Source organism: Ensifer sp. GW101-20A05, assembly GCF_059424735.1.
The window spans coordinates 283,621-341,291 of sequence record NZ_JBWKZT010000004.1; the positions used below are offsets into that span (position 1 = coordinate 283,621).

Below are 57,671 nucleotides of genomic sequence, written 5' to 3' on the forward strand. Positions count from 1 at the left end.
TCAGTGACGTGCGCATGCACTCGATCTACTTCGCGCCGGAACTGCTGCGCGCCGAACGGCCGATGGTCATGGAAATCAATCCGCTCGCCGGCAGCCTTGTCGATGCGCTCGTCAGCGTCGAGAACGAGACGATGTCGGAGCGGCGCGAACAACTGGTCACGGATCTGCTTCTGGAAGAAATCGGCCGACTGCAGGAACGCCCGCTCGGCCTGCCGTTTCCGCGCGACGAGAAGCTCGCGGCGCTGTGCCGACAGTTCCTGCAGGCGCCATCGGCGGCAGCGAGCATCGACCAGTGGGCGGATCGCATGCGCCTCAGCCGGCGATCATTCACGCGGTTCTTCCGCAAGGAGACGGGCGTTAGCTTTGTCACCTGGCGCCAACAGGCCTGTATCTTCGCTTCCTTGCCGCTCCTTGCCGATGGCGAGCCAATCACCAATGTGGCCCTTGATGCCGGCTATGAGAATGTCGCGGCCTTCACCACCATGTTTCGCCGCATGCTCGGCAGCCCGCCGAGCGTCTATCTCAAGACCTATCTTGGCCAGTGACCGGGGTTCGCCAACCGGGTATGGCAAAGGAAGGTTGAATTGACCTGGTTAACGGAATCGTAGGAACAAGCCGCAATAAACCGCCCTCGTGTCGTTCCTGCCCACCTCCCTCCCTCGGCGCAACGGCACGGTCAAACTTCGCCCCGGCGAATGATTCTTCCGGAGTTGTTTCTTGCGTATCCGTTCTCTCGTCCTCCTTTCTGGAACCCTTTTGCTGTCGGCCAACGCCGCCTCTGCCGGTGACGGCCAGTATTTCTGGTCCGGTGACTGGTATCTGAAGGTCGGTGCCACCGGCTTCCTCGGCCCGAAGTATGAAGGCGCCTCGAAGCGCATGTTCCAGGTCGCGCCCCTGATCTCGCTCGGCAAGGCCGGCAGCTCGGTCCGCTTCTCCTCGCGCAACGACAACATGTCCTATGCGCTGGTCGACCAAGGAAGTTTCCGCGCCGGTCTCGTCGGCAAGCTGATCTTCGAGCGCGACGCCGGCACGTCCAGCGACCTGAGGGGCCTCGATCCGATCAAGTTCGGCGGTGAAGTCGGCGGCTTTGCGGAGGTTTATCCGACGGACTGGCTGCGGGTGCGCGCCGAAGTTCGCCAGGGCATTCGCAGCCACCACGGTATCGTCGCCGACGTTGCGGCCGACGCCTTCACCGATGTCAGCAGCAATGTCCGCATCTCCGGCGGTCCACGCCTGACCGCTGCGACCAGCGACTACTACGGCGCCTATTATGGCGTGAACGACCGCGAGTCTGCCGCATCCGGCCTCGCCACGTATTATCCGCATGGCGGCGTCGGATCCGCCGGCGTCGGCGCCGCGATCACCTGGCAGGCAACGGAGAAGCTTGAGACGAGTGCCTATGCCGAGTATCGGCGCCTGCTTGGCCCTGCCGCCGATTCCAGCCTCGTTCAAGAGCGTGGCAGCCGCAACCAGGTCCTGGTCGGTCTGTCGGCGACCTACCGCTTCGACTTCACCCTTCCCTGACATTGGCTGGTCCGGCGCCGCGACGATCTCGCCGCTTGACCGGCCGGACGGGCGGCGTCAAACAGGGGGATGAACACGTTCTCCGCCGATTCCGGCCGCGTCCACGACGCGCCCTCCAACAACTGGGTTTATCGCGTGCTGCCGCGTGCGCTCTGGCCCTATGCGCAGCTTGCCCGTTGGGATCGTCCGATCGGCTGGCAATTGCTGCTGTTGCCCTGCCTCTGGTCCGTGGCGCTGGCGACGGGCGCAGCGGCGGGCACCGAAGAATTCTCGTTCGGCCGCTTCCTGTATCATTGCTTCCTGTTCACCGCCGGCGCGATTGCCATGCGCGGCGCCGGGTGCACCTACAACGACATCGTCGACCACGACATCGATATGGAGGTTGCGCGCACCCGCTCGCGGCCGCTGCCGTCGGGACGCGTTTCGCGTCTTCAGGCGAAGGTGTTCATGGTGCTGCAGGCGCTCGTCGGCCTTGTCGTACTGCTGCAGTTCAATACTTTCTCGATCGTGCTCGGCATTCTGTCGCTCGCGATCGTGGCGATCTATCCCTTCGCCAAGCGGTTTACCGATTGGCCGCAATTCTTCCTGGGCCTCGCCTTCTCCTGGGGCGCGCTGATGGGTTGGGCGGCCGCGTTCGGTACATTGTCGCTGGCAGCCGTGCTGCTCTACGGTGCGGCGATTGCCTGGACGATCGGCTATGACACGATCTACGCCTACCAGGACCGGGAGGACGACGAGCTGATCGGCGTGCGTTCGACGGCAAGGCGGTTCGGCGAAAATCCGCGGCCGTGGCTGATCGGCCTTTATGGCATCGCGACGCTGCTGTTGCTTATGTCCTTCGTGGCTGCCGGTGCCGGCGCCATTGCCTATATCGGACTTCTGATTGCGGCGGCGATGCTGACCTATCAGATCCTGGTGCTGAACATCCACGATCCGGCGCAATGCCTGGCGCTGTTCAAGTTCAATGGGGTCGTGGGCCTGATCATCTTTGTCGGCCTGGTGCTGGCGTTTCTTGTTCGCCTGATATGAAAAATCCTCCGTCGCGGCGGAGGATCCTCTTTCATGCATTTGGTCCGTCCCGCTTCTGCATGTTTCCTTAAAACGTAGCCGGTTTAAGGATAAAAACATGCAGCCCTGAAAGTGCCACAGCGACCTTTGCGCGTCTGAAAAGACGCGCGGCGCTGTAGTGGCGGGCCGTAAAAGCTTCAGGCCCAGCTGATCTCGCGGGCGGCCTTGCGCTCCTTCGCCTCGTGACGCGCACGGAAGCTGGACAGGATGACAGCAACGGCGGCGGCGATATGCTTGCGCATCGGGTTTCTCCTTCTTTCGTGATCTTGGCTATGAACCCGATATGGCACGAAGAAGGCGGCGGAGCTGTTTCCGTGGGAACATCTCGAGCAATCCCAGAAAACCTGTGAAATGGCTTGCCGTCCGCAACGGCATCCCAAAATCGGCAGCCCCAAAATCGGCAGCGCGGAGATCAAACGACAACAGCCGGCCGCAGGGAACGGCCGGCTGTTGCGCTGGAGGTACTGCTGCGGAATTAGCTGCGGGCGATGATCTCGCGCCCGTCGATCTTCATGTGAACGCCAAGCGTGCCGGTGGAACGGCGCACGAGGAAACGCGGCCGGCGCTCGGCGAAGAAGGAGTGGCGGCGCCGCGGCTTGACCGGCGCGGTGCGCACGTCGCCGAGATGCTCTTCGAGGGGCCTTGCGACGCCATCCGCTTCGACCATCAGCATGGGAATGCGATAGGCCTCCGCCCAGGCGCGCCAGTCGGCCGCGATGTCGGACAGGTCGTGTGCGACGAGCAGCGGAACGCAGAGGTCCGGGTCGTCGTGATGAAGTTCCAGCGTCACTGTAACGTCTCCGTCGCCGTGATCGATCGCGCGAGCCGCGACCCCTTTGAATGCCCGCGCCGGCAGTGCGATCGAAAGCGGCAGGCCGCTCGATGGTAGCACCTTGCGCAGAACTGCGCCACGCTCGTCCAGGCTGATCGTGACATTACCCGTGTGACCGCGCAAGGCGTAGCTTGCCTGCTGTGGAAAGCGCTTCGGATCAAGACGGAGCGTGTTTTCGACCCATGCGGGTTGAGAGAGTGTGTTGCGCATTTCAATCGCCCTTGTTTTTCCTTGAGAGCCGTTTCCGGTCTTCTCGTCGGGACTTTTTCGTCCTCTATGGGCTGAGAATAGGCGCCCCCCTTTCCGAACGGCTTAAGAATCGCGGTTAAGAAAACTTTGCGTTTTTCGATGGTTAGCAAAAGCCGACCGCTCAGGGTTTCTGTTTCGTCAACGGGTCGGACGGTCTTGTTCCGATCGGACGCAACAAGCGGCCTGTCGGCGGCCGGCCAAAAGCCACACACAAGCCAGTGCTGCAATCATGACGCGTCAGAATTCTGTTTCGGGGTTGGTTCGGCCGCCCCATGGGTAACCGACGGGGCCAGGCATGGTATCGACCTATCTCGACTATAGTCGCATCACGCGTGATTTGCGCAGCAGCCTCAATCGTGTTGCCCAGCAGCCGCAGATCGCGCGCGAGGCCCAATATTACCGGGAAAACATCGACCGCGTGAAAACCGTCGACGCGTTCCTCGACGACTACCGGCTCTACTCCTACGCGATGAAGGCGCATGGCCTGGAGGACATGACCTATGCCAAGGCCTTCATGCGCAAGGTTCTGGAAAGTGACCTGAAGGACGATAACAGTTTTGCCAACCGTCTCACGGATGAACGCTACCGCAATTTTGCGCAGGCCTTCAACTTCAGTTCGGCAACCGCGGTGGCTCAAACCAGCGCACAGCAGGATGCGCTGATCGGCCTCTACAACGACCGCATCAACGATCTCGATACAGTCATGCGGCAAGAGATGGCCTATTTTGGCGCGGCCATGGATCTGGTCACCGATGTCGACCAGTTCCTGGGCAACGAAAAGCTGCGCTCCTTTGCCTTCACCGTGTTCGGACTGAACCCGAAGACCTTTTCGTACACGGAAGTTCGCAATGCGTTGACCAGCGATCCCGCGACCTTGACCGCCAACCAGACGGCAGCCAAGACGCGGTTGACCGAAGCGAGCAAGCAGCTGACGGATCTCGGCGCGCGCGACACCGCTCTCGCCCAGATCGTCAGCCTGACAGCCCAACTGGCCGCGGCGCCCGATGCCGACAAGCCTGCCATCCAGACGAAGATCGATGAGCAGAACGCAATCGTCACCGACCTCGATGCACGGCTGCCGCCGCGCGACCAGGCGCCGGCGCTGAAGACGCAGCTCTCCCTGGAGGTGAACACGCTTGCCAGGCAGATCAGCAGTCTCGATATCTATATCCAGCTCGCCTCGACATTCAATTTCAATGCCGACGGCAGCGTGCCTGCCGGTGAGAAGGCGATCAGCGACGAAAAGAAGGCGCTGCTCAACGAGGCCTATGTCTTCCTGCGGCCCGGCGTCACACCGTCGGGCGCTGCACGATTGACCGGCGCCGGGGCGCTGCTCAACAAGGAATACTACGAACAGAAGATCGGCAGCATTACCAAGGTCTCGGACCTGATCGCCGATAACCGCCTGCTCAACTACATCATCACCGCCTTCGGCTTGCCGTCCGCGACGACGATGCCCTCTACGGTCGAAAACATCCTCACCAGCGACATCAACGACCCGGAGAGCTACGTCAACAAATATGGCGGCGAATACAACGCCGCCTACAAGAAGATGCTTGCCGCCTTCAACTTCCAGACTGACGGTACGCTGCCAGCCGGCAAGACCGCGCAGGATGCGGACCAGATGAAGACGACGTCCGACGGCTACATGGTGCGCTACAACGACAAGAGTGATGCCGAGGACGAAGCGCTGGTCAAACGCTTCAAACTCCTGATCGGCACGATGAAATCGGTCGACGAGTTGCTCGCCAACAATGACATGAAGAAATTCATGCTGCGCGCCTTCGGCCTCGATAATGAGGATCTGAGCAGCCGAACGCTGAAGCGGATTCTGACCAGCGACCTCAACGATCCCAGAAGCTATGCCAACACGCTGCGCGATGAGCGCTACGTCAAGCTGGTAAAGGCATTCAACTTCAATCCGGACGGCACGCTCGGCGCACCAAAGTTGGCGCAGAGCGAAGCCGACATCATGAATACGGCCAAGGCCTATGTGATCGCCAAGTCCCGGTTCGGCACGGATGAAGAGAAGAAGGTCGCCAAGGTCAAGGCGCAGGAGGAAGCCAAGTACTACACGGCCGAGATCGAGAAGATCGAGACGCTCGACGCCTTCCTGGCGAACCGGCGGCTGGTCGATTTCGTGCTCGTCGGGTCCGGCATCGATCCGGGAACGGTCAAGACCGAATACCTCAAGGACATGTTCACGTCCAACCTGGACGATCCCAAGAGCTTCATCAATACCGATCCGAACGGGCTGAAGTACCGCGGGATCGTCGCCTCCTTCAACTTCGACACAGACGGCAAGATCGTCCGGGGCGAGGCCGGCCAGATCCAGACCCGGCGCGGATTGATCACCACGGTCGACCTCTATCTCAATCAGTCGCTCGAGGAGTCCGAAGGCGCCGACAACGGCGGCGTTCGCCTGGCGCTCTATTTCAAGCGCAAGGCCCCGGAGATCAACACGGCTTACGACATCCTGGCCGAGACCGCCCTGTTCCAGGTTATCAAGACGGCCTACAGCATGCCGGAGGGGCTGCAGAACGCCAAGATCGAGGCGCAGGCCGCCTATATCGAGCGCGTCGTCAACATCAAGGATCTGCAGGATCCCGGGAAGCTCGAGAAGCTCCTGCAGCGGTTCACGGCACTTTATGACGTCGAAAACAACACGGACGTATCACCGGGGCTGGCGATCCTCAGCGGTAGCGGCGGAGGCGGCGTCAGCGCCGAGACGCTCCTGTCTCTCTCGCAGTTGCGCGCAGGCGGTCGCTGAGTCAGGTTGCGTAAAGTGCAGCGAGCCCTTTGCGGCAGGTGCTTAAGCCTGCCGCAGAAGACTGCCCGCTTCACCGGTCGGCGCGCAGCACCTTGTCAGGGTTCATGATGCCCGCCGGATCGAAGGCGTGCTTGATCCGTTGCATCAGCTCGATCTCGATCGGTGCGCGGATTTCTGCGAGCTCGTCGCGCTTCAGCTGGCCTATGCCGTGTTCGGCCGAGATCGAGCCGTTATATCTCAGAACGATACCGTGCACGATCGCGTTGATCTCGCGCCAGCGATCGAGGAAGGCCTGCTTGTCGGCGCCGACCGGCTGCGAAATGTTGTAGTGGATGTTGCCGTCGCCCATGTGGCCGAAAGAGCAGATGCGCGCGCCTGGGATCGCCTTCATGACGGCGGCGTCCGCCTCCTTCATAAAGGCAGGAATGCTGGAAACGGGCACTGAGACGTCGTGCTTGATCGAGCCGCCCTCGGGTTTCTGCGCCGGCGACATGCTTTCGCGCATATGCCACAGCGCCTTGCCTTGCGTCTCGTTGGCGGCGATCACGGCGTTTTCGACGAGACCGGCGGCAAAGCCCTGTTCCAGGAGGTCGTTGACCATGCGCTCGGCGCTTTCGGCCGAATCCGAGGTCGAGATGTCGATCAGCGCGTACCAAGGATGGACGGTGTCCATCGGGTCGCGAACGCCGGGAATATGTTTCGTCGTGAATTCGACGCCGAGGCGCGGCATCAGCTCGAAGCCGGTCAGCGCCGGCCCGCAAAGGCTGGCGGCCTTTTCGAAGAGAGCGAGCGCATGCTCCACACTGCCGACACCGGCGAAGGCTACCTGATGTCCAAGCGGTTTCGGGAATAGCTTGAGCACCGCGCCGGTGATGACGCCGAGCGTGCCCTCGGCGCCGATGAAGAGGTCGCGCAGGTCGTAGCCGGTATTGTCCTTCTTCAGCCGGCGCAGCCCGTCCCAAATTTCGCCGGTTGGCAACACGACCTCGAGGCCGAGGCAGAGCTGGCGCATGTTGCCATAGGCGAGCACCGCCGTGCCGCCGGCATTGGTGGAGAGATTGCCGCCGATACGCGCGGAGCCTTCCGATCCGAGCGACAGCGGGAACAGGCGATTGTGATCGTCCGCCGCCTTCTGGATGTCGGCGAGAATGCATCCGGCGTCCGCGACGATCACGTTGCCGACCGGATCCACGTCGCGAATCCGGTTCAGCCGTTCGAGCGAAAGCACGATGTCCGCTTTGCCTTCCCGCGGGATCTGTCCGGCCACGTGGCCGGTGTTGCCGCCCTGCGGTACGATCGCGGTGCGGGTCGCGCTGGCGAGTTTCATGATGCGAGAGACTTCGTCGACCGAACCGGGGCGAAGCACCATCGGCGTCGTGCCGCGAAAGAGCCCGCGGGATTCGACGAGATAGCGCGCCTTGTCCGCTTCGGCGGTGACCGCATTGGCGCTGCCGACGATCTCGACGAAGGAGGCGATGAGTTCAGGAGAGGGAAGGGTCGTCATGAGTCTGCCTTCGCACTGCGCTTGAGCGCGCTATCAGATCGGTCGATCTGAAGACACGATCCTCGGTTCCTATCGGCTGCGATCATAACCGCAATCGCGGCCGTCCGGTGAGGGCGGGGTGCGGAGGAGAAGCCGCACGCGATCTCACCCTCGCGGCGCCGCCGCACGCTGCAGCCGGTCGATGATCGCTTCTCCCAATCCTTCCGAAGGGATCGGCCCGAAGGCGATCGTCGCAGCGCCGCTGGCGTCGGCCCGCTTCATGTAGTCGAAGAGATTGGCTGCCGCTTCGTGAAGATTTCCGGTCGGGCTGAGATCGAGAACGATGGCCGCCTGTTCCTCGCCGGCGATCCGGCCGCCGCCGTAGCGGATCAAGGCCTCGCCCGCACGCACATCGGCAACATCGAGCCTGACGGCCGCGCCGGGCGCGTAGTGGGAGGCCAGCATGCCCGGCGCCTCGATCGTTGCTCCCGCCGTTTCCGGTCGGATCACCGGACGATCGAGCAGGCGCTCGATTTCTGCGGCATCGAGGCCGCCGGGGCGGAGCAGCCGGATCTCGTCGCCATCGACCTTGATGATCGTGGACTCCAAGCCGATTTCGGCCGGGCCTGCGTCGAGGATCAGTTTCAGCTTTTCGCCGAGATCCGCATCGACATGGACCGCACTGGTCGGGCTGATCTTGCCCGAGGTGTTGGCGCTGGGCGCTGCGAGCGGCCGCCCGAAGCGGGCGATCACCCGGCGCGAAAAGCCGTCGGGCATGCGGATGCCAAGCGTGTCGAGGCCGGCCGAGGCCAGCGCATGCACGCTGCTATCGGGCCGCTGCGGCAAGATCAGCGTCAGGGGTCCGGGCCAGAAGGTTTCCGCCAGGCGTCGGGAAATCGGGTCGAAGCGCACATGGGCCTCGGCCATCGCCATGTCGGAGACATGCGAGATCAGCGGATTGAAGCGCGGCCGGCCCTTCATCTCGTAGATGCGGCTGATCGCATCGGGATTGGTGGCGTCGGCGGCAAGGCCATAGACGGTTTCGGTGGGAATGGCGACCGGTTCGCCTTCGGCAAGAACGGCGCAGGCGCGTTCGATCGCGCGGTCCGGTTCCCTGCCTGTGTCGATGATCTCTGCCATGCCGTTTCCTTTCCGACGCTTCCTTAACGGACGTGCCGGGAAAACAGAACGATTTTTTTGGGGGCGTTCGGTTGCTGCCTCAGAGACTGCGGATAATGCGGCGCAGCGCGGAGTCCCGGGCACCCAGCATCAGCACGTTCTTGAGAGCAACCTTGGGGTCGTCCGTGCGGAAGAGGAGCCCGTTGTCGCGGACGTTGCGGTTGATGACCATCTGTCCGTCTTCGGCGTTCGGCTCGATCGCGACCGCGAAATACATGCGGGAATAGCCGCTCTGGATACGGTCGAAGAAATGCGTCTCATCACCAAGGTCGCTGAAGAAATTGGCGAAGTAGAACGACCAGGTGATGTCCTTGGAAGGCGTGACCGCCGTCCGCGCCGCCGTCACATGGCAATAGCCGAGATGCGGCTTGCCGACGAGCGTGCGGTGAAAAATCAGCTTGGGAAACTGGATCGAGGCATGAAAGCCGTTGATCCGCTTGTGCGTCGTGTCACCGGCGGTCGCGAGCTTCTTGCCGGTCCTGTCCGCGACTTCTTCGTAGCTCAGATACCGTCGCTCGCTCGGCAGCCATTGCCGGCGGTTGATCCTGCCGGTGCGCAGAAACTCGGTGTGAACGGCCGTCTTCGGCATGACCGCCGGCGGCTTCTCGGCCGCAGCGTCGTAATATCTGAACTTTGCCATGATCGTCAGTGTGCCATCTGCCTGCCGGACATCTTCGTCCGCCGGCAAGCCTAGTGGCTTATGGTTAATGAAGGATTTCCTTTCGTTCGCGGAAGATGCCCCTGCACATTCATGGGAATGTCGCAAACGGGCGAAGCCTTCCTGTGTCTGCGTCATGTCAGTCACAAAAGCCGGAATCTGCCCAATTTTTGATCTATCTATATGTTTATAAAGTGAAAAATTCTCGCATCCGTTTCCAAAAGGCGGTTTCGATCGTGTCGTCATTCTGGAATTGAATGTCGCTATCCGGCGCCTGCCGAGGCGCCTTCCGCGCTTACATATCCTTACTCAAGGTGTCGTCTTCCAAAGGGGAAGGCGGAGAATTGGGAAGCCGGTCAAATCCCGGCGCTGCCCCCGCAACGGTGGTGGAGCGAAAGGCTCGGCAAAAGGCCACTGGACGGTTTTCCGTCCGGGAAGGCGCCGGGCTGGTCCTTCGAAGGACGGCTCCTGAGCCCGGAAACCAGCCTTGACAGACATAACCGTAACGGGTTGCGGCGGGCAGCCGGATCGGAGCCTAAAACGCATGGGCGTGCGCCCATGCGGGTTCCTGTCCTGCCTCTCCGAAACATGGCGCATGAGGACAGGACATGGATACCAAGACCGATATGCTTCGCAAGCTGAAGGGCCGGCGTGACGGCTACAGCCTCGATCGGGCCTTCTACATCGACCCCGACTATTACCGGCAGGACCTGGAAAACATCTGGTATCGGGATTGGCTGTTCATCGGCCACGATTGCGAAATCCCGCGGGCCGGCAACTATTTCACCGTCCAGGTCGGCGACTATCCGGTCGTCATCACCCGCGATCGCCAGGGCACGATCCGCGCGCTCCACAACTCCTGCCGCCACCGCGGCTCCCGCGTCTGCACGCAGCACAAGGGCTCTTCGGCAAAGCTCGTCTGTCCCTATCATCAATGGACCTACGAGCTCGACGGCTCGCTGCTCTTCGCACGCCAGATGGGCGAAGACTTCGACAAGGCAGCCCACAGCCTGAAGCAGATCCATTGCGAAACGGTCGGCGGCTACATCTTCATCAACCTGTCGGAGACGCCGGCGGATTTCGCCGCCTTCCGCGAGCTGGCATTCCCCTACCTCGCGCCGCACCGGCTGGGAGAGACCAAGGTCGCCTTCGAAAGCACCATCATCGAAAAGGGCAACTGGAAGCTCGTCTGGGAGAACAACCGCGAGTGCTACCACTGCGCCGCCAATCACCCCGAACTCTGCCGGACCTATCCGGAAGCGCCGACCGCGACCGGGGTGCAGGGCGCCAAGGACGATCCGGTGATTGCCGCCCATTGGGCGAAGTGCGAGGCCGAGGGCCTGCCGAGCGAGTTCCGGATGTCGCCGACCGGCCAGTTCCGCGCCGCGCGCATGCCGCTGGTCGATAATGCCGAAAGCTACACCATGTCGGGTGCGCCCGCCGTAAAAAGGGCGCTGTCGGCCGATGTCAGGCAGAAGCAGATCGGCACGCTCCTGATGTTCCATTACCCCACGACCTGGAACCACGTGCTTTCGGATCACGCCATCACCTTCCGCGTGTTGCCGCTGGGGCCGGAACTCACGCAGGTGACAACGAAGTGGCTGGTCCACAAGGACGCGGTCGAAGGTGTCGACTACACGCTCGAGGATCTGACTCATGTCTGGACCGAGACCAACGACCAGGATCGCCAGATCGTCGAGGAAAATGCCTTCGGCATCCGCTCGCCGGCCTATGAGCCCGGTCCGTATTCGCCGGAGCACGAGGGTGGCGTGATGCAGTTCGTCGAATGGTACTGCAAGTTCATGGAGCAGCGCCTGCAGGGCGATGCGGCTCCGCTCTCAAAGGTCGCCTGACATGCAGATGGCGTCCTCCTTCCATCATTTCGACGAACTGCATGTCTGGATCGACCGGCAGCAGATGCTCGAATGCACATCGGCGGTTGTCGAAACCGCCGATGTCATGACCTTCACCTTCCGTGCGGAGAAGCCCGCCTGGTTTCGTTATCTGCCCGGCCAGTTCGTCACCCTCGAATTGCCGGTCGCCGACGAACCGGTCATGCGCACCTACACCCTGTCGTCGACGCCATCGCGACCGCTGTCGATTGCCGTCACGGTGAAGGCGCAGGCCGACAGCGTCGGCACCCGCTGGATGTTCGATCACCTGAAGCCGGGCATGAAGCTCCGGGCTTTTGGACCGCTCGGAGATTTCAGCTTCGTCCGTCATCCCGGCGAAAAGTACCTGTTTATCTCCGCCGGATCCGGCATCACCCCGATGATGTCGATGACGCGCTGGATGGCCGACTGCGTGCCGGAGACCGATGTCACCTTCATCTCCTGTGCTCGCCGGCCGGACGACCTTCTGTTTCGCTCGGAGCTCGAGGTTCTGGCGACACAGATGTCCGGGCTGAACCTCGGCTTCATCGTCGAGGGGCACGAGGCGCGTCACGGCTGGCATGGCCTGCGCGGCCGCATCGACGGTGCCAAGCTACCGTTGCTCGCTCCCGACTTCCAGGAGCGCACGGTGTTCTGCTGCGGTCCGGAACCGTTCATGCGCGGTGTGCGCGAGATGCTGAAGGCAGCCGGCTTCGACATGGCCCGCTATCACGAGGAGAGCTTCCAGCCGGCGGCAGCACCTGCCGCGGAAGAGATCGCCGTGCGCGCCGGTGCCGGCGATGATGGTGAGGTTCAGGCGGCCAAGGTCGCCTTCACCATGAGCGGCAAGGAGGTCGAGGCGAAACCCGGCCAAACGATCCTGCAGACGGCGCGTGCCAATGGTGTGAGGATCGGCGCTGCCTGCGAGGGCGGAATCTGCGGCACCTGCCGGGTGATGAAGGTCGCGGGCGAGGTCGAGATGAACCACAATGGCGGTATTCTCGATGACGAGGTCGACGAGGGCTACATCCTCGCCTGCTGCTCGCGGCCGCTGGGAGATGTCCAGATCGAAGCCTGAAGGATCAGGGCGTGTTGCAGGGCGCAGGCTTGATTGCAACGCGCCGTAGCGTGTCGGCATTGGCAACTGCGCTGCCACAACCGCCCTGTGCCGCGTCATCGGCGGCGACCGCCACCTGTAGGGCGCGCTCGTGGCGAGCGAAGTCGATCGAGCCCGTCACCAGCCTGTCGACGCCGCTGCCGGCGCCGCTCGTGGCACCGGCACGGCTGACAAGCAGCGGCTCGCCAAGCGTTGCGGAGGCCCGTGCGACCGCGTGCATGCCCGTCCCCTGCTCGGCTTGAGCAACGAGGGTGAGCGGCAATGGCTTTTCAGGCAGCAAGGCACCCTGCGCCCAAATCGCTTTCAGCGCCAGCGGCGACTTTGCAGCGACATTCACGTCGATATCGTCGAGCGTCCCTGGCACGCGGTAGGGGCAACGCCGTTTGCCGCAATTGATGCCGGACGAGAACTGCCACAACGCATAGCTTTCCCAATTGCCCATCGGGAAGACCTGGCGGATATCCGGCTTGTAGCGCGCGTACCAGAGCGGCAGGCGCGACAGCAGCCGGTGCTTGGCGCGGTGCGCGGCGATATATTTGGCCGTGATGTGGTTGGTATAGAGGATCGGATAACGTCCGGTGCGGGTCTTGACGTGGCCGGCGAAGATCGCGGCATCCTCTAGCGACATGTATTTGTCGGCATCGATGCCCTCGAGATCGAGAACCATCAACTCGTCGTCGCGCGGCTCGGCGTAGTCGAGGAAATGGTTTGCCTGGTCGACGGGATTGCCAGGACGGGCGAGATGGTAGGCACCCCACAGCAGCCCGTGTGTGCGGGCGATCATGCGCCGGGTCTGGTAGAGTTCGCGGCTGACGGCGTATTTGCGCCACATGGTCTTGCAGTGGTTGAAGGTGTCGCCGTTGTGGTCGCCGGTGCAGGAGAAGCTTTCGGGCAGGCCGTCGGAGGCCTTGGCGATGAAGCCGGAGATGCGCTTGTCCGCGAGCATCGTTTCCCAGTCGATGCTGTTCATCTCATAGGCATCGACGATGATGGCGTTGGACTTGGTCTTCCAGGGCTCCAGTTCACCGGCGCGTGCGATCGCCGCCGCGAAAGCCAGACCTAGAAAGGTCGCGAGGCGCAGAATCATCCCTGTGGTGGAGATATACCGCTTTGCCATTCTCTGAGATTGCCGACAGTATCGTTAATGTATCGTAAATCCCAGCCCCCGAGGCGGACTGTGCTGGAGCGGCGCGCGAAAGTATACCGACCTCCGGCTGTATATGAGCAATGCCTTGCATAATATTGGTGTGTCGCGTGATGCCTTCGACGCCGACAGGCGGATGAACGAATGCGCCAAAGCCGTCACTGCTGCCGATCTGCAGCTGCTGATCCGCAGCAGCCGCGATGCCTGAAGATGGAACAAAACCGGTGACTTATGCGTTGCTGGTTGGCTTCGGATTTCCCGGCTGAGGGTCATCCCCGGTTTGCAGCGAACCGGGTGAAATCACGCAGAGGCTGAAGTTCCCGTGGTCGCCCGATTTTTTGGCACCCTGCGGAGCGTGGATTCGGTTATGGAGGTTTTGATGAAGACTTTGCTGAAGACCGGGAAGAGCCGGTGGTTTTCTGCGATTATTGCCGCGGCAGTTCTGATGACGTCCGCGGCCCCGTCGCAGGCGTTCATGCCGACGCCGCCTCGCGTCGAGCGGCAGAACGAGGCGACGAACGTTCAGTATCGCAGGCCGGGGTATGAACGCCGCGGCAACTATTACTACTACAATGGCTACCGCGGTTATAACTACCGCCGTCCGGGATACCGTTACTATAACGGTTGGTGGTACCCGATGGCCGCCTTCGGCACCGGCGTGATCATCGGCGGGGCAATCGCCCAGCCGCCGCGCTACGAGCGTCCGGCTCCCGTCTACGGCAGCCGCCATGTGCAATGGTGCGCCAACCGGTACCGGTCCTACAGGGCCTATGACAATAGTTATCAGCCCTATGGCGGCCCGCGCCAGCAGTGCTATTCGCCCTATAGCTAAGGGGTGAGCAGGGCCGGGGGCTTTCGCTGCCGGCCTTTTCTCTGACATTCAAAGAATGCCGATCCGCCTGAGGATCCACCAGGCAAAGGCCATGGAAAGTGCGATGAACAGCGCCGCATAGAGCGTGCCGGTGCCGTCGGCGAAGGGGAGCGCCCCGGTGTTCATGCCGAAGAAACCGGTCACGAGCGTCGGCGGCAGCAGGAATGCGGTCATCAGCGACAGGATGTAGAGGTGGCGGTTGGTTTCCGAGGAGATCTTGCTGTCGATTTCTTCGTGCAGCAGTCGTGCCCGTTCCTGCAAAGCGAAGACGTCGCGGTCGACCGCCTCGAGCCGGTCGGAAAGCCGCTCGGCAACGTCGATGAAACCGGGGGGCACCTCGTCTTCATCCGAGGCGGCCGCCCGCCTCAGCAAAGCCAGGATCGTGCGCAGATGCCGATGAAGCCGCACCACCGTGCGGCGGAGCGGCGCAAGGCCTGGCTGCTGGCGATGTCCGGCCGCGCCATAGACATGATCCTCGATGACGTTCAGTTCCTCGGTCAATTCCAGAACCAGCGAGATCAATGTGCGCTGGAACTCGATCACGATCATCTCGAAGAGGTCGATCGGGCGGGCACATTTCGTGCTCTTCTCCACGGCCGCCTTGACGCGGTCGATGCTGCGCAACGGATGCAGACGGGTGGTGAAGATGATCCGGTCGCTGACGGCGAAATGCAGCCAGCCGATCGTCTTGGTCACGGCATCGAAGGTGCGCTCGAAGTCGACGAGCGTGCCGTGTACGATATCATCCGAAACCGTAATCGCGGCCTGCGTGTCGTGGCTGGTCAGCGCGGTGACCGCGAGTGGCGGAAGGTTGCCGATCCGCTCGATGAGGGCAGGCGTGCGTGCATCGGAGAGCGCTAGATGAACCCAGACCCATCCTTCGCCTGTCAGCAGGCTGTCGACCGAAGCGTCGGTGGCGATGCGCTGGCAGCGGCTTTCGCCTGGCAGGAAACGATAGGCCCAGACGATGCCGGGTATTTCGGGGGAAATCAGGTTCATCTGAACGCCTTGGCAAAAGCCTTATGCCTTGGCTTCTATGCGCCGTTGATGACAGTTTTGTTACAGTCGAAGCGGCGCGACGTCGTGGCAGAGTGCGGCAATTGACGTTGACGTTTACGTAAAAATCAATAGTGTTCGGCGCAACGAGGATGCGCCCTGCGCGACCTGGCTATCTGGGAGGATCATCATGTACAAGGCACCCGTCGACGAGATCGCGTTTACGCTGAAACACGTGGCAGGCATGGGCGACGCGCTGCAATCGGGTGCGCTCGGCGACCTCGGCGAAGATCTGGTCGATGCCATCCTGTCGGAAGCGGGCCGATTCGCGACGGAGGAGGTGGCGCCCCTCGGCGACGTCGGCGACCGTCAGGGCTCGCGTCTGGTCGAAGGAAAGGTCGAGACGCCGGATGGCTGGCGTGACCTCTATCACAATTGGATCGCTGGCGGCTGGAACGGGTTGACGGCTCCAGAAGAATTCGGCGGCCAGAACCTGCCGCACATGCTGCATGTCGCCGCCATGGAGATGTGGAACGCCGGCTCCATGGCCTTCGCGCTTGGTCCGACACTCACCATGGGCGCCGTCGAGGCGCTGGAAAAGCACGGCTCGGAAGCGCTGAAAGCCACCTATCTGCCGAAGATGGTTTCCGGCGAATGGACCGGCACGATGAACCTGACGGAGCCGCATGCCGGCTCCGATCTCGGCGTGCTGAAGACCCGCGCCGAGCGCCGCGACGACGGCACCTACCGCATCTTCGGCCAGAAGATCTTCATCACCTGGGGCGAACACGACTTCACCGACAACATCGTCCATCTGGTGCTCGCCCGGCTTCCCGACGCGCCGGCGGGGACGAGGGGTATTTCGCTCTTCCTGGTGCCGAAGTTCCTGGTCAAGGATGACGGTTCGCTCGGCGAACGCAACGACCTCTTCTGCCATTCGCTCGAACACAAGCTCGGCATCCACGGTTCGCCGACCTGCACGATGATCTACGGCGACGGCAAGTTCGGCGCAGAGAAGGGCGCGATCGGCTATCTGATCGGCGAGGAAAACCGCGGTCTCGCCTGCATGTTCACCATGATGAACAATGCGCGTCTCGCCGTCGGCATGCAGGGCGTCGCCATCGCAGACGCCGCCACCCAGAAGGCGATCGCCTTTGCCAAGGAACGCACCCAGGGCAAAGCGCCCGGCTGGACGGGGCAGGGCATGAGCCCGATCATCGAGCATCCCGATGTCGCCCGCACGCTTCTGACGATGAAGGCGCTGACGCAAGGGTCGCGCGCGATCTCCTATGCCTGTGCCCACGCCGTCGACATGGCGCATGCGGCTGAAGGCGAAAAAGCAAAATACTGGCAGGAGCGCTCCAGCCTGCTGACGCCGATTGCCAAGTCCTTCTCGACCGACGCCGGCGTCGACGTAGCCTCGATGGGCATCCAGGTGCATGGCGGCATGGGCTTTATCGAGGAAACCGGTGCCGCCCGCTACCTGCGGGACGCCCGCATCGCCCCGATCTACGAGGGCACCAACGGCATCCAGGCGATCGATCTCGTCACCCGCAAGCTGCCGCTCTCCGACGGCGCGCATGTGCGCGGCTTCATCGGCGAACTGCGCGAGATCGCGCAGGCCGTGCGCGCCTCGAACCGGAATGGTTTCGGCGAGACGGCGGCGCGCCTTGATGCGGCACTGGATGATCTTTCGGCTGCGACGGAGTGGCTGATCGCGGCCGTCGCCGGCGGCAAGCTCGCCGAAGCGCTCGCTGGCGCGACGGCCTATCAGCGCCTGTTCGGCCTGACGCTGAGCGGCGCCTATCTGGCGAAGGGCGGTCTGGCCGAAGTGGCTGACGGCAAGGAAGACCAGCGCATCGCACTCTGCCGCTTCACCGCCGAAAACCTCCTGGCGGAAACGACCGCCCTGAAGGATCGTGTCGTCAACGGCGCCGACAGCCTGGCCGTCGCCCGCGCCGTTCTGGCTTGAGAGGAATTGTCATGACCGACCACGTGCTCATCGAGCGGCCGGAAGCCTATCCCGGCGTCCAGGTGATCCGCTTCAACCGGCCGGAAAAGAAGAACGCCATCACCCGCGACATGTACGCGAAGATGACCAATGCGCTGACGGTTGCCTCAAGCGATCCGGCCGTGCGCGCCACCGCCTTCCTGGGCACCGATGGTTGTTTCTCCGCCGGCAACGACATGGCCGATTTTCTCGCCTTCGCCATGGGTGGCTCCATGGGCATGGAGGTGATCGAGTTCCTGAAGGCGCTGGCGACCGCAACCAAACCCATCGTCTCGGGCGTCGATGGCCTGGCGATCGGCATCGGCACGACGATCCATCTGCATTGCGACCTGACGATCTCCTCTGAACGTTCGCTGTTCAAGACGCCCTTCGTCGATCTGGCGCTGGTGCCGGAAGCCGCGTCGAGCCTGATAGCGCCGCGCATCATGGGCCATCAGCGGGCTTTCGCCTTGCTTGCGGCGGGCGAGCCGCTCGATGCCAAAGGTGCGTTGGACGCAGGGCTGATCTGGAAGATCGTCGGCCAGGACGCGGTGGAAGAAGAAACGCTGGCACTCGCCGCCCGTCTCGCCAAAAAGCCGCCGGAAGCGCTTCGCATCGCCCGCGACCTCGTCCGTGGCGACCGCAGCGACGTTCTGGCGCGCATCGACGAGGAAGCCAAGCATTTCGCGGCGCAGTTGAAGAGCGCCGAAGCGCGTGCAGCCTTCGAGGCCTTCATGCGCCGCTAAGCAGTCTCCAGGCTTTTGCGAGTGGGAGAACGGGTGCCGCAGTGCACCCGTTTTTGCTTTCGGGGGCGGTGTTCTAGCCGCCGCACGGTAAAGATCGCGTTGCCGTCGGCATCGCGAACTTGCATAGATCAATTTTAATTTGTTCTTAAATAGCGATCGCTAGCGTGGGGCGCGATAGGCCTATCCTCACTTCGAGAGGCCCCAGCCGCATGAAGCATGGCTGGCTCCGCCTTCTGGCATGTTCAACGTTTTCCCGCAGGCGTCTGCGCTCCGTCCCTCCGGCGGACGAAGGATGCTGCGCGAAGATCATCGAGAGCTCATGTCCGGCGGGAGCCGCCGGCACCCCATTGGGAGCCCATCTTGTCCAAGCGATCGAACCTCATGACGCGGATCCTGGTTGCCGCGTCCTGTGTCGTCGTCGGCGCCTTTGCCGGCTTTTCCGTTTACATCGACACGCTGCAGCGTGGCACCACGACCAAGGCCGTCGAGGAGAACATTGCCTCATCCGGCACGCAGGCCGCCCAGAGCGTCGCCAAGTGGCTGAACGGCCGCGTCACGCTGACTGCGATGGTGGCCGATGCCACCGGCAACGTCGCGGACGATAGCGCCATCCAGCCGATCCTGAAGAACGACGTTCTGACCAGCGAGTTCATGTCGACCTATGTCGGCAATGAAAGCGGGAAGTTCATCACCTGGCCGGACAATCCGATGCCGGCCGGCTACGATCCGCGCCAGCGCCCCTGGTACCAGCAGGCCGTCAAGGCCGACGCCCGCGTCTTGACCGAGCCCTATGTCGACGCCTCCAGTGGCGCGCTGATCATCAGCGCCGCCGTCCCGGTCAAGCGTGATGGCAAGCTCTATGGCGTTGCGGCCAGCGACTTTTCGCTCGATACGCTGGTGGCAATGATCAAGGGCGTCGATGTCGGCGGTGAAGGCTTCGCCTTCCTCGCCAGCAAGGACGGCCAGATCCTCGTGCATCCGGATGCCAAGCTCGTCACAAAGTCGCTCACCGACGCCTTCCCGATCGACACGCCGACGATCGGCTCCGGCATCATGAACACCGAGCTCGGCGGCAAGCCGATGCTGGTGAGCTTCGTTCCGGTCCAGGGTCTGCCGTCGGTCGAATGGTATGTCGGCTTCGTCATTGATGCCGACGCCGCCTACTCGGCGATCGACCAGTTCCGCATCGCCGCCACCATCGCCACCATCCTGGCCGTCGGCGTGATGCTGGTCTTCCTTGCGACCTTCCTCAACCGTCTGGTCATCCGTCCGGTGACGGAGATGACCGGCGCGATGGAGAAGCTCGCTTCGGGCAACCACAACGTCGAAATTCCCGGCGAAGAGCGTACCGACCAGATCGGCTCGATGGCCGCGGCCGTCGCCATCTTCAAGGCGAATGCCGTCGAGCGTGCCCGTCTCGAAAGCGAAGCGGATGCGAACCGTTCGCTGTCGGAACGTGAGCGTCTGGAGCGCGAGGCGCAGAAGGTGCGGGATGCAGCTGAGATCCAGCAGGCCGTCGATGGTCTGGCGTCCGGCCTCGGCCGCCTGGCCGAAGGCGATCTCGCTTACCGGATCGACAACCCGTTCGCCGATCGCCTTGACCGTCTAAGGGCCGACTTCAACAACTCGGTCGCCAAGCTGCACGACACGCTCCGCGCTGTCGGCGCCAACGCCCGAGGCATCGATGCCGGTGCAACGGAAATCCGCTCGGCCGCCGACGATCTTGCCCGCCGCACCGAGCAGCAGGCAGCCTCGGTCGAAGAGACTGCTGCTGCTCTGGAAGAGATCACCACGACCGTCAAGGATTCCGCCCGCCGGGCCGAGGAAGTCGGCGCTCTCGTTGCCCGCACCCGTGCCGGCGCCGAGAAATCAGGCGAAGTCGTTGCGAACGCTGTCGAGGCGATGCACGCGATCGAGAAGTCTTCGGGCGAAATCTCCAACATCATCGGCGTCATCGACGACATCGCCTTCCAGACGAACCTGCTGGCGCTGAACGCCGGCGTCGAAGCGGCCCGTGCCGGCGAGGCCGGCAAGGGTTTCGCCGTCGTCGCCCAGGAAGTGCGCGAGCTTGCCCAGCGTTCGGCCAATGCCGCCAAGGAGATCAAGGCGCTGATCACCACCTCGGGCAACCAGGTGCGCAACGGCGTGACGCTCGTCGGCGATACCGGCAAGGCGTTGGAGATGATCGTCGCCGAAGTCCAGGAGATCAACAAGCACGTGAGCGCAATCGTGACCGCGACGCGCGAGCAGTCGACGGGTCTTCAGGAGATCAACACGGCCGTCAACACCATGGACCAGGGCACCCAGCAGAACGCGGCGATGGTCGAGGAGCAGACGGCGGCAAGCCATGGTCTTGCCTCCGAAGCCGCTTCGCTCAATGCGCTGCTCGCCCAGTTCAACCTCGGCGATACCCAGAGTACCTATGCGCCGGCACCGCGTCGCCGCGCTGCATAGGCAAAAAAAACACCTTAAATGCGAAACAAGACCCGGAGCGCAACTCCGGGTCTTTGCGTTTTGGCGCCCGCTTCTCGAAAATCGGTCGGCGTGCCCTAATTCGTTGTTCCGTCTTTCCTTTTTTACGGTTTGATAAAGTGTCGAAGCATACCTTTCGACTGCCGCGAAATGACTTCGCACCGCACATCCGCCGATAGAGTCCATCTCCCGAAAAGGTCGCCTCGGGGCAGCCGATGTGTTCCAGACACCTGCCTCACGCTGCGCGTGTTTCGGCTTTCCTTCACGCGTTCGAAGTTTGCTCGCGATCTGCTTTTTCAAGCGATCGCGCGAAGGGAGACGAACGGTGATTCTCAAGACTGCGACGGCACGAAACATGTTTGCCATTGTGATGACTGGCCTTTTGACCTGTATGGTCACGGCCGCCTTCGTGTTCTGGCTATCCTATCAGCAGCTGAAGGAACGCAGCATCGCTGAGATGACTAACGCCGCCTATACCAGCGCTGCGAATGTTGAGGCGAGGTTCGCAGAAACCAAGACGCTGGCGAACAATATGCGTTCCGCCCTCTATGCCATGAAAGACGGCGGCACCGCCTCGCGCGAAGGCACGGTGGCACTGCTGAAGAAGCTGATTGCCGACAACCCCTTGGCCGTCGGCCTCAGCACCGGTTGGGAACCAAATGCCTTCGATGGCAAGGACGCGGAGTATGCGGGCAAGCCGGGCCATGACGCCAGCGGCCGGTATGTTCCCTACATCGCCCGCTCGGGGGATAAGATTGTTCACGAGGCGCTGGTCGATTACGACAAGCCGGGCGCGGGCGACTACTATCAGGTCCCCAAGAAGACCGGCCGTGACATGATCACCGAGCCCTATTTCTACAAGATCAACGGCCAGGACGTGCTGATGACGTCGATCATGGTGCCACTGAAGCTCGACAATGCCTTCGTCGGTGTCGACGGCGTGGACATGGCCCTTGGTGAGCTCTCCAAGGAACTCGGCAAGCTGGCGCCGTTCGGCGACGGTTTCGTCTCGCTCATCAGCCAGGGCGGCAGCATCATCAGCCATCCAGACCAGACCTTCCTCGGAAAGTCGCTCAAGGACACCGGGCTTGAAGCCGGTGGTTGGGGACAGCTTCTGGGCAAGACCGAACACGCGATCGAAATCACGCATACGGATGGCTCGGTTCACATCGCCGTCGCCGTGCCGGTGAAGCTCCTGCCGGATACGACCTGGTACGTCGTGGTGTCCGTGCCCCAGGCAACGGTCTTTGCCGGCCTGTCCCATTTGGCGATGATCTCCATCGCGGTGATCGCGGTCGCGGCCTTGATCCTGATCCTTGCCGGTTGGACGCTCGCCAGCCGCTTCCGCAAGCGCGTCGCCAACGTCATTGGCGTTACCGGCCAGATTGCCGCTGGCGAGACCGACGTCGACCTGTCGGAGGCCGAGCGCAAGGACGAAATCGGCGATCTCGCCCGCTCGCTGCGCGTTCTGCGGGACGCGACGATTGCGAAGATGCAGCTCGAAAACGAAGCGGATGCGAACCGTTCGCTGTCGGAACGTGAGCGTCTGGAGCGCGAGGCGCAGAAGGCGCGGGATGCAGCTGAGATCCAGCAGGCCGTCGATGGTCTGGCGTCCGGCCTCGGCCGCCTGGCCGAAGGCGATCTCGCTTACCGGATCGACAACCCGTTCGCCGATCGCCTTGACCGTCTAAGGGCCGACTTCAACAACTCGGTCGCCAAGCTGCACGACACGCTCCGCGCTGTCGGCGCCAACGCCCGAGGCATCGATGCCGGTGCAACGGAAATCCGCTCGGCCGCCGACGATCTTGCCCGCCGCACCGAGCAGCAGGCAGCCTCGGTCGAAGAGACTGCTGCTGCTCTGGAAGAGATCACCACGACCGTCAAGGATTCCGCCCGCCGGGCCGAGGAAGTCGGCGCTCTCGTTGCCCGCACCCGTGCCGGCGCCGAGAAATCAGGCGAAGTCGTTGCGAACGCTGTCGAGGCGATGCACGCGATCGAGAAGTCTTCGGGCGAAATCTCCAACATCATCGGCGTCATCGACGACATCGCCTTCCAGACGAACCTGCTGGCGCTGAACGCCGGCGTCGAAGCGGCCCGTGCCGGCGAGGCCGGCAAGGGTTTCGCCGTCGTCGCCCAGGAAGTGCGCGAGCTTGCCCAGCGTTCGGCCAATGCCGCCAAGGAGATCAAGGCGCTGATCACCACCTCGGGCAACCAGGTGCGCAACGGCGTGACGCTCGTCGGCGATACCGGCAAGGCGTTGGAGACGATCGTCGCCGAAGTCCAGGAGATCAACAAGCACGTGAGCGCAATCGTGACCGCGACGCGCGAACAGTCGACGGGTCTTCAGGAGATCAACACGGCCGTCAACACCATGGACCAGGGCACCCAGCAGAACGCGGCAATGGTGGAAGAGCAGACGGCGGCAAGCCATGGTCTCGCCTCCGAAGCCGCTTCGCTCAATGCGCTGCTCGCCCAGTTCAACCTCGGCGAAGTGCCGACGGTAAGTGGTGGCCGTCGTCGCGCGGCTTGAGCGGAGCTCAGCGTGGCCATCGACAGAACGCTGCAATAACAAAGCGATAAGACCACTGTCGTGAATCGGTGTCGCAAGTGCTTCAAGCCTGACATGACAAAGGCCCGGGAAACCGGGCCCTTGTCATTGGGGTGTTCTTGACGCCGTCCGCCGACTTCTCGGCCTTGTCTTATTTCTCCAGTGTCGCCACCGCCTCGACATGAGACGACCAGAGGAACTGGTCGATCGGCGTCACCGAGGTGATGCGATAGCCGGCGGCGGTCAGGATCGAGAGGTCGCGCGCCAGCGTGACCGGATTGCAGGAAACGGCCACGATCTTCTTGACGCCGGAGCGGGCGATCTCTTGGCATTGAGCCTCGGCACCGGCCCTTGGCGGGTCGAAGACGATCGCGTCAAAGACCTTCAGTTCCTGCGCCATGACCGGCCGACGGAAGAGGTCGCGCTTCTCGATCGTTACCGGCTTCAGCCCTTGCGTGTTGCGCGCGGCGAAATCGAGCGCCTTCAGCGCCTTGTCCTCGCCCTCGACGGCATGGACTCGCGCCTTGCGGGCGATGCGCAGAGCGAAGGTGCCGCAGCCGGCAAAGAGATCGGCGACGCGCTTGGCCTTGCCGAGATGGTCGAGCACCAGCTTCGCCATCGCTTCCTCGGCTTGCGCCGTCGCCTGGGTGAAGCTGCCTGGCGGCGGCGAAACGGAAACGCCGCCGAAATCGATGACCGGTCTCACCGGCTCGACGATGATTTCGCCATTGAGGCTGACGCGGGCGATGCCTCGCTCGGCGAGCACCGCTTCGACCGTGCGGCGGCGTTCGCGGTCGTCGAGCTTCTTGATGCCGTCGACGGCGAGGTCGAGGCCAGAGAGCGTTTCGAGCACGGTGATACGGAAAGGCTCGGCATTGACGGCCATCGCCGTGCCGATTCTGGCGATGGTTGCGAGCTTCGAGACGATGCCCGGGCTCGCGATCGGACATTCGGAGATCGCGACGATGTGGTGGCTTTCGGCCTGGTTGAAGCCGAGAAGCAGGTCCTTCTCGGTCTTGCGCGCGGTGAAGACCGCGCGGCGGCGTTGGCCCGGTTCAGCGGTGATGAGCGGCGCCACATCCGGCTTCAGCCCTTTCGACTTCAAGGCAGCGATGACGAGATCGCGCTTGAAGCCGTGGTAGAGCGTGTCCGACGCATGCTGCAGCGTGCAGCCGCCGCAGGTGCCGTTGACACCATCGGGCCCGAAATGCCGACAGTGCGGCTCGATGCGCTCGGGTGACGGTTCCCTCAGCGAGATCAGCGTGCCGTGCGACTTGTTGACCGCCAGCGCCACACTTTCGCCGGGCAGCGTGAAGGGCGCATAGATCGGCCCGTCAGGGCCTTCTGCAATACCATCGCCCTGGGCGCCGAGCCGGTTGATGGTGACGGTCTCGGTGCTCATGGCTTCTTGCCCGCCAGCAGGAATTCGACATTGCCGTCGCCGCCGGCAATGGGCGAGGGGATGAGGCCGAGGCTCTGCCAGCCCATGTCCTCCACAAGCCAACGCTCGAGTTCGGCAGCAACGGCCGGCGCGCTGTCGGGGTCCTTGAGCAGCCCCGCCTTGCTGATCGCGTCGCGGCCGGCCTCGAACTGAGGCTTGACCAGCAGGATGCAGTGCGCGCCGGGAAGCGCCATCTCGAGCGCCGGGGGGAGGGCGAGCTTCAGCGAGATGAACGAGACGTCCGAGACGACGAAGGTGACTTCTCGGTTGTCGACGTCGTCCTCAGTCATCGCGCGGGCGTTGAGGCCCTCGATGCTGGTGACACGCGGGTCACCTTCGATGCGCGGATGGATCTGGCCGTGACCGACGTCGATGGCAACCACGTGCTCTGCGCCGCGCTTCAACAGCACTTCGGTAAAGCCGCCGGTCGAGGCACCGATATCGAGACAGCTTTCGCCCGAGGGGTCGAGCGCGAAATGGTCGAGTGCCGCGACAAGTTTCAACGCCGCGCGGGAGACATAGTCCTGCGCCGGGTCATCAATGGTGATCGTCACGCTTTCGGCGAACATCAATGACGGCTTGGTGACCGTGCGGCCATCGACCTTGACGGTGCCGCGCTGGATCGCATCTCGGGCGCGGGCGCGGCTGGCGACCAGTCCCGTGTTGAGCAGCAACTGATCCAGGCGCACCCTGTTTCTGTGTTCTTCATTCTGGCGTTCTTCTGACATGTGCTTCTCATGGCGACTTGCCGCCCCAATGGCAAGCCCCTCGCGCTCGGAGCGATGACCCGCTTTGGGCTTAACAGCTAGGAAACCCAAGAAATCGGGGAATACTTACCGTCCGGCGCCTGGCCAACGCTACACCAGTTGCCCCCGCCGAGCGGTTCAACCTCGCGGGCCTTTGTCTCGTGGCAATACAGCGATGGCGCAGGCGGGAACTCCGACGGTATGCACAAAAAGCAAAACCCCGACCAGAGCCGGGGTTTCGTTTCTAAACGGGCGCCGTTCGTGTTAGCCGGCAGCGCCGATGCCGATATCCTGCTTCTGGCCGAGCGCCTTGAAAACAGTCGAGACAATGCCGGCGCGGTCGAGGCCGGCGGCGGCATACATCGCCTCGGGCTTTGCCTGTTCCATCCAGATGTCGGGCATGACCATCGGGCGCACCTTGAGGCCGCCGTCGAGCAGGCCGTCTTCGGCCAGGAACTGCAGCACATGGCTGGCAAAACCGCCGACGGCGCCTTCCTCGATGGTGATCAGCACCTCATGGTTACGGGCCAGCTGGCGGATGAGGTCATGGTCAAGCGGCTTGGCAAAGCGGGCGTCGGCAACGGTCGTCGAAAGGCCGGCAGCGTCGAGATCTTCGGCGGCCAGCAGACAGTCGGCAAGGCGGGTGCCGAAGGAGAGCAGCGCCACCTTCGATCCTTGCTTGACGACGCGGCCCTTGCCGATCTCGAGGATCTGGCCGCGCTCGGGCATTTCGACGCCGACGCCTTCGCCGCGCGGATAACGGAACGAGATCGGGCCGGCATCATAGGCGGCGGCAGTGCGCACCATGTGCTTGAGCTCCGCCTCGTCCGCGGCAGCCATCACCACGAAACCGGGCAGGGTCGCCAGATAGGTCGTGTCGAACGAACCGGCATGGGTCGGACCGTCGGCGCCGACGAAGCCGGCGCGATCGATCGGGAAGCGCACGGGCAGGCCCTGGATCGCCACATCGTGCACCACCTGGTCGTAGCCACGCTGGAGGAAGGTGGAGTAAAGCGCTGCAAAGGGCTTGTAGCCTTCGGAAGCAAGACCGGCGGCAAAGGTTACGGCGTGCTGCTCGGCAATGCCGACGTCGAAGCAGCGCGACGGATGGACCTTGGCGAATTTGTCGAGACCGGTGCCGGACGGCATTGCGGCGGTGACGGCGACGATCTTGTCGTCGAAACCGGCTTCCTGCGTCAGCGCATCGGCAAAGACCGAGGTATAGGCCGGCGCATTCGGCTTGGCCTTCGCCTGGGCGCCGGTGATGACGTCGAACTTGTTGACCCCGTGATACTTGTCGGCCGCGGCTTCCGCCGGCGGATAGCCCTTGCCCTTCTGCGTCACCACATGGATCAGCACCGGACCCTTGGCATTGTCGCGCACATTGCGCAGCACCGGCAGGAGATGGTCGAAGGAGTGCCCATCGATCGGGCCGATATGGTAGAAGCCCATCTCTTCGAAGAGCGTGCCGCCGGTGACGTAGCCGCGGGCATGCTCGACAGCGCGGGTGATCGCCCGGTCGACGGTCTTGCCGAGATAGGCGGTCAGCTTCTTACCAACCTCGCGGATGCCCATATAGGTGCGGCCCGAGGCAAGGCGTGCCAGATAGGCGCTCATCGCGCCGGTCGGCGGCGCAATCGACATGTCGTTGTCGTTGAGGATGACGATCAGGCGGGCGTCGAGCGCGCCGGCATTGTTGAGCGCCTCATAGGCCATGCCGGCCGAAAGCGCGCCGTCGCCGATGACGGCGATGACGTTGCGGTTCTTGCCGTCGAGATCGGCGGCGACCGCCATGCCAAGGCCGGCGGAAATCGAGGTCGAGGAATGGGCGGCGCCAAAGGGGTCGTACTCGCTCTCGGCACGGCGGGTGAAGCCGGAAAGGCCGCCTTCCTGGCGGAGCGTGCGGATGCGGTCGCGACGGCCGGTCAGGATCTTGTGCGGATAGCACTGGTGGCCGACGTCGAAGATCAGCCGGTCATCCGGCGTGTTGAAGACCTTGTGGATGGCAATCGTCAGTTCGACAACGCCGAGGCCGGCGCCGAGATGGCCGCCGGTGCGCGACACCGCGTCGATCATTTCCGCTCGGACCTCACCGGCAAGCTGCGGCAGATCCTTGTCGTCGATCTTCTTCAGATCGTCGGGGAAAGTCACCTTGTCGAGCAAGGGAGTAGCCGGCATCGGATTGGTTGGCAGTTGTGTCACGCTGCATGCCTCATGCGCGCCGTGGGATCAGGCGCGCGATAGTTGGTGGTACCGTCGAAGCGGCTCTTTAGACGCAATCGTTGCTGAATGCAAAATTAGGCGTTCCTGCGTCGTCAACCAAGAGACTAGCGCATGATTCTGTGAATCGAAATCGATTCAAGCGCCATGAGGCAATGTTGCGCGGTTTTATGCGCTCATGCCGTTCTACTTGCGGTCGAGATCAGCTTTCGGGCAGGGGAACAAATTCTTCCTCGTCGCCGGGCACGATGTCGAAGCGGCCGGTACGCCACTCTTCCTTGGCCTTCTCGATGCGCTCCTTGGAGGAGGAGACGAAGTTCCACCAGATGTGGCGGGCGGAGCCAAGTGCTGCACCGCCGAAGAGCATGACGTGACAGCCCTCAGGCCCGGCGGTCACCGTGATCTCGTCGCCCGGACGGAAGACGAGCAGCTGGTTGTCGGCAAAGTGATCGCCGGCGATGATCGCCTCGCCGGAGAGAATGTACAGCGCGCGTTCTTCCCACTGTGCGGCAAAGGGGGCGCTTTTGCCCGGAGCGATGTTGAGGTCGACATAGATGGTGTCGGTGAAAACCGAGACGGGCGACTTCGCGCCTTCGAAATTGCCGAGGACAACCCGCGCCTTGATGCCGTCGTCGCTCATATGCGGCAGCATGCGCTCCTCGGTGTGGCTGAAAATCGGGTCGATTTCTTCCTTGTGGTCGGGCAGCGCCAGCCAGGTTTGCAAGCCGGAAATCGAGCGAGCGTGGCCGCGCTGGTTTTCGGGCGAGCGCTCGGAATGCACGATGCCGCGGCCGGCGGTCATCAGGTTCACGTCGCCGGGGCGGATCACCATCTCTGTGCCGAGACTGTCGCGATGCTTGATCTCGCCGTCGAAGAGATAGGTGACGGTCGAAAGCCCGATATGCGGATGCGGGCGCACGTCGATAGCCTCGCCGGCGCGCAACAGCGCCGGGCCCATGCGGTCGAAGAAGATGAAGGGACCGACCAGGCGCCGCTTCGCCGACGGCAGGGCGCGGCGAACCTGCAGCCCGCCGATATCGCTGGTGCGCGGAACGATCAGATGTTCGATGGCGTCACAGGCGGGTTTGTCGCCGGCGAGCAGATCGGGGCCTGGAAAGAAAGACATGGCGCGTGCTCCCGTTTCTTGCTGTCATATCAATAACTAGCGCCTGCGCACTGAGGCGGCTAGGGACCAATCCGATACGAAGCGTTTCTGCGGAGCAATCAATCCGCTTCTCAATCGGCGTCGAGCGGCTCCACGCCCTGCGGTTTGCCGGCCCGGTCGAGGCGGATCTTTTCGATGCGGTCTTCGGCAGCCTTCAGCAGCGCCTCGCAATGCTTCTTCAGCGCTTCGCCGCGCTCGTAGATCTCGATCGACTTGTCGAGGGCGACGTCGCCGCGCTCCAGCGCCGAGACGATCCGCTCCAATTCCTCGACGGCCTGCTCGAAGGTGAGGGCGGAAACGTCCGGTTGCGTGGTGTTGTTCATGGTTACCCTCTCATCAGTCTTGAGATATGCAGGCCGGCCGATTCGGCCAGGCCTTGAAGGTCATAGCCGCCTTCGAGCAGGCTGACCATGCGGTTGCCGGCGCTGCGATCGGCGATCTCGTGCAGACGCCCGGTCGCCCAGTCGAAATCCTCGGCGACGAGGTTGATCTGTGCCAGCGGATCGCGGTGATGGGCATCGAAGCCGGCGGAAATCAGGATGAAGTCCGGCCGGAAATTGGTGAGCGCAGCAAGCACGCGGCTGCGGAACGCCTCGCGGAATTGCTCGCTGCCCATGTTCGGCGACAGCGGCGCATTGACGATGTTGCCCTTGATGCCCGTCTCGTCCTTGGCGCCGGTGCCGGGGTAAAGCGGCATCTGGTGCGTCGAACAGAACAGCACAGACGGATCGTTCCAGAAAATGTCCTGCGTGCCGTTGCCGTGGTGCACGTCCCAATCAACGATCGCAACGCGCTCGGCGCCATGGGCCTTCTGGGCGTACCGGGCGGCAATCGCCACCGTGTTGAACAGGCAGAAGCCCATCGCCTTGTTCTTTTCTGCATGGTGTCCCGGCGGGCGCGCCGCGATGAAGGCGTTGTCGGCCTCGCCGGAAAAGACCGCATCGACCGCCGCAGTCGCGCCGCCGATGCCGGTCAAGGCGGCGTCAAGGCTCAACGGGCTGGCATAGGTGTCCGCCTCGAAATGGTTGAGGCCTTCCTCCGGGATGGCGCGCTTGACGTTACGCAGGTGTTCTTCCGGGTGAACGAGCAGAACGAGATCTTCGCTCGCCTTCTTCGCCTCGATCCGCTTGAGATCGGCGAAGTTCGGATGTTCGAGCGCAAGGTTCAGCGCCTTCAGCCGGTCCGGCCGTTCGGGATGCCCCTCCGGAACCTCGTGTTCCAGAAAGACCGGATTTTCATAGAGGAACGTGGTCATGTCGCGAAACCTAGTGCTGTCACCCTGCAAGGTCCATGGCGAGGCAGTCGAAAGGCGGAATTTTCAACAGCGCGGATCGAGCAGCAGTTTGCCGTCGCGGCCCGCATCTGCCTGATGCGTAAGCGCCGCGCCGAGCTGGCTCAATGGATAGATCTCCGCGATCCGGCTGGAGAAGAGGCCTGATCGCAAGCCGTCGAAACTTCTCGCAAAAGCCGCTTCAATCGCCGGTCGCCCGGCCGAATGTACCCATGTGCGCAGCCACAGGAACGAGAAGCGGATATCCGGCCGCGACTGGATCACTGCCTGAGATACCGGCACGCCGCTCAGCGCCCCGTACTGGATGAAGGCGCCGCCGGGTTCGAGGGTGCGAAGAATGAGATCGCCGGCAAACGGACCGCCGACGGCGTCGATGATCGCGTCGAGCCGGAGTTCGGGTATGCGGCTCTCGTCGCCAAGAACGACGTGGCCGGGAACCTCGCTTGCAAGCCGCTCGGCGCTGCGTTGTCTGCGAACGATGCCAATGGCCTTCGCCCCTTCGCCGGCAAGCAGCTTCATCAGCATCCCGCCGATCGCGGACCCTGCCGCCGTGACGCCGATGCGGCGCCGGTCGAGCGCGCCGAAATGCGCGCGCAGCGCCTCGACCAGTTGCAGTGCGGTCAGCGGATTGACGTAGCAGGTGGCCGCATAGGTCTCACTGATGTCGTCGGGCAGTGTGAAACACCATTCGGCCGGTCGCAGCAGATACTCCTGCCAGAGGCCGCTGGCGCCGATCGGTACCACGCGGTCGCCGGGTTTCAGCGAAGTCACGCCGCCGCCGACGCGCGTCACCGTACCGAAGCCCTCGAAGCCCGGAACGAAGGGCAGGGTGGTGCGGGCGCTGTAGGCGCCGGTCACCGGGATGAGATCGGACGGGTTGATGGCGGCAAGCGACAGCGCTACTTCGACGTCGCCCGGTCCCGGTGCGACGCGTTCCCGATCGACGACCGCAATCACTTGCCGGGGGTCGCCGAACTGTCTAACGAGGGTGGAGCGCATCGTCGGGGAGCCTCGCATGGACGGCAGGGAGCTGGAGAACGTTACGGAAATCCGTATTCCGTTTCGCGATATAGACATGCACGGCCATATGCACAATGCCGCCTATTATGCCCATGCGGAAGCAGCCCTTTCCAGTCTCTGGCGCCACCGCCCGCATGTGGTGAACGAGCCGAGCTATCTCGTGCGCCGCTCGGCCTGCGTCTATCACCGCGGCCTGCGCTACGACGAACCGGCCCGCTTCACTGTCAACGTAACAAAGATCGGCGGCAGCTCGATCAGCTTCGCCGTCAAGGTCGAGGCGCGCGGCCAACTTGTGGCGGAAGTGGAGGTCGTCTGGGTGGCGGTCGATCCGCAACGCCACACTCCGCTGCCGCTGCCGACCGCGACACGGGAATGGCTGGCGGCCTATACGGTCTGAACCAAAGCAATTGCAGGAAAAGTGCGAAGCGGATTTCCGTCCGCAATGCGCACCCTTCAGTTACGATTGCAGGAAAAGTGCGAAGCGGTTTTCCGTCCGCAATTGCGTACCCTCCAGCTACGATTGCAGGAAAAGTGCGAAACGGTTTTCCGTCTGGAACTGCGCGCGCTCAGACGGCGCGAAACAGGGCGACGATGCCCATGCCGCCGCCAACGCCCATCATCGCCAGTCCTTCGGTGCCGGCGGGCGCGGTCGACATTTGCGAGAAAAGCCGGACCGCAAGGATTGCTCCTGATGCGCCATAGGGATGGCCGAGCGCGATGGCGCCGCCATCGAGATTGACCCTTTCCTCCGCAATATCGAGCTGGTCGAGACTGCCAAGCACCTGTGAAGCGAAGGCCTCGTTGAATTCGATGAAATCGACCTTGGCCGGATCGAGCGCGGGTTGCCGCACTTTCAGCTTCTGTATAGCCGGCACGGGGCCGAGACCGAGGAGATTGGGATGGACGCCGGCCGTCGCGGCATCGACGAATTCGAGCATGAAGGGAACGCGAAGTCGCTGGGCCTCGGCAAGGCTGGTCACCAGCACCACGGCCGCGCCATCATTGATCGGGCAGGCATTGCCGGCGGTCACCGTGCCACCCTCGACGAAGACCGGCTTTAGCCGCTGCAGTGTTTCCATCGACGCGTTCGGACGCGGGCACTCATCGCGAGACACAAAGCCCGCCGCCGTCTCGATCGGCACGATCTCGCGGACGAAACGGCCGGCAAGCTCGGCTTCAACGGCGCGGCGATGGCTTTGAAGCGCAAAGGTATCCTGCCGTTCGCGAGAGATCCTACAGGCGGTCGCGACGTTTTCGGCGGCGACGCCCATGTCCGGATCGCCGATCTCGTCCGGCGCCATGCGGGCGCGCTTGACGGGCGCGAGCTCGCCGCCGCGCTCCAGCGGCGGCCTCAGACGGATATGCGCGCGGCTGGCGCTCTCGGTCCCGCCGGCCAGGTAGAAGCGGCCGGCACCCGCCTGGATCATCCGCGCCGCGAGCGCGATCGCCTCCAGCCCGGAGCCGCATTGCCGATCGACGGTCACGCCCGGCGTCGAGACCGGCAGGCCTGCTTCGAGCGCTGCGAGCCGGGCGAGATTGCCGGCGCTGTTTGCGGCATTGCCGAGAATGACGTCGTCGATCTCGGTCGCTTCAAGCCCGACGTCGCCGAGAATACGGGCGATCAGCGGTGCTGCCAGCTGCGACGGTTCGATATCGCGAAGCGTGCCGTTGACCCGGCCGATTGGCGTCCGGAGCGCGGCGATGATCACCGGTATGCGTGCCGGCTCAGTCGATGAGTTCGAGAGCATCGTTTCCATCCGCGATCCATTGCCTGAGCGTGCCCGCCGCTACCTTGCCCGACTGCGTCATTGGCATCTTCGGGCAGAGCCAGATGCGGCGCGGATGTTTGTAGCGCGGCAGATGGGCAGCGAGATGACGCTCAAGTGCTTCTCGGTCAAATATGCTGCCATCCGGCTCGATGACGGCGACGAGTTCGCTGCCGAGGTCGGGATGATCAAGGCCGAGGACGAGCGCAGCGTGAACGTCAGGGTAGGCGACAAGTGTCGCCTCCACTTCCTGCGGGTAGATGTTGTTGCCGCCCGACAGCACCATGCCGCCGGCGCGCCCGAGAAGATGAAGCGTACCGTCGTCCTCGAGGAAGCCGATGTCGCCCACCGTCGCAAGCTGGCCAAGACGGCGGAAACCGGCGCCATCGGCGTCGCCGACATAACCGTCGGAGATGAGGGCGCTGTCGACGAAGATCGTCCCCGTTTCGCCTGTGGGCACTTCATCCCCTGTGTCATTGCGAATGCTGAGCGCAACGCCGGGAAAGGCGCTGCCGACGGCGGTGGCCGAAGCGGTGTCGTCCTTTGTTGCGACGCTGATGAAGCCCAGTTCCGAGGCGCCGTAATATTCGATGACCTCCGCTTTCGGAAAAGCGAGTGCGGCGACGGCGCGATCGCTCGCCGTCAGTTTGGCGCCGGCGACGGTGATCTGTGTGACGCAGGCCTGCGGTCTGTTCGTGGCCGCTGCGCAGAGCCGCCGCAGCATCGTCGGTACCAGCACCAGGCGTTTCACTTTCTCCGTCTCGATGATGGTTAGCGCTCGCGCTGCGTCGAAATGAGCCGCCCCGATGAATTCGGCGCCGGCGACGAGCGTTTCTGCGAGCGCGTAGAGCGTCAGCCCGTGCGCCAGGGGACCGGGAGCAAAGGTGCGGGTGCCATGGTCGATGCCAAAAAAGCGCGCGCCGGTGGCCAGGCTCCTGCGCCACGAGCCGCGATCACGGATGATCGCTTTCGGCGCGCCGGTCGTTCCCGAGGTGAAAACGACCAGAAACGGCTCGCTTTCTTTGCCGGCTGCGAGTGGCGCTCGCTCTTTGCCGTCGCTCTCGTGGAAGGATCGCGTCTCGCCGCTTGCCGGAGCGTGAAGAGACAAGTCCGCGCCATTGGCGCTGACGATAAGATCGGGAGACAAGCGGTCGCGCATGGCCTGGCGGGTTGCGGCCGGCAGATGCGGGTCGATCAGCGCGACGCAATAGCCTTGGCTGGTGGCGGCGAGAAAGGCGGCGGCGAAGAGTGGATGATTGCCGGCCTCAAGTACGATCAGGCGCGCGCGGTTTCCAAGCACGCTGCGGTGCCCGGCGCTCCCCGCCAAACCGTCGAATGCCGCAAAGAGCTGTCCGGCGAGGCGCTCCAGCTTATCGAAAGTGAAAACCCGGCCCTCCATACGGAAGGCCGGGGCATACGGATGTTCGTCCGCGTGGCGATGGACCGCGGCGGCCAACGGCATCGGTTCAGGCGCGCGCCGGCAGCAGCGGATAGCCGGCATAGACGGCGCGCGCGGCCAGCGTCGCGATCGCTGCCTTCAAGAGGTCGCCCGGGATGAAGGCGAGCGAACCGGTGGCGACGGTCAGGAGCGGCGTGCCGGTAACCGCCGAAACCCAGGGCATGCCGATCGCATAAAGCACGACGATGCCGCCGAGGACGGAGGCGAGGAAGAAGCCGATGAACTGGCGCGTTTCCGCCTGGCCCTCGCGCACGGTGCGCTGGGCAATCAGGCCGGTGACAAAGGTGGCGACGACCCAGCCGATGATGAAGCCGCCCGATGGGCCGGCCAACACGGCAAGGCCGCCGCGACCACCCGAGAGCACCGGCAGGCCGATGGCGACCAAAAGCAGGAACAGGAGAAAGGCGAGCGCGCCGCGCTTGGCGCCGAGAATGCACCCCGCGAGCATCACGCCCATCGACTGGGCGGTGATCGGCACCGGAATGAAGCCGAGCGTGATCGGCGGAATGAGGCCAAGCACGACGACGATCGCGGCGAAGAGGGCGATGAGGACGAGATCTCTGGTGTTCATGACGTTGCGGTTCCCTGTGTATTAGATTTTTCGCATCTATTGGCGACGAAATCCGCGCGCGTCAATTGCCGCCGCGATGGTATCGGCATCTTTGAGCGTCAGGATGATCAGCGGCCCGATGATCGTCAACGGTCGGATCGGCAGGCCGCGGGCGCGGTGCGCCTCGCGGATCGCCTCGTAGCGCGCGAAGATGTCGGGGACGAAGCGCAGCACCAGCCCGAGCGCCAGGCTGACATCGGCCGCCCGCAGCCAACCCAACCGTTCGAAAGGGGTCAAGAGGATGGTGATCTCGTCCATGAAGGCGCTGATCGTCGTAGTCGCCGTGACCGCGGCCGCAAACAGCACCAAGGCCATCAGCCTCAATGTCAGGGTCGCGACCTCGCCGACCGGCAGCAGAAAAAGGTTGACCGCGGCCAGAAAGAAGATCGTCAGGAAGACGAAGCCGACGCGCGCGATTGCCTCCTTCAGGGAGAGCCCAACGGAAAGATAGAGGCCGGCAGCAAGGACGAAGGCGATCGCCTGCAGCACCAGTGAACCGCTGAGGAAGAGGACGATGCTCAGGGCTACGAGTGCAATGAGCTTCACTCTCACCGGCAGGCGGTGCAGCAGGCTGTCGCCTTCGATGTGCAGGCTCGTCAGCATCCGGCGATCTCGTGGTAGCGGCGAATGGTCTCGTGCGGGTCGCCGTCGGCCGCAAGCCGCCCTTCATGGAAGAGCAGCAGCCGGTCGACATTCTCGACGAGTGCAAGATCGTGGGTGATCACGACAGTATCCTCCGGCAGCCCCTCGATCGTTTCGGCGACGTGTCGTCGATTGCGCAGGTCGAGCTGGTTTGTCGGCTCATCGAGGATGAGGATTTTCGGATCGGTGACGACGACGCTCGCCATGGCGACGAGCTGCGTCTCTCCGCCCGAAAGCTCATGCACGCGCCGTCGTGCCAGATGTTCGATGCCGAAGCGCGACAGCGCGCCTTGCATGCGGCGGTCGATTTCCTCGCGCGAAAGGCCACGGTTCTTCAAGCCGAAGGCGATGTCTTCGGCGACGATGGGCATGATCAGCTGGTGCTGCGGGTTCTGGAAGATAAAGCCGGCTTCGGAAAGCACGGCGCGATCGTCTTCGACCGTGTTCAGCCCGTTGACCATCACTCGGCCCGAGGAAGGCTTGACCAGGCCATTGATCAGCCGGGCGAAAGTGGTCTTGCCGGAACCGTTGAGCCCGATGATGCCGACGCGCTTTTCGCTGAGCGTCAAATTCAATGGATGCAATGCCACCCGCTCGCCGAAGCGGACCGCGCAATCGGTAAAGCGGATGTCCATTCCGTCCCTCGCTATCTTCGGCCCGCGCCGTTTTCGGGGTGCTCTATAGGCCAAGTCCGGCAACAAGGGCAATGCGGTGGAGCGGGGCCGAGATGCGGGCGGAACACGGCGCATACATTTCCTCATGCTGCTGCAGTTTGAATTATGGGAATAAAAGCCTATTCTTGTCGCCATGACGATTCGCCTTTCCAACAGCGACGCCCGTCGCATCTTCCTCGCCAAGCAGGGTCTTTCCGGCGCTCCGAACCGTGCGCTCGGCAAGGAGGGCTTGCTGAAGCTCATCCACGACATCGGCTTCGTGCAGGTGGACAGCATCGCCACGGTCGAGCGCGCCCATCACCAGATCCTGTTTGCCCGCAACCAGACCTACCGGCGCGAACATCTGACGGCGCTCCTGGAAGACGATCGAGACCTGTTCGAGCACTGGACGCACGACGCCTCGATCATTCCGAGCAGCTTCTTCCGCTACTGGAAGCACCGCTTCAAATGGGAAGGCGAGACGATCGTCGAGCGCTGGCAGAAATGGCGTGGCGAGGGCTTCGAGAAGGGCTGTGACGAGACCTATCAGCGCATCGCCGAGGGCGGACCGGTGCTGGCCCGCGACCTCAAGGAAGCGGAGCATGAGTCCGGCGGCTGGTGGAACTGGCATCCCTCGAAGACCGCACTCGAAGTGCTCTGGCGCACCGGAAAACTGGCGATCGCGCGGCGTGAGAATTTCCAGAAGGTCTATGATCTGACCGAGCGGGTGATCCCGCCGCATCATCAGGATGGCGACGTCAGCCACCAGGAATTCATCGATTGGGCTTGCCGCAGTGCGCTCGAACGCCTGGGCTTTGCCACCCATGGCGAGATCGCCGCTTTCTGGGATCTCGTATCCCCCGACGAGGCGAAGACCTGGGTTGCCGAGCATCGCGATGAGCTTTGCGAAGTGTTGATCGAGGCGATCGATGGCGGCCGTCCGCGCGCCGCCTTCGCCTTCACCGGTTTTCCGCAAACGCTCGGCGATATCCCCGAACCGCCGGGCCGTGTCCGCGTACTCAGCCCCTTCGACCCGCTGCTGCGCGACCGCAACCGCACCGAGCGCCTGTTCGGCTTCTTCTATCGCATCGAGATCTTCGTGCCCGAGGCAAAGCGCGAATACGGCTACTATGTCTTTCCACTGATCGAAGGTGACCGGATGATCGGCCGCATCGACATGAAGGCGGACCGCAAGCGCGGCAGCCTCGATGTGCGCAAGCTCTGGCTCGAGACGGGCGTCCGCGCGTCGGCCGGCCGCCTGGAGCGCATCGATGCGGAGCTCGAGCGTGTTGCCCGTTTTGCAGGCGTCGAAAAAGTGGAGCGTCTCGAAGGCTGGAACGCATCGCTTACGTGATATTTTCCTTGGCTTGAACCCGCGGCCTTCCTAAATGGAGGCGATAGAATTTCTCGATGCGGGAGCGCACTGCCATGAACACCGATCTGATGAGCCTCTTCGATGCCGACGAGGCAACGATCCGCAAGGTTCTCTCGGAGACGCTCGCCGGTGCCGACGACGGCGAACTGTTCCTTGAACATGCGCAAGCCGAGGTGCTGTCCTTCGACAACGGCCGTCTGAAGGGCGGCAGCTTCAACACCGACCAGGGTTTCGGTCTTCGTGCCGTCGCCGGAGAAGCGGTCGGCTACGCCCATTCAGGCGAGCTTTCCCTGTCGGCGCTTCGCCGCGCCTCCGATGCGGTGGCCCAGGTCACCCGCGGTTATGCCGGCTCCTACGCGGCCGCGCCGCAGCGCACCAACAAAAAGCTCTATGGCGACGAGAACCCGATCGGCGAGCCGAGCTTTGAGGCGAAGGTTGCCCTCCTGCAGGACATCGACGCCTACCTGCGCGCCAAGGATCCCAAGGTTCGCCAGGTGACGGCGTCGATCGCGGCAAGCTGGCAGGTTGTCGACATCCTCCGCGCCGACGGCCACCGCGTGCATGACGTCAGGCCGATGACCCGCATCAACATCTCCGTCGTCACCGGTGACGGTGACCGCCAGGAAAGTGGTTCCTTCGGCACCGGCGGGCGTCGCGGCTTCGGCGATTTCGTCACCGAGGAAAACTGGAAGATGGGTGCCGACGAGGCGCTGCGCCAGGCGCTGGTTAATCTCGAAGCGATCGATGCACCGGCCGGCACCATGGACGTGGTGCTCGCCTCCGGCTGGCCCGGCGTCATGCTGCATGAGGCTGTCGGCCATGGCCTCGAAGGTGATTTCAACCGCAAGAAAACGTCGGCTTTCGCCGGCCTGCTCGGCGAGCAGGTCGCCGCCAAGGGTGTGACCGTCGTTGACGATGGCACCATCGAGGCGCGCCGTGGTTCGATTTCCATCGACGATGAAGGCACGCCTTCCGGCTACAACGTGCTGATCGAGGACGGCAAGCTCGTCGGTTACATGCAGGATCGGCAGAATGCCCGCCTGATGGGCATGGCGCCCACCGGAAACGGCCGCCGCCAGGGCTATGCCCATGTGCCGATGCCGCGCATGACCAACACATACATGCTGTCAGGTGACAGGACGCCGGAAGAAATCATCGCTTCCGTCAAGAAGGGTATCTATGCCGTTTCCTTCGGCGGCGGCCAGGTGGACATCACCTCCGGCAAGTTCGTCTTCGGCTGCACCGAGGCCTACCTGATCGAGAACGGCAAGATCGGCGCGCCCGTGAAAGGCGCCATGCTGATCGGCAACGGTCCGGACGCGATGAAGCGCGTGACCATGGTCGGTAACGACACCAAGCTCGACACCGGCATCGGCAATTGCGGCAAGGCCGGCCAGTGGGTGCCCGTCGGCGTCGGCCAGCCGCACCTGCGCATGGATCAAATCACGGTCGGCGGCACGCAGGCGTAAGATTGCATGGCGGTCTTCAAGCTGTCATTTCCGTCGCCGGAGACCGCCACGCCAAGCCACGAACTCAGGTTCAACGGGGATGCTGGCGAGATCGTGCGGCGCCGCGGAAGATGAGCGCGAGGAGGGATTGCTCCTTGGCTACACCGAGGAGCAATGTGACTGGTGGCCCGCCAATCGTTTCCGCAGGATCATCGCGGAAACATGACGAAGGCTGCCTCTGTCGCCGCCTCCGCTCACCCGCGTGACGGCAGCATCATGCAATCATAGGAGCGCTGCTTGAGCGCATCGCAGGCGGCCGCTGCCGCATCACGGCTCGAGAACCCGACGAAGCGGGCGCGGTAGATGGCATTGGCGCCCTTGCCGACAGCTTCAGTGTAGGGTGTGGCTCCGGCGAGGGGAGCGCCGGCTTCGGAGCGTGCCTGAGCGAGCAGCATGCGGGCTGCCTCGGCAGACGGTGCCGCTGAAATCTGGATCTGCCAACCGCCAGCTGCAGCCGGTGCCGCCGCCGTCGTTTCGATCTCAGCCACCTCGGTGGGACGTTCCGCAGGTATAGCGGCTGTGGATGTTGCCGCAATCAAAGCGGCAACGGAATCCTGCTTCGTCCGCTGGGGCGCGGCAAAGGGCATTGGAACGTCCAATGTCGCGGCCGACGTCACCTCGACCACCTTCCCGCCGCGGGTGGACGCGACCAGCTGCCGCCCGATCTTAGTCGAAGCCTTGCCGACATGGCGATCGAGAAGTGCCGCCATCTTGGCATCGCGGCTGCGCGCCGACCGCCCACCGAGCACGACGCCGACCACCCGGCGATTGCCGTCCTTGACGGCGCTGACGAGATTGAAGCCGGAAGCGTTGGTATAGCCGGTCTTGATGCCGTCCATGCCCTCGTAGCGATACATCAGATTGTTGTGGCCGCGGACCTTGCGGCCGCGGAAGCTGAAGCTCTCGGTGGCAAACAGCCGGTATTCCCTGGGAAAGTCGCGCATCAGCGCGACGGCAAGCGTCGCCATCTCACGCGCTGTCGTCACCTGCTGGCTGGCCGGCAAGCCGGAGGCGTTGGTGAAGACCGTCTTGCGCATGCCGAGCTGCCGCGCCTTGGCGGTCATCATCCGGGCGAAGTTGGCCTCGGAGCCTCCGAGCCTTTCCGCCATCGCCGTCGCCGCGTCGTTGCCTGAGCGCACGATCATGCCGAGCACGGCCTCGCGAACCGTGATAGTCATGCCGGACTTGAGGCCGAGGCGCATCGGTGGCTTGGCGGCGGCTGCCTTCGAGACCTTGATTTTGCTGTCCCACGAAAGTTCGCCGCGCCGCAGCGCCTCGAAGGTCATGTAGACCGTCATCATCTTGGTCAGCGAGGCCGGATGGTTGAGCACGTCAGGGTTTTCGGCCGAGAGGACTTTGCCGGTGCGCGCATCCAGTACCAGCGAGGCGGTTCCGGCGATTGCCGTTGCGGACCCAAGCGCGAAAGCGAAGATCGCAAGCAGGAGGCAGCGCAAAGTTTTCATGTCGATCCCCGTCGGAAAGCGCCGTCGGCCGGGCGCAAAGCTGTTTCGTTTTGTGACAAGGTGCGTGTCTTTGTTGCAACTTTAGGGCGGAATGTGGCGGTCCCGCCCTGTTTTCGGGGCCGTGGTAAATGGCCAATGAATGTCCTCTCCGTTCAACAAGGTTTAACGCCCTCGCCGTTAACTTTCCAGGCCTGTATGCCGCGGGGAAACATGGGGCCGAACATCAAGAGCACGATCGCGACAATTGTTCGCCGCGCCGCCATCGCCGGCGGACTGGAGGTCGCCGGAGGGCTGAGCCGCGTCGGGCTGATGGGTGGTGCGCGCGGCAAGGGGGCGATCTTCACGCTGCACCATGTCCGGCCGAGGCTTGCGCGTGCCTTCGATCCCAACGCCCATCTGGAGATCACGCCGGAATTCCTCGACGCAGCTTTGACGACACTGAAGCGTGACGGCTATCGCTTCGTCCCGCTCGAACAGTTGCCGGATGCGCTGGCCGCCGGAGGCGGGCCGATCGCCTGTCTTACGCTTGATGACGGCTACCGGAACAATCTCGTGCATGCGCTGCCCGTGTTCGAGCGCCATGCCGCACCCTTCACCGTGTTTGTCACTGGGGGCTTCGTCGATCGAACCCATACGCTCTGGTGGGAAACGCTCGCCGACGTGCTCGCGACGAAGGAGACGCTGCGGTTCGACTTCGGTCACGGTGTCGAGACGCTGCCAACGCATACGACTGCGGACAAGCAGACGGCCTTCAATCGTGTCGCGGCGGTCGTTCATAGCCGCGATGAAGCGACGGCCATTGCATTGCTGAACGCCGTAGCGATCGAACACGGCATCGATCCGCTGGCGATTACCGAACGGCTGACTTTGGATCAGACAGGGCTTCGGCGGTTGATCGAAAGCCCGCTGGCCAGCCTCGGCGCGCACACGATCAGCCATCGCTCAATCGCGCGCCTGAGCGGCGACGACGCAAGGCGAGAAATTCGCCAGTCGGCGGAGCGTGTCGAGGCCATTACCGGCCGGCAGCCTCTGGCCTTCGCCTATCCCTATGGCGACGCACCAGCCGTCTCGGCACGCGATCATCGCATCGTCGCCGATCTCGGTTTTTCCCTCGCGGTCACCACCCAGCCCGGCACGCTCGTCGAACGCGCGAAATTCAGCCTTCATGCGTTGCCGCGCATTTCGCTGAATGGTCATTTCCAGCGGGCACGTTACGTCTCGGCGCTGGCGTCCGGCATCCCATTCCGCTTGGCGGGCGCCTGAACGGCCGCCAATTAAGGGTACATGCGCACCTTTTCCCAGCCGCCTTCGGGTGTTGCGCGACGGAACTCCATCCGGTCATGCAGCCGGAACGGGCGGTCGTGCCAGAATTCGATCGAGGTCGGGCGGATGCGGAAGCCGGACCAATAGCTCGGGCGCGGGATCTCGCCGAGCGCGTGGCGGGCGGTGTATTCGGCGACGGCCTTTTCCAGTGCGAAGCGGCCTTCAAGCGGGCGTGACTGTTTCGATGCCCAGGCGCCGATGCGGCTGCCGCGCGGCCGGCTCTTGAAGTATTCGTCTGCCTCTTCGTCGGTCACGATCTCGACCGGACCGCGCACGCGCACCTGACGCCTCAGGGATTTCCAGTGGAAGCACATGGCTGCCTTGCGGGCGCCAAGGATTTCCTGGCCCTTCTGGCTCTCGAAATTCGTGTAGAAAACGAAGCCGCGTTCGTCGAAGCCCTTCAGCAAAACCATGCGGACATTCGGCAATCCGTCGCTGTCGACGGTGGCGAGCGCAACCGCGTTCGGGTCGTTGATTTCGCTGCCTTCCGCGTCCTTCAGCCATGTGCCAAACAGGGAAAAGGGCTCATTTGATTCGGTGAAGTCACCGCTTGTTAACTCATTCGCCGCCATTATTGCCTTCCAATGCCGTGATGTCTGGCGCGGAAATGCTTCGGGATGAGCCCGACCGGTATTTCCGCATCAAAAATGTCGGAGCCTGTACGTTGACCTTCTCGAGCAGCGTGCGGCTCCAGCGAGTCTGACAGGATTGCCGTGCAAGACATAGCAAAGTGGATCGATACCAAGAAGGGGTATTCCTTCGCCTTGCTGCGTGGCGCGGCAATTTGCCTGCCGGTCCTGTCGCTTTCCGGCTGCATGGGCGCGGGTCTCGATTTCTTTGGCAGCGGCGTCGACCGCACGGTCTCGACGGGCACCGTTCCCGTTGCCAAGACCTCCGATGGCCTCTCCGACGCCGTGATGGTTCGTAATGCCGTGACATCGGCCGAACTCGGTGGCGGCTCGATCAACCCGATCCCCTGGGCCAACGCGACTTCCGGCAGCGCCGGTGTCATCAGCATCATTCAGGAAGACCGCGCGAGCGGTATGCTCTGCCGCCGCTTCACCACGACGCGCCATTCCTACGAGGGCATAGCAAAGTTCGACGGCAGCACGTGCCAGGGCGGCGATGGCGCCTGGTATCTGACGAGCTTCGGCCCGCGCGCCTGAGATAGCGCGGCAATCGGCGATTAACCACAATTCTCTAAAAATGCGAACGATCGTTCGCGGCGCTCATTCCAGAGCCGGTGGCGCCGTTGCGGCTAACCACTATTTAGCAAGTTCTCCGGATCATCGGTGCTCAGTGGACGGGCGGCAATGACGCCTTCAATCGGGGCATAAGGCGGGCATCAGGGAGAGGCCGCCGATCAGAGAAGATGGTAGAAGCCATGCGTGATCCCTATGCGATCCTCGGTGTCCGGCGCAACGCCGGGCAGGACGAAATCAAGGCGGCCTGGCGTTCGCTGGCAAAGGCCGTGCATCCGGACCATAACCAGGACGATCCCACCGCCGCCGAGCGCTTTGCCGAGGCAGGCAAGGCCTACGAGCTTCTGCGCGATCCGAAGCTCAGGAGCCGCTACGACTATGCGCGCCGCGAGGCCGAGCTTCGTCGCATGGAGGCGATGAAGGCAAAGATGCGTGGCAATGTCCAGGAGGAGGCGCCCGTCGACGCGGAGACTGCCGAGGACGCCATCTCGCAGATCTTCGGCGCCGAAGCACGTGCCAAATCGGCCCGGTCGTCGCCGAAGCCGGCGTCGAACCCATCGCCCAAGCCCGCGCCGAAACCGGCAGCGGCCAAGGAGCCGGAACGCCCGGCTCAAGCTGCCGAGGCAAAGCCTGAACCTGCGGCCGATGCGCAGCCGGAAGCCGTCGCCAGGACGGATACGCCGCTCATGCAGCGCGCCGCAGCGCCCGCAGCCGAACTCGTCGCAGCCATCGTCCGGCGTATCCGCGGCCGCGCAGCAAAGACCGCCGAGAAGGTGCCCGACCTTACCGTCGATCTGGCTGTCAGCATCCAGGACCTGATCAATCGCCAGCGCCTGACGGTCGAACTTCCGGATGGCGAGAGCCTGAAGGTTCAAATTCCCCCGGGTGCCGTCGATGGGCAGACCATTCGCCTGGCGGAACAGGGTTATCGCGTCACCGGCATGAGCCGCGGCGATGTCGTCGTCACACTCAGGGTCGATCAGAGCGGCACCTTCCGCACCCGCGGTCTTGACTTACTCACGACCCTGCCGATCGATCTGCAGGGTGCCGTCCTTGGCTGCGAGGAGCGCATCGAGACGCCGGTTGGTCCGGTCACCGTCGTCGTGCCGGCCTGGTCCGGTTCGGACAAGATCGTCCGTCTCGCAGGCCAGGGCCTGCCCGGAACCTACGGGACCCATGGCGATCTCCTGGTGGAGCTGCGGCTGGTCCTGAAAGACACGCCGGATGAGAAGGTGACCGATCTGATGAAGTCGCAGCGCGACGGATTCTATCTGTGACGGTCGATTTGTGACAGTTCGCTGACACTTTGAACCAATATTACGGGGACTAACAGTTCCTGATCTCAGGCGCGCTTGAACCACCCTTGCCACTATGCCATAGGCAATTCTCGACAATTTGCCGCACCCGTTCGGTGGGGTGTGTATGACATTTGTGAACTTTGGCACCGGCGCCGGCCGTTGCTGGAAATAGTATTGGGGACTTACCATGGCTCAGGCATCCGGTCTGATGAAGGGCAAACGCGGCGTCATTATGGGCGTTGCAAACAACCGTTCCATCGCATGGGGCATTGCCAAGGCCATCCACGCGCAGGGTGGTGAAGTTGCGTTGACCTATCAGGGCGATGCGCTCAAGAAGCGCGTCGAGCCGCTGCTCGCCGAGATCGACGGCTTCATGGCCGGCCATTGCGACGTTAGCGACGAAGCCAGCATCGACGCCGTCTTCGATACGCTCGAAAAGCAATGGGGCAAGATCGATTTCGTGGTGCACGCGATCGGTTTCTCCGACAAGGACGAACTCACCGGCCGCTACGTCGATACCTCGCCCGAGAACTTCGCCAAGACGATGCAGATTTCGGTCTACTCGTTCACCGCGGTTGCCCGTCGCGCTGAAAAGCTGATGACCGATGGCGGCTCGATGCTGACCCTGACCTACTACGGCGCCGAAAAGGTCATGCCGAACTACAACGTTATGGGTGTGGCCAAGGCTGCGCTCGAAGCCAGCGTGAAGTACCTCGCGGTCGACCTCGGCCCGAAGAACATTCGCGTCAATGCCATCTCCGCCGGCCCGATCAAGACGCTGGCTGCCTCCGGCATCGGCGACTTCCGCTATATCCTCAAGTGGAACGAGTACAACGCGCCGCTGCGCCGCACCGTGACGATCGAGGAAGTCGGCGACGTCGGCCTCTACATGCTCTCCGACCTGTCGCGTTCGGTCACCGGTGAAGTCCACCACGCCGACAGCGGTTACCATGTCGTCGGCATGAAGGCGGTGGACGCGCCCGATATCTCCGTGCTCAAGGACTGATCGGCACGGCTTGCCGGTTCGACGGCCCCGCTGCCCGGAGACATGTTGTGCTGATCTATGTGATCCGTCACGGACAGACCGACTGGAATGCCGAAAGCCGGCTCCAGGGGCAGAAGGACATCCCGCTCAATGATTTCGGTCGCCAGCAGGCGACCGGCAATGGCGCAGCACTCGCCGGTATCCTCGGCACCGACGCCGCGCATTTCGATTTCGTCGCGAGCCCGCTTGGCCGCACGCGCGAGACCATGGAGCGCGTGAGGCTGGCGATGGGGCTCGATCCCGCCGCCTACCGTACCGACGAACGGCTGAAGGAGGTATCCTTCGGTGACTGGGAAGGGCACACGCTTCCCGAGCTCAAGCGCTCGGCGCCGCAAAGGATCGCCGAACGGCGCGCGGTGAAGTGGGACTTCATTCCGCCGGGACCTGATGCCGAGAGTTACGAAATCCTGTCCTGGCGTGTTGCCGCCTGGCTAAAGGACGTGACGAAGCCGACCGTCTGCGTCAGCCACGGCGGTGTCATCCGATCGCTTTTCAAGCTCTTTGGAGAAATGGAGGCCGAAGAGGCTGCGTCTGCGGCGATCCCGCAGGATCGCCTTCTGCGCATTTCCGGCGGTGCCATCGGCTGGATCTGACGGCCGGAACGATAACCCGCCCCAAAGCAATGTCAGGAAAAGTATGGAACGGTTTCCCGTCCGGAATTGCGTGATCTGAGGGACGGGTCGCTGCTTACTGTACGATTTCGAGGTCGTTGATGACCCGCTTGCCATCGACTTCGGTATAGAAGACCAGCACCTTCACGCCCTCCTTCAGGCCCTCGAAATTGAATTCTTCGGGTGCCTGGTAGCTCTTGCCGTCATCGAGCTGCAGGCTGAGACGTTCGGTGTCGACACCCGTAATGGTCGCTTCCACGTCGGCGCTTTCCGCAAGAGCGGACAAAGGCGAAAGCAAGCCGGCGGCGGCCATGAGCGCGGCAATGACAAAACGCATCTTTCTTGCCCTTTTCAACGATTCTGCGAACATTCTTGTCATCACCCTTGGTCCCCGATTGTGGCAAAAATTGCCTTGTAACTTGGCTTTTGGCCGTCAGGCCCCGGTTTTTTGATGGCCTGTCCGACGCCGCAAGACTGGACGGCGACATCGTTTTTTTCAAGCGGGGGAGCGTCGAAGTAGGGGAGGCGGAATATTGATTTCCCCATGAATCATAGGGTTTTCCAAGGATTTGTGACGAAAGCCAATCTTAAGGTTCGCTCGCTACCTTTGGTTGGGGATCGAGGGGAAAAGATTGAAGATCATCGACGTTCTGCGCCAGCGCATTCGGGCGGCAGCCAGATTTGCGAAACCATCGCTCATACCAGCGGCGATCGCCGGCCTCGTCGTGTTTGCCGGCGGGTACGTCTATGAGCGGCAGAATCGCGAAAACTTCCAGAGTGACCTCAGGATCGATGTCGAGAACGAACTGAACCTCATCGCCAACCGGTTGCAATCGGAGATAAACACCAACATCGCCGCGCTGAACGGATTTGCCAACAGCATCGGCGTGCACCCGGCGATGACGCCTGACGATTTTACCGTCATGGCAACGAAGCTTCTTCTCCAGAACCCGCAGATGGTGCGCGCTTCGGCTGCGCCCGCCGGTGTTGTGCGGATCGCCTTTCCGCGTGAAAGCCAGCAATGGTTCGTCGGCACCGATTTCAACAGGTTCGGCGCGACAAGGCACGCGATAGAACGCGCATCGTCGACGGTGAGACCCGTGATGATCGGCCCCATTCGCTTGCCGAGCGGCCGCAACGGCTTCGAGCTTTTCTTGCCTGTCTTTTCCAAGATCCAGGGACGGATGGAGCGCTGGGGCTATGTCGAGGCCATCATCGATGAAAGGGCGCTCTATCGCGCCGCGCGCCTCTTGGAGGCGGGCAGCGAAACGCCGGAACTGACGAAGGATCATCGCCACGTCGACGTTCACCTCGCGATCAGGGATATCTCCGAGCAGGAGCGGATCCAGGATGCGTTCTTCGGCGACGACGCGCTTTTCCGCAAGGCACCGGTGACGCGTCGGCTGGATCTGGCGGGTGGCGCTTGGGAGCTCGCAGCCATGCCGGTTGGCGGTTGGGACCAGCTTCCCGAAGACATCGATGCCATTCGCTTGGCGATCGGCGCCGCTGTCGCAGTCGTGGTAATCCCGATCCTCTTGACCGGCGGGCTCTTCAACGAACGGCAGCGCAACATTGCCAAGCTGAAAGCGCGGGAAGGGGAGGTGATGACGCTCTCCCACCGGCTGAACCTCGCGCTCGACGCGTCCAAGATCGGCGTCTGGGAGATCGACGTCGAAACGCAGCAGCGCTCTTGGGACGATCGCATGTTCCACCTGCATGGGCTGGAGGTCCATCTGGAGGAACCGACCTATGAGGAGTGGCGTGCAACAGTGCATTCGGAGGACATCGGCATCGCCGCCAACGCGCTGTTCCGCAGCCTGGACGACGGCCTGGAATATCGCTCGCAATACCGGGTCGTGCTGTCTGACGGAACCTTGCGCCACATCCGCAACGTCGGATCCAGCCACCGCGGCGCCGATGGGCGCGCAAAGGTCACCGGCATCAGTTGGGACGTCACAGACGACGTTATGAAGACCGAGCGGCTGACTGCGGCCAAGGCCCAGGTCGATCAACAGAACCTCGAGCTCGAACAGGCACTGAAAGGTCTTTACGAGCGTGAGCAGGATCTTGAACTGCTTTCACGCCGGCTCGACCTGGCACTCGATTCCTATCGATGCGGCATGTGGGAGGCGGACCTCGATAGCGGACTGACCTATTGGGACGACCGCATGCACCAGCTCTACGGCCTCGTCTACACCGATGGGACCACCAACGAGGAGACATGGCTCACCGCGCTTCATCCCGATGATCGGGCGCCGGCGCTGGACGCGGTCAACCGCGCAATCGCGGCGGACGAGACCTATGTGCACCAGGCGCGCGTGTTTCTGCCGGCTGGCGGCGTCCGCCACATCCGGTCGGTCGGCAAGCTTCATGTGGGGCCGGATGGCGCACGCAAATTCGTCGGCATGGCGCTCGACGTCACCGAAGACGTGCTGATGACCGAGCAGTTGCGGGCAGCCAAGGCGATGGCGGATGCGAAGAACGCTGAGTTGGAGCAGGCGCGGGTACGGATCGAGCACAACGCCCTGCACGATCCCCTGACCGGTCTTGGAAATCGCCGCATGCTCGACAAGGCGCTGGAGCGGCTGGCGAGGGCCGGTGATCTCGAGGATATCGCCATCCTCCATATCGATCTCGACCGTTTCAAGCAGATCAATGACACGCTCGGCCACGCAGCCGGGGACGCCATGCTGATCCACGCTTCCGAAATCCTCCGGGCAAATATCCGGCCCGGCGATATCATCGCCCGCATCGGTGGTGATGAGTTCGTGGTCGCGGTCACCGGTGCGCCGGGCGAGGCGGCGCTGGCGGCGCGCTGTGACCGGATCATCGCCGCGATGCGCCAGCCGGTCGATTACAACGGTTTTCCCTGCCGCTTCGGTGTCAGCATCGGTGTGGCGGTGGGCCGTGGCGCGGAGATCGATGCGCGCAAGCTGCTCGTCAATGCCGATATCGCGCTCTACCGGGCCAAGGAGGCGGGCCGTAATCGTTATCAGTTCTTCACCGAGGTGTTGCAGGCCGAAGTGGTGACGGCCAAGCGGATCGCCGACGAGATCCTCGAAGGCATCGAACGGGACGAGTTCGAACCCTGGTATCAGCCACAGTTCGACGCGACCACGCTTGCGCTGTGCGGGGTGGAGGCGCTGGTGCGCTGGAACCACCCGCGTGAGGGCATCCTGACGCCGGATCGTTTCCTTGGCATCGCGGAGGAATTGAATGTCATGGCGGCGCTTGATCGCCTCGTGCTGGAGAAATCGCTGATCGACCACATGCGCTGGGCGGCCGCCGGCCTCAGAGTTCCCAAGATCTCCGTCAACGTTTCGGCGAAGCGGCTTCAGGAGGATGATCTGCTGTCCTCGCTCGAAGGCTTGAGCATCGCGCCCGGCCAGATCTGTTTCGAACTGGTGGAATCGATCTTCCTCGACGAGAGCGACGACATCGTTGCCACCAACATCGAAGGTATCAAGAAACTCGGCATCGATATCGAGCTCGATGACTTCGGCACCGGTCATACCTCGATCGTCAGCCTGCTGAAGATCAAGCCGAAGCGGCTGAAGATCGATCGGCAGCTCGTCGTTCCGGTTCTGAGCGCGCGGCGGGAGCAGGCCCTGGTCCGTTCGATCATCGAGATCGCCCGCTCGCTCAACATCGAGACCGTTGCCGAAGGTGTCGAGACGATGGCACATGCGGAGATGCTCGGCATCCTCGGCTGCGACGTCCTGCAGGGCTATGCCTTCTCCCGGCCGTTGAGCGCGGAGAAGTTCCTCGCCTTTGCGACCGACCGCGGCCTGCGCCTGGCATCGTGACGAAGCGACGGCGGCAGGCGCAAAAGTCTTTCCCCGTCCCCGGCTTTCCACTAAGAGAGGGCATCCGTGTACGAAAAACGTACGGCCGTTGCTTGCTTAAGGTCCGGTAGCCTTCATGTCGCATAACACTTTCGGTCACCTCTTCCGCGTCACCACCTGGGGCGAAAGCCACGGCCCGGCGCTTGGCTGCGTGGTGGATGGTTGCCCGCCCGGCGTCCGTTTCACGCTCGCCGAACTTCAGGCCTGGCTCGACAAGCGCAAGCCCGGGCAGTCGCGTTTCGTGACGCAGCGCCGCGAGGATGATCTCGTCAAGGTGCTCTCCGGCGTGATGTTCGACGAGGACGGCGAGACGATGATCTCGACCGGGACGCCGATCTCCATGCTGATCGAGAACACCGACCAGCGTTCGAAGGACTATTCCGAGATCGCCAAGCGTTACCGTCCTGGCCACGCCGACTACACCTATGATCTGAAATACGGCATCCGCGACTATCGCGGCGGCGGCCGTTCCTCGGCGCGCGAGACCGCGGCGCGCGTTGCCGCCGGCGGCATCGCCCGCAAGGTCGTTCCGGGGCTCGTCGTGCGCGGCGCCCTCGTCCAGATCGGCAAACACAAGATCAACCGGGCCAACTGGGATTGGGCCGAGGTGGGCAACAACCCCTTCTTCGCGCCGGATCCGGAGATCGTGCCGGTTTGGGAGGAATATCTCGACGGCATCCGCAAGGCCGGCTCCTCGATCGGCGCCGTCGTCGAAGTGGTCGCCGAGGGCGTGCCCGCCGGCATCGGCGCGCCGATCTATGCCAAGCTCGATCAGGACATTGCCTCCAACCTGATGTCGATCAACGCCGTCAAAGGCGTCGAGATCGGCAACGGCTTCGGTGCGGCCGAGATCACCGGTGAGGAGAACGCCGACGAGATGCGCATCGGCGCCGACGGCAAGCCGGTCTTCCTCTCCAATCATGCCGGCGGTATTCTCGGCGGCATCGCCACCGGCGAACCCGTGATCGCGCGTTTTGCCATCAAGCCGACGTCGTCGATCCTCACCGAGCGCCGCTCGGTCGACAGCGATGGCAAGGAAGTCGATGTCCGCACCAAGGGCCGCCACGACCCCTGCGTCGGCATCCGCGCCGTGCCGATCGGCGAGGCGATGCTTGCCTGCACGATCGCCGATCACTACCTGCGTGACCGCGGCCAGACCGGCCGGCTTACTGCATAATTCCTTAAATCGGAATCGATTTAAGGACAAAATTATGCAGCAACTTAAAGTGTTACAGCGACCTTTGCTCGTCTACGAGACGCGCGGCGCTGTAAGTAATTCGCCCTCTATTTCGGGAAGAGCACCATGTCCTATGACCAGAAGCGTGTCGTCGACGCCATCCGCGCCTTCGAGGCCGGCGAAATCGTTGTCGTGACCGATGATGACGGCCGCGAGAACGAGGGCGATTTGATCGTCGCCGCGGTGCATTGCACGCCGGAGAAGATGGCCTTCATCGTGCGCCACACGTCGGGCATCGTCTGCACGCCGATGCCGCGCGAGGAGGCGAAACGCCTCAACCTCAATGCCATGGTTGCTGAAAACGATTCTGCCCATACGACGGCCTTCACCGTCTCGGTCGATTTCAAGCACGGCACCACGACCGGCATTTCCGCCGATGACCGTACGTTGACGGTGCGCAACCTCGCCAACCCCAATGTCGGGCCGACGGACTTCGTTCGCCCGGGCCACATCTTCCCGTTGGTCGCCCGCGAAGGCGGCGTTCTCATGCGCTCCGGTCACACGGAAGCCGCCGTCGACCTCTGCAAGCTCGCAAGCCTGCCGCCGATCGGCGTCATCTGCGAACTCGTCAACGATGACGGCACCGTCATGCGCGGACCGCAGGTCGCGAGCTTTGCCGAGACCCATGGGCTGAAACAGGTTTCGGTCGCCGACCTCATCGCCTACCGCCAGCGCAAGGAAACCCTGATCGAGCAGGGCGGATCCTTCGATATCGAAACGCCCTATGGTGCGGCCAAGGGGCATTCCTATTCGCTGCCCTGGGATCCGATGCAGCATCTCGCCGTCGTCTTCGGCGATATTCGCGATGGCGTTGACATTCCGGTCCGCCTGCATCTCGAAAATGTCGGCGCCGACGTGTTCGGCAAGGACTGCCAGATCGATCGCATCATGAAGCGCATGGCCGACGAGGGCAGGGGGGTCATCGTCTACCTGCGCGAAGGATCGGTCGGCGTCGGCGTGTCGCAAACGGCCCGCAAGGGCAAACACGATCGTGAAGCACATGACGAGGCACAGGCACGCGAGAACGAATGGCTGGAAATCGGCCTCGGCGCCCAGATCCTGAAAGATCTCGGCATCAGCTCTATCCGCCTTCTTGCCTCGCGGGAGCGCCACTATGTCGGCCTCGAAGGCTTCGGCATCAAGATCGCCGGAACCGACATCATCTAAAGCTTGACGTCTCTGAATACGACAAAGCCCGGATCGTCGATCCGGGCTTTGTCGTTTGTGCCGGCGGCTGCCAATAAAAAAGCCGCGCTCGAAGCGCGGCCCTGTGTCTTGTTTGTGTGGGGTCCGGCGACCGGTCAGGGCAACGCGTCGTAGCCTTCGCCGAAGCCCTTGAGATCGACCGGGATGCCGATGCCTTCTTCCGGCGACTGGAAGACGATGAAGGTCGCCGTCGCGCCGGAGCGGAAGGTCTTCAGCAATTCATCTTCAAGCACGACTTCCGCATAGCAGCCGTCGGAGAAGCAGCGCACGAAGTAGGCGCGGCCGATATCCTTGCCGTCGACGTTGAGGCCGAGGCCGTTTGGCAGCAGCACGCCGAGCGGAGCGAGCACGCGCAGGATCTTCGCCTTGCGGTCCGCCGTCTTCAGCACGACCACCGACAGGCCGACTTCCGGCCGGTCCTCGGCAATGACGTTCTGCATCAGCGCGCACTGGTCGGTGGATGCGCCTGCCGGCTGATCGCAAACGATCGACCACGCGCCGTGGTTGGACTTGACCGTGCCGGGTGTTCCGGTGGGCTGCTGGGCCAGGCTCTGAGCGGGGAGAGCGAGAACGGCAAGGCCGAAGGCGGCGAAGGCCGACAGTCGCGAAAAGAGGGGCAGGCCCATGTAAACCTCAAAACGTCGAATCATCAGGGCTATTCTTGAAGCGCGCGGGAATAAATGAAAAGCCCTGCGGGGCACATTCCAGCGTCATATGGCGGAAATTGGGCGGGTTAACGCCCTATCCTGTGTGTTGCCGCGCGAACCGCGTGCGATCGCGCCTTTAGGGGCGCGTAAGACGTCATATAAGTCGATTCGTGACGGCTTCTAAGGGGTGCCTGTGTGAAAAGATGCGTTTGTGCAAAAATGCCGCATGGGGTTGATTGGTCAGATGTTGCGGCATCGGACAAACTGTGGTTTGAAGCGCAGCAGTATCGCAGGGATTCTGCGTTCCGGTTTGATCCTGATCAAGCGCATTGGGGAGACATATTGTGAAAAACAAGGCTTATGCAGTTCTGGCAGCGCTTGCCTGTCTGCTTTTTGCTTCGAGCGCCTTTGCTGACAAGCCTGTCGATTGGCAGACGAACTTTCAGTCGGCCGCTACGGGCATCATGGAAGAAATCACGTGGTTTGAACATTATACCCTGTGGTTCATCATTCCGATCACCCTCTTCGTTCTCCTCCTGCTGATCATCGTCGTGGTCAAGTTCCGCGAGAGTGCTAACCCGGTTCCCTCCAAGACCAGCCACAACACCGCCATCGAAGTCGTCTGGACCGTCGGTCCGGTCATCGTGCTTCTTTTCCTCGCCATTCCGTCCTTCCAGCTCCTGACCGCGCAGCTCACGCCGCCGGCCAATCCGGACCTGACGGTCAAGGCGACCGGCAACCAGTGGTACTGGTCCTATGAATATGAAGTCGGCGAAAGCCCGCTCTCCTTCGACAGCCTGCTGGTGAAGGATGAAGATCGCGCCGCCCTCGGCAAGGAAGACAAGAAGGAATACCCGCGCCTGCTCGCCGTCGACAACGAAGTTGTCATTCCGGTCGGCAAGACGGTTCGTGTCCTCGTCACCGCCGCCGACGTGATCCATGCCTTCGCAATGCCTGCCTTCGGCGTGAAGATCGATGCCGTTCCCGGCCGCCTGAACGAAACCTGGTTCAAGGCTGACCGCGAAGGTCTGTACTACGGCCAGTGTTCCGAGCTCTGCGGCAAGGATCACGCCTATATGCCGATCGCGATCCGCGTTGTTTCGCAGGAAAAATACGACACCTGGCTCGCAGCCGCCGCTACCAATCTCGGCGATGCGAACAAGGCGCTCATGGCGTCCATCGATGCGGCCAAGACCGTCGACGTCGCCGCAAACGCCGCACAGTAATCGGAAGGGGAGCTCGACCCATGGCTGGAACAGCCGTTCATCACGATCAACGCCATGATCACTCCGATCATGGCCACGCAGACCATGCGCATAAGCCTCTGAGCTTCTTTCAGCGCTGGTTCCTGTCGACCAACCACAAGGACATCGGCACGCTGTACCTGATCTTCGCGATTTTCGCGGGCATCATCGGCGGCACGCTCTCGGTGTTCATGCGCGCCGAACTGCAGGAGCCGGGCATCCAGATCTTCCACGGTCTGGCGCAGATGGTCTACGGCTTCGAGGGTGATGCTGCCATCGACGGCGGCAAGCACATGTTCAACGTGTTCACGACCGCGCACGCGCTCATCATGATCTTCTTCATGGTCATGCCCGCGCTGATCGGCGGCTTCGCCAACTGGATGGTTCCGATCATGATCGGTGCGCCGGACATGGCGTTCCCGCGCATGAACAACATCTCCTTCTGGCTGATCATCCCGGCCTTCCTGCTGGTGCTCCTGTCGATGTTCGTCGAGGGACCGGCCGGTGCCTATGGTGCAGGCGGCGGGTGGACGATCTATCCGCCATTCTCGACATCGGGTATGCCCGGGCCGGCCATGGATTTCGTGATCCTCGGCCTGCACATCGCCGGCGCATCCTCGATCCTCGGTGCGATCAACTTCATCACCACGATCCTGAACATGCGCGCTCCGGGCATGACGCTGCACAAGATGCCGCTCTTTGCCTGGTCGGTTCTGATCACCGCCTTCCTGCTTCTGCTCTCGCTGCCGGTTCTGGCAGGCGGCATCACCATGCTGCTCACCGACCGCAACTTCGGCACGGCCTTCTTCGCGCCTGAAGGCGGCGGCGACCCGATCCTGTTCCAGCACCTGTTCTGGTTCTTCGGTCACCCGGAAGTGTACATCCTGATCCTGCCGGGCTTCGGCATCGTCAGCCACATCGTTTCCACCTTCTCGCGCAAGCCGATCTTCGGCTACCTCGGCATGGCCTACGCCATGGTCGCGATCGGCGCTGTCGGCTTCATCGTGTGGGCGCACCACATGTACACCGTCGGCATGTCGCTCGACACGCAGCGCTACTTCGTCTTCGCGACGATGGTTATCGCTGTTCCGACCGGCGTTAAGATCTTCTCGTGGATCGCGACGATGTGGGGTGGTTCGATCCGCTTCACGACCCCGATGGTCTGGGCGATCGGCTTCATCTTCCTGTTCACCGTCGGTGGCGTCACGGGCGTTCAGCTCGCCAACGCCGGCCTCGACCGTTCGCTGCACGACACCTACTACGTGGTTGCTCACTTCCACTACGTTCTGTCGCTCGGCGCCGTCTTCGCGATCTTCGCGGCCTGGTACTACTGGTTCCCGAAGATGACCGGCTACATGTACTCCGAGTTCGTCGGCAAGCTGCACTTCTGGGTCATGTTCATTGGCGTGAACCTGATCTTCTTCCCGCAGCACTTCCTCGGCCTCGCCGGCATGCCGCGCCGCTACATCGACTATCCGGATGCCTATGCCGGCTGGAACATGGTTTCGTCCTACGGCTCCTACATCGCAGCCGTCGGCGTCCTGATCTTCCTCTTCGGCGTCTTCGAAGCCTTCGCCAAGAAGCGCATCGCAGGCGACAACCCGTGGGGCGAGGGCGCGAACACTCTGGAATGGCAGCTGTCGTCGCCGCCGCCGTTCCACCAGTGGGAGCAGCTCCCGCGCATCAAGTGACGGGCAACGAACAGAAGCCGCCGGTTCCGGCGGCTTCACCCCGCCGGGAAACCGGCGACACACGGCCATTGCGGCCGGGACTTGCACAGGGACACGACATGACGGTCATCGACAATCACGAAGCAGTCGGCATGGAAGGCGTTGCGCGCCTGTCCGAAGCCTCTGCGCGCGATTATTTCGAGCTTCTGAAGCCACGTGTCATGTCCCTCGTCGTCTTTACGGCACTCGCCGGGCTGGTGCTCGCGCCGGGCCACATCAATCCCTTCATCGGCTTCATCGCTATTCTCTGCATCGCCGTCGGCGCCGGCGCCTCCGGTGCGCTGAACATGTGGTATGACGCCGATATCGACGCAGTCATGAGCCGTACCGCCAAGCGCCCGATCCCGGCAGGCAAGATCCTGCCGCAGGAAGCGCTGGCTTTCGGTCTGACGCTCTCCGCCTTTTCCGTGATCATCCTCGGGCTCGCCGTCAATTGGCTCGCAGCCGGGTTGCTCGCCTTCACAATCTTCTTCTACGTGGTCATCTACACGATGTGGCTGAAGCGCTCGACGCCGCAGAACATCGTCATCGGCGGTGCGGCCGGTGCTTTCCCGCCGATGATCGGCTGGGCCTGCGTCACCGGCGCCGTATCGATCGAAAGCATCGTTCTCTTCCTGATCACCTTCCTGTGGACGCCAGCCCATTTCTGGGCGCTTGCCCTCTTCAAGATGGGCGACTATGGCGCCGTCGGCGTGCCGATGATGCCGAATGTCTGCGGCCAGGCGACCACCAAAAAGCAGATCGTCATCTATGCCGTGCTGACCGCGCTGATCGGTATCTGTCCCACCTTGCTCGGTTTCGCGAGCATCGGTTACGGCCTCGTGGCAGCGGCCCTCGGTCTCGGCTTCATCTGGTATTCGATCGGCGTGCTGCGCATGCCTGAGACGGATGAGCGCATGCTGCCCGCCAAGAAGCTGTTTGCCTTCTCGATCATGTATCTGTTCGTGATCTTCTCCGCCCTGATGGCGGATCACCTGATCGTCAATATCTGGCTGCACGCCGGGAGTATTGCCTGATGGAAACCGTCAAGCTCACTGATGCCCAGAAGAAATCGCGCCGCGGTCGCAACATCGCGCTCGGCTTCGTCCTCTTCGGGCTTGTCGTCCTGTTTTACATCGTCACGCTGATCAAGTTCGGCAACGGCATGGTCAACTGAGGCGGGATGGCATGACGAATTCATCGGAAACCACGCCCAAACAGCGCTCGAACCGCGTCGTCGTCGGCACTTGCCTTGCCTTCGTCGCCGGCATGGTCGGCATGGCCTATGCCGCCGTGCCGCTCTACGACATGTTCTGCCGCGTCACCGGCTATAACGGTACGACGCAGCGCGTCGAGCAGGCTTCGGACGTGATCCTGGACGAGAAGGTGAGGGTCACCTTCGACGCGAACACCTCGGGCGGTCTGCC

The 57,671-nt window shown here is 62.9% G+C and carries 49 protein-coding genes, 1 pseudogene and 1 riboswitch (2 of these 51 only partly in view); of the genes and pseudogenes, 28 read left to right on the plus strand and 22 right to left on the minus strand.

Features of this window, described 5'->3' with window-relative positions:
• From AC070A_RS13225 to ubiA, 3 genes are all read left to right on the plus strand, one after another.
• Positions 1-545 carry the 3' portion of an AraC family transcriptional regulator gene (locus AC070A_RS13225; protein WP_057250763.1) on the plus strand. 271 nt of this gene lie to the left of the window's left edge, so only the last 545 of its 816 coding nucleotides appear in the window; the start codon falls outside the window, past its left edge; the stop codon is at positions 543-545.
• A 172-nt stretch (positions 546-717) separates the two neighbouring features.
• On the plus strand, positions 718-1,524 hold the full coding sequence (locus AC070A_RS13230) for a MipA/OmpV family protein (RefSeq protein ID WP_112996380.1): 807 nt from the start codon (positions 718-720) through the stop codon (positions 1,522-1,524).
• A gap of 69 nt (positions 1,525-1,593) precedes the next feature.
• Positions 1,594-2,553: a 4-hydroxybenzoate octaprenyltransferase gene (ubiA, locus tag AC070A_RS13235; RefSeq protein WP_093232052.1), complete on the plus strand. Its 960-nt coding sequence runs from the start codon at positions 1,594-1,596 to the stop codon at positions 2,551-2,553.
• A 514-nt stretch (positions 2,554-3,067) separates the two neighbouring features.
• Here ubiA and AC070A_RS13240 read toward each other — a convergent pair.
• The gene (locus tag AC070A_RS13240; protein ID WP_057250756.1) at positions 3,068-3,634 is read right to left on the minus strand and encodes a DUF6101 family protein; all 567 of its coding nucleotides are present in this window, start codon (positions 3,632-3,634) and stop codon (positions 3,068-3,070) included.
• A gap of 334 nt (positions 3,635-3,968) precedes the next feature.
• Here AC070A_RS13240 and AC070A_RS13245 point away from each other — a divergent pair, with 334 nt between their 5' ends.
• Positions 3,969-6,443: a DUF1217 domain-containing protein gene (locus AC070A_RS13245; RefSeq protein WP_112996379.1), complete on the plus strand. Its 2,475-nt coding sequence runs from the start codon at positions 3,969-3,971 to the stop codon at positions 6,441-6,443.
• Between the two features lie 70 nt (positions 6,444-6,513).
• Here AC070A_RS13245 and AC070A_RS13250 read toward each other — a convergent pair whose 3' ends face one another.
• The 3 genes from AC070A_RS13250 to AC070A_RS13260 all read right to left on the minus strand — a co-directional run bounded on the left by AC070A_RS13250 (position 6,514) and on the right by AC070A_RS13260 (position 9,745).
• Positions 6,514-7,947: an FAD-binding oxidoreductase gene (locus AC070A_RS13250; RefSeq protein ID WP_112996378.1), complete on the minus strand. Its 1,434-nt coding sequence runs from the start codon at positions 7,945-7,947 to the stop codon at positions 6,514-6,516.
• A gap of 144 nt (positions 7,948-8,091) precedes the next feature.
• Positions 8,092-9,066: an L-threonylcarbamoyladenylate synthase gene (locus AC070A_RS13255; RefSeq protein ID WP_057250750.1), complete on the minus strand. Its 975-nt coding sequence runs from the start codon at positions 9,064-9,066 to the stop codon at positions 8,092-8,094.
• A gap of 79 nt (positions 9,067-9,145) precedes the next feature.
• Positions 9,146-9,745 carry a DUF6656 family protein gene (locus tag AC070A_RS13260; RefSeq protein WP_057251094.1) on the minus strand — a complete coding sequence of 200 codons (600 nt, stop codon included), beginning with the start codon at positions 9,743-9,745 and terminating at the stop codon, positions 9,146-9,148.
• A gap of 313 nt (positions 9,746-10,058) precedes the next feature.
• Positions 10,059-10,267, plus strand: a riboswitch (cobalamin riboswitch).
• A 104-nt stretch (positions 10,268-10,371) separates the two neighbouring features.
• Here AC070A_RS13260 and AC070A_RS13265 point away from each other — a divergent pair.
• Together AC070A_RS13265 and AC070A_RS13270 are read left to right on the plus strand one after the other, a co-directional pair.
• Entirely contained in the window at positions 10,372-11,616 is a 1,245-nt protein-coding gene (locus tag AC070A_RS13265; protein WP_057250748.1) for an aromatic ring-hydroxylating oxygenase subunit alpha, read from the plus strand.
• 1 nt (position 11,617) lies between these two features.
• The gene (locus AC070A_RS13270) at positions 11,618-12,712 is read left to right on the plus strand and encodes an FAD-binding oxidoreductase (protein ID WP_112996377.1); all 1,095 of its coding nucleotides are present in this window, start codon (positions 11,618-11,620) and stop codon (positions 12,710-12,712) included.
• A 145-nt stretch (positions 12,713-12,857) separates the two neighbouring features.
• On the opposite strand, the pseudogene AC070A_RS13275 reads toward AC070A_RS13270, so the two are convergent.
• Positions 12,858-13,868 (minus strand): annotated as a pseudogene (locus AC070A_RS13275) (glycoside hydrolase family 25 protein); the annotation flags it as partial.
• 103 nt (positions 13,869-13,971) lie between these two features.
• On the opposite strand from AC070A_RS13275, the gene AC070A_RS13280 reads away from it, so the two are divergent.
• Together AC070A_RS13280 and AC070A_RS13285 are read left to right on the plus strand one after the other, a co-directional pair.
• The gene (locus tag AC070A_RS13280) at positions 13,972-14,103 is read left to right on the plus strand and encodes a hypothetical protein (RefSeq protein ID WP_255570933.1); all 132 of its coding nucleotides are present in this window, start codon (positions 13,972-13,974) and stop codon (positions 14,101-14,103) included.
• A 171-nt stretch (positions 14,104-14,274) separates the two neighbouring features.
• Positions 14,275-14,727: a BA14K family protein gene (locus AC070A_RS13285; RefSeq protein WP_110878063.1), complete on the plus strand. Its 453-nt coding sequence runs from the start codon at positions 14,275-14,277 to the stop codon at positions 14,725-14,727.
• 48 nt (positions 14,728-14,775) lie between these two features.
• On the opposite strand, the gene AC070A_RS13290 is transcribed toward AC070A_RS13285, so the two are convergent.
• On the minus strand, positions 14,776-15,765 hold the full coding sequence (locus AC070A_RS13290; protein ID WP_058325473.1) for a transporter: 990 nt from the start codon (positions 15,763-15,765) through the stop codon (positions 14,776-14,778).
• 187 nt (positions 15,766-15,952) lie between these two features.
• Between AC070A_RS13290 and AC070A_RS13295 the strand changes: the two genes are divergently transcribed.
• The 4 genes from AC070A_RS13295 (at position 15,953) to AC070A_RS13310 (ending at position 23,500) form a co-directional block, all read left to right on the plus strand.
• Positions 15,953-17,734, plus strand: a complete 1,782-nt coding sequence (locus AC070A_RS13295) for an acyl-CoA dehydrogenase family protein (RefSeq protein WP_057250739.1) — start codon at positions 15,953-15,955, stop codon at positions 17,732-17,734.
• 11 nt (positions 17,735-17,745) lie between these two features.
• Complete coding sequence (locus AC070A_RS13300) at positions 17,746-18,498, plus strand: crotonase/enoyl-CoA hydratase family protein (protein WP_057250737.1); 753 nt, start codon at positions 17,746-17,748, stop codon at positions 18,496-18,498.
• A 360-nt stretch (positions 18,499-18,858) separates the two neighbouring features.
• Complete coding sequence (gene mcpU / locus AC070A_RS13305) at positions 18,859-20,952, plus strand: methyl-accepting chemotaxis protein McpU (RefSeq protein ID WP_492384500.1); 2,094 nt, start codon at positions 18,859-18,861, stop codon at positions 20,950-20,952.
• 343 nt (positions 20,953-21,295) lie between these two features.
• Positions 21,296-23,500 carry a methyl-accepting chemotaxis protein gene (locus tag AC070A_RS13310; protein WP_113736774.1) on the plus strand — a complete coding sequence of 735 codons (2,205 nt, stop codon included), beginning with the start codon at positions 21,296-21,298 and terminating at the stop codon, positions 23,498-23,500.
• Positions 23,501-23,669: 169 nt separating this feature from the next.
• On the opposite strand, the gene AC070A_RS13315 is transcribed toward AC070A_RS13310, so the two are convergent.
• From AC070A_RS13315 to AC070A_RS13345, 7 genes are all read right to left on the minus strand, one after another.
• Positions 23,670-24,920 carry a class I SAM-dependent RNA methyltransferase gene (locus AC070A_RS13315; protein ID WP_112995314.1) on the minus strand — a complete coding sequence of 417 codons (1,251 nt, stop codon included), beginning with the start codon at positions 24,918-24,920 and terminating at the stop codon, positions 23,670-23,672.
• On the minus strand, positions 24,917-25,687 hold the full coding sequence (locus tag AC070A_RS13320; RefSeq protein ID WP_058320397.1) for a TlyA family RNA methyltransferase: 771 nt from the start codon (positions 25,685-25,687) through the stop codon (positions 24,917-24,919). The genes AC070A_RS13315 and AC070A_RS13320 overlap by 4 nt, the downstream gene beginning before the upstream one ends.
• Positions 25,688-25,969: 282 nt before the next feature.
• Positions 25,970-27,883 (minus strand): 1-deoxy-D-xylulose-5-phosphate synthase, encoded by a 1,914-nt coding sequence (gene dxs / locus AC070A_RS13325; protein WP_057250732.1) that lies wholly within the window; start codon positions 27,881-27,883, stop codon positions 25,970-25,972.
• 244 nt (positions 27,884-28,127) lie between these two features.
• Positions 28,128-29,051 (minus strand): pirin family protein, encoded by a 924-nt coding sequence (locus AC070A_RS13330; RefSeq protein WP_113736775.1) that lies wholly within the window; start codon positions 29,049-29,051, stop codon positions 28,128-28,130.
• Positions 29,052-29,161: 110 nt separating this feature from the next.
• Complete coding sequence (locus AC070A_RS13335; RefSeq protein ID WP_058320395.1) at positions 29,162-29,413, minus strand: exodeoxyribonuclease VII small subunit; 252 nt, start codon at positions 29,411-29,413, stop codon at positions 29,162-29,164.
• 2 nt (positions 29,414-29,415) lie between these two features.
• Entirely contained in the window at positions 29,416-30,345 is a 930-nt protein-coding gene (locus AC070A_RS13340) for a histone deacetylase family protein (protein WP_112995315.1), read from the minus strand.
• Positions 30,346-30,408: 63 nt separating this feature from the next.
• Complete coding sequence (locus AC070A_RS13345; protein ID WP_113736776.1) at positions 30,409-31,380, minus strand: zinc-dependent alcohol dehydrogenase family protein; 972 nt, start codon at positions 31,378-31,380, stop codon at positions 30,409-30,411.
• Positions 31,381-31,396: 16 nt separating this feature from the next.
• Between AC070A_RS13345 and AC070A_RS13350 the strand changes: the two genes are divergently transcribed.
• Complete coding sequence (locus tag AC070A_RS13350) at positions 31,397-31,798, plus strand: acyl-CoA thioesterase (protein ID WP_057250723.1); 402 nt, start codon at positions 31,397-31,399, stop codon at positions 31,796-31,798.
• Positions 31,799-31,967: 169 nt separating this feature from the next.
• Here the strand turns inward: AC070A_RS13350 and AC070A_RS13355 are convergent, their stop codons facing one another.
• Genes AC070A_RS13355 through AC070A_RS13375 form a run of 5 tightly spaced genes read right to left on the minus strand, consistent with a single transcriptional unit; the run spans position 31,968 to position 36,513 of the window.
• Positions 31,968-33,149, minus strand: a complete 1,182-nt coding sequence (locus tag AC070A_RS13355) for a thiolase family protein (protein WP_112995465.1) — start codon at positions 33,147-33,149, stop codon at positions 31,968-31,970.
• On the minus strand, positions 33,127-34,629 hold the full coding sequence (locus AC070A_RS13360; protein ID WP_058320530.1) for a class I adenylate-forming enzyme family protein: 1,503 nt from the start codon (positions 34,627-34,629) through the stop codon (positions 33,127-33,129). The genes AC070A_RS13355 and AC070A_RS13360 overlap by 23 nt, the downstream gene beginning before the upstream one ends.
• A 4-nt stretch (positions 34,630-34,633) precedes the next feature.
• Complete coding sequence (locus AC070A_RS13365; protein WP_058320391.1) at positions 34,634-35,197, minus strand: biotin transporter BioY; 564 nt, start codon at positions 35,195-35,197, stop codon at positions 34,634-34,636.
• A 36-nt stretch (positions 35,198-35,233) separates the two neighbouring features.
• The gene (locus tag AC070A_RS13370; protein WP_082640658.1) at positions 35,234-35,839 is read right to left on the minus strand and encodes a CbiQ family ECF transporter T component; all 606 of its coding nucleotides are present in this window, start codon (positions 35,837-35,839) and stop codon (positions 35,234-35,236) included.
• Positions 35,833-36,513 carry an energy-coupling factor ABC transporter ATP-binding protein gene (locus AC070A_RS13375; RefSeq protein ID WP_112995318.1) on the minus strand — a complete coding sequence of 227 codons (681 nt, stop codon included), beginning with the start codon at positions 36,511-36,513 and terminating at the stop codon, positions 35,833-35,835. The genes AC070A_RS13370 and AC070A_RS13375 overlap by 7 nt, the downstream gene beginning before the upstream one ends.
• Positions 36,514-36,685: 172 nt before the next feature.
• On the opposite strand from AC070A_RS13375, the gene AC070A_RS13380 reads away from it, so the two are divergent.
• Both AC070A_RS13380 and tldD read left to right on the plus strand, forming a co-directional pair.
• Entirely contained in the window at positions 36,686-37,885 is a 1,200-nt protein-coding gene (locus AC070A_RS13380) for a winged helix-turn-helix domain-containing protein (RefSeq protein ID WP_112995319.1), read from the plus strand.
• Between the two features lie 74 nt (positions 37,886-37,959).
• Positions 37,960-39,375 carry a metalloprotease TldD gene (gene tldD / locus AC070A_RS13385; protein ID WP_112995320.1) on the plus strand — a complete coding sequence of 472 codons (1,416 nt, stop codon included), beginning with the start codon at positions 37,960-37,962 and terminating at the stop codon, positions 39,373-39,375.
• Positions 39,376-39,608: 233 nt separating this feature from the next.
• Here tldD and AC070A_RS13390 read toward each other — a convergent pair whose 3' ends face one another.
• Positions 39,609-40,868: a D-alanyl-D-alanine carboxypeptidase family protein gene (locus AC070A_RS13390; RefSeq protein WP_373419807.1), complete on the minus strand. Its 1,260-nt coding sequence runs from the start codon at positions 40,866-40,868 to the stop codon at positions 39,609-39,611.
• 231 nt (positions 40,869-41,099) lie between these two features.
• Here AC070A_RS13390 and AC070A_RS13395 point away from each other — a divergent pair, with 231 nt between their 5' ends.
• A complete protein-coding gene (locus AC070A_RS13395; RefSeq protein ID WP_375374103.1) occupies positions 41,100-42,140 on the plus strand; it encodes a polysaccharide deacetylase family protein in 1,041 nt (346 codons plus the stop codon).
• 11 nt (positions 42,141-42,151) lie between these two features.
• Here the strand turns inward: AC070A_RS13395 and pdxH are convergent, their stop codons facing one another.
• On the minus strand, positions 42,152-42,772 hold the full coding sequence (gene pdxH / locus AC070A_RS13400) for a pyridoxamine 5'-phosphate oxidase (RefSeq protein WP_057250709.1): 621 nt from the start codon (positions 42,770-42,772) through the stop codon (positions 42,152-42,154).
• A gap of 141 nt (positions 42,773-42,913) precedes the next feature.
• Between pdxH and AC070A_RS13405 the strand changes: the two genes are divergently transcribed.
• The 4 genes from AC070A_RS13405 to AC070A_RS13420 all read left to right on the plus strand — a co-directional run bounded on the left by AC070A_RS13405 (position 42,914) and on the right by AC070A_RS13420 (position 46,338).
• On the plus strand, positions 42,914-43,366 hold the full coding sequence (locus tag AC070A_RS13405; RefSeq protein ID WP_110878073.1) for an RT0821/Lpp0805 family surface protein: 453 nt from the start codon (positions 42,914-42,916) through the stop codon (positions 43,364-43,366).
• 206 nt (positions 43,367-43,572) lie between these two features.
• Complete coding sequence (locus AC070A_RS13410) at positions 43,573-44,679, plus strand: DnaJ C-terminal domain-containing protein (protein WP_110878074.1); 1,107 nt, start codon at positions 43,573-43,575, stop codon at positions 44,677-44,679.
• 208 nt (positions 44,680-44,887) lie between these two features.
• Positions 44,888-45,706: an enoyl-ACP reductase FabI gene (fabI, locus tag AC070A_RS13415; RefSeq protein WP_057250703.1), complete on the plus strand. Its 819-nt coding sequence runs from the start codon at positions 44,888-44,890 to the stop codon at positions 45,704-45,706.
• A 47-nt stretch (positions 45,707-45,753) separates the two neighbouring features.
• The gene (locus AC070A_RS13420; protein ID WP_058320385.1) at positions 45,754-46,338 is read left to right on the plus strand and encodes a histidine phosphatase family protein; all 585 of its coding nucleotides are present in this window, start codon (positions 45,754-45,756) and stop codon (positions 46,336-46,338) included.
• A 94-nt stretch (positions 46,339-46,432) separates the two neighbouring features.
• On the opposite strand, the gene AC070A_RS13425 is transcribed toward AC070A_RS13420, so the two are convergent.
• Positions 46,433-46,693: a DUF1344 domain-containing protein gene (locus tag AC070A_RS13425; protein ID WP_057250698.1), complete on the minus strand. Its 261-nt coding sequence runs from the start codon at positions 46,691-46,693 to the stop codon at positions 46,433-46,435.
• A 295-nt stretch (positions 46,694-46,988) separates the two neighbouring features.
• On the opposite strand from AC070A_RS13425, the gene AC070A_RS13430 reads away from it, so the two are divergent.
• From AC070A_RS13430 to ribB, 3 genes are all read left to right on the plus strand, one after another.
• Positions 46,989-50,162 carry a bifunctional diguanylate cyclase/phosphodiesterase gene (locus tag AC070A_RS13430; RefSeq protein ID WP_255570932.1) on the plus strand — a complete coding sequence of 1,058 codons (3,174 nt, stop codon included), beginning with the start codon at positions 46,989-46,991 and terminating at the stop codon, positions 50,160-50,162.
• 115 nt (positions 50,163-50,277) lie between these two features.
• On the plus strand, positions 50,278-51,378 hold the full coding sequence (gene aroC / locus AC070A_RS13435) for a chorismate synthase (RefSeq protein ID WP_058320384.1): 1,101 nt from the start codon (positions 50,278-50,280) through the stop codon (positions 51,376-51,378).
• Positions 51,379-51,504: 126 nt separating this feature from the next.
• The gene (gene ribB / locus AC070A_RS13440) at positions 51,505-52,605 is read left to right on the plus strand and encodes a 3,4-dihydroxy-2-butanone-4-phosphate synthase (RefSeq protein ID WP_112995322.1); all 1,101 of its coding nucleotides are present in this window, start codon (positions 51,505-51,507) and stop codon (positions 52,603-52,605) included.
• A gap of 134 nt (positions 52,606-52,739) precedes the next feature.
• Here ribB and AC070A_RS13445 read toward each other — a convergent pair whose 3' ends face one another.
• Entirely contained in the window at positions 52,740-53,294 is a 555-nt protein-coding gene (locus AC070A_RS13445; protein WP_375374100.1) for an invasion associated locus B family protein, read from the minus strand.
• 341 nt (positions 53,295-53,635) lie between these two features.
• Here AC070A_RS13445 and coxB point away from each other — a divergent pair, with 341 nt between their 5' ends.
• From coxB to AC070A_RS13470, 5 genes are all read left to right on the plus strand, one after another.
• Complete coding sequence (gene coxB, locus AC070A_RS13450; protein WP_057250688.1) at positions 53,636-54,517, plus strand: cytochrome c oxidase subunit II; 882 nt, start codon at positions 53,636-53,638, stop codon at positions 54,515-54,517.
• A gap of 20 nt (positions 54,518-54,537) precedes the next feature.
• Positions 54,538-56,226 (plus strand): cytochrome c oxidase subunit I, encoded by a 1,689-nt coding sequence (gene ctaD, locus AC070A_RS13455; RefSeq protein WP_113736778.1) that lies wholly within the window; start codon positions 54,538-54,540, stop codon positions 56,224-56,226.
• A 98-nt stretch (positions 56,227-56,324) separates the two neighbouring features.
• Positions 56,325-57,281, plus strand: a complete 957-nt coding sequence (locus tag AC070A_RS13460) for a heme o synthase (RefSeq protein ID WP_057251090.1) — start codon at positions 56,325-56,327, stop codon at positions 57,279-57,281.
• Positions 57,281-57,421, plus strand: a complete 141-nt coding sequence (locus AC070A_RS13465) for a cytochrome c oxidase system small membrane protein (RefSeq protein ID WP_043619862.1) — start codon at positions 57,281-57,283, stop codon at positions 57,419-57,421. Before AC070A_RS13460 ends, AC070A_RS13465 begins: the two co-directional genes overlap by 1 nt.
• Positions 57,422-57,432: 11 nt before the next feature.
• Positions 57,433-57,671, plus strand: the 5' portion of a protein-coding gene (locus AC070A_RS13470) for a cytochrome c oxidase assembly protein (protein WP_113736779.1). Its footprint extends 355 nt past the window's final position; 239 of the gene's 594 nt are visible here — the first part of the coding sequence; its start codon is at positions 57,433-57,435; its stop codon lies off the right edge, out of view.

Bases quoted from the DNA above. Each gene is read 5' to 3' on its own strand.
- ubiA (WP_093232052.1), top strand. From the start codon at position 1,594: ATGAACACGTTCTCCGCCGATTCCGGCCGCGTCCACGACGCGCCCTCC.
- AC070A_RS13240 (WP_057250756.1), bottom strand. From the start codon at position 3,634: ATGCGCAACACACTCTCTCAACCCGCATGGGTCGAAAACACGCTCCGT.
- AC070A_RS13245 (WP_112996379.1), top strand. From the start codon at position 3,969: ATGGTATCGACCTATCTCGACTATAGTCGCATCACGCGTGATTTGCGC.
- AC070A_RS13250 (WP_112996378.1), bottom strand. From the start codon at position 7,947: ATGACGACCCTTCCCTCTCCTGAACTCATCGCCTCCTTCGTCGAGATC.
- AC070A_RS13255 (WP_057250750.1), bottom strand. From the start codon at position 9,066: ATGGCAGAGATCATCGACACAGGCAGGGAACCGGACCGCGCGATCGAA.
- AC070A_RS13260 (WP_057251094.1), bottom strand. From the start codon at position 9,745: ATGGCAAAGTTCAGATATTACGACGCTGCGGCCGAGAAGCCGCCGGCG.
- AC070A_RS13265 (WP_057250748.1), top strand. From the start codon at position 10,372: ATGGATACCAAGACCGATATGCTTCGCAAGCTGAAGGGCCGGCGTGAC.
- AC070A_RS13270 (WP_112996377.1), top strand. From the start codon at position 11,618: ATGCAGATGGCGTCCTCCTTCCATCATTTCGACGAACTGCATGTCTGG.
- AC070A_RS13280 (WP_255570933.1), top strand. From the start codon at position 13,972: ATGAGCAATGCCTTGCATAATATTGGTGTGTCGCGTGATGCCTTCGAC.
- AC070A_RS13285 (WP_110878063.1), top strand. From the start codon at position 14,275: ATGAAGACTTTGCTGAAGACCGGGAAGAGCCGGTGGTTTTCTGCGATT.
- AC070A_RS13290 (WP_058325473.1), bottom strand. From the start codon at position 15,765: ATGAACCTGATTTCCCCCGAAATACCCGGCATCGTCTGGGCCTATCGT.
- AC070A_RS13295 (WP_057250739.1), top strand. From the start codon at position 15,953: ATGTACAAGGCACCCGTCGACGAGATCGCGTTTACGCTGAAACACGTG.
- AC070A_RS13300 (WP_057250737.1), top strand. From the start codon at position 17,746: ATGACCGACCACGTGCTCATCGAGCGGCCGGAAGCCTATCCCGGCGTC.
- AC070A_RS13315 (WP_112995314.1), bottom strand. From the start codon at position 24,920: ATGAGCACCGAGACCGTCACCATCAACCGGCTCGGCGCCCAGGGCGAT.
- AC070A_RS13320 (WP_058320397.1), bottom strand. From the start codon at position 25,687: ATGTCAGAAGAACGCCAGAATGAAGAACACAGAAACAGGGTGCGCCTG.
- dxs (WP_057250732.1), bottom strand. From the start codon at position 27,883: ATGCCGGCTACTCCCTTGCTCGACAAGGTGACTTTCCCCGACGATCTG.
- AC070A_RS13330 (WP_113736775.1), bottom strand. From the start codon at position 29,051: ATGTCTTTCTTTCCAGGCCCCGATCTGCTCGCCGGCGACAAACCCGCC.
- AC070A_RS13335 (WP_058320395.1), bottom strand. From the start codon at position 29,413: ATGAACAACACCACGCAACCGGACGTTTCCGCCCTCACCTTCGAGCAG.
- AC070A_RS13340 (WP_112995315.1), bottom strand. From the start codon at position 30,345: ATGACCACGTTCCTCTATGAAAATCCGGTCTTTCTGGAACACGAGGTT.
- AC070A_RS13345 (WP_113736776.1), bottom strand. From the start codon at position 31,380: ATGCGCTCCACCCTCGTTAGACAGTTCGGCGACCCCCGGCAAGTGATT.
- AC070A_RS13350 (WP_057250723.1), top strand. From the start codon at position 31,397: ATGGACGGCAGGGAGCTGGAGAACGTTACGGAAATCCGTATTCCGTTT.
- AC070A_RS13355 (WP_112995465.1), bottom strand. From the start codon at position 33,149: ATGCTCTCGAACTCATCGACTGAGCCGGCACGCATACCGGTGATCATC.
- AC070A_RS13360 (WP_058320530.1), bottom strand. From the start codon at position 34,629: ATGCCGTTGGCCGCCGCGGTCCATCGCCACGCGGACGAACATCCGTAT.
- AC070A_RS13365 (WP_058320391.1), bottom strand. From the start codon at position 35,197: ATGAACACCAGAGATCTCGTCCTCATCGCCCTCTTCGCCGCGATCGTC.
- AC070A_RS13370 (WP_082640658.1), bottom strand. From the start codon at position 35,839: ATGCTGACGAGCCTGCACATCGAAGGCGACAGCCTGCTGCACCGCCTG.
- AC070A_RS13375 (WP_112995318.1), bottom strand. From the start codon at position 36,513: ATGGACATCCGCTTTACCGATTGCGCGGTCCGCTTCGGCGAGCGGGTG.
- AC070A_RS13380 (WP_112995319.1), top strand. From the start codon at position 36,686: ATGACGATTCGCCTTTCCAACAGCGACGCCCGTCGCATCTTCCTCGCC.
- tldD (WP_112995320.1), top strand. From the start codon at position 37,960: ATGAACACCGATCTGATGAGCCTCTTCGATGCCGACGAGGCAACGATC.
- pdxH (WP_057250709.1), bottom strand. From the start codon at position 42,772: ATGGCGGCGAATGAGTTAACAAGCGGTGACTTCACCGAATCAAATGAG.
- AC070A_RS13410 (WP_110878074.1), top strand. From the start codon at position 43,573: ATGGTAGAAGCCATGCGTGATCCCTATGCGATCCTCGGTGTCCGGCGC.
- fabI (WP_057250703.1), top strand. From the start codon at position 44,888: ATGGCTCAGGCATCCGGTCTGATGAAGGGCAAACGCGGCGTCATTATG.
- AC070A_RS13425 (WP_057250698.1), bottom strand. From the start codon at position 46,693: ATGCGTTTTGTCATTGCCGCGCTCATGGCCGCCGCCGGCTTGCTTTCG.
- aroC (WP_058320384.1), top strand. From the start codon at position 50,278: ATGTCGCATAACACTTTCGGTCACCTCTTCCGCGTCACCACCTGGGGC.
- ribB (WP_112995322.1), top strand. From the start codon at position 51,505: ATGTCCTATGACCAGAAGCGTGTCGTCGACGCCATCCGCGCCTTCGAG.
- AC070A_RS13445 (WP_375374100.1), bottom strand. From the start codon at position 53,294: ATGATTCGACGTTTTGAGGTTTACATGGGCCTGCCCCTCTTTTCGCGA.
- ctaD (WP_113736778.1), top strand. From the start codon at position 54,538: ATGGCTGGAACAGCCGTTCATCACGATCAACGCCATGATCACTCCGAT.
- AC070A_RS13460 (WP_057251090.1), top strand. From the start codon at position 56,325: ATGACGGTCATCGACAATCACGAAGCAGTCGGCATGGAAGGCGTTGCG.
- AC070A_RS13465 (WP_043619862.1), top strand. From the start codon at position 57,281: ATGGAAACCGTCAAGCTCACTGATGCCCAGAAGAAATCGCGCCGCGGT.